At 67.7% G+C, this 56,313-nt stretch carries 52 protein-coding genes, 1 tRNA gene and 1 pseudogene (2 of these 54 running past the window's edge); 21 read left to right on the top strand and 33 right to left on the bottom strand.

Annotated features, from left to right (window positions below; genetic code table 11):
• The 3 genes in view from BM43_RS25860 to BM43_RS25850 are tightly spaced (at most 56 nt apart) and all read right to left on the bottom strand, a layout consistent with a single transcriptional unit that may run on beyond the window.
• Positions 1-407 carry the 5' portion of an HAD family hydrolase gene (locus BM43_RS25860; protein ID WP_036048429.1) on the bottom strand. It extends 217 nt beyond the left edge of the window, so 407 of the gene's 624 nt are visible here — the first part of the coding sequence; it begins with the start codon at positions 405-407; its stop codon lies off the left edge, out of view.
• 56 nt (positions 408-463) lie between these two features.
• Positions 464-2,278 (bottom strand): aminopeptidase P family protein, encoded by a 1,815-nt coding sequence (locus BM43_RS25855; protein ID WP_036048431.1) that lies wholly within the window; start codon positions 2,276-2,278, stop codon positions 464-466.
• 27 nt (positions 2,279-2,305) lie between these two features.
• Positions 2,306-2,557: a hypothetical protein gene (locus tag BM43_RS25850; RefSeq protein ID WP_013696494.1), complete on the bottom strand. Its 252-nt coding sequence runs from the start codon at positions 2,555-2,557 to the stop codon at positions 2,306-2,308.
• A gap of 535 nt (positions 2,558-3,092) precedes the next feature.
• Here BM43_RS25850 and hemA point away from each other — a divergent pair.
• The 6 genes from hemA (at position 3,093) to BM43_RS25820 (ending at position 8,448) form a co-directional block, all read left to right on the top strand.
• Entirely contained in the window at positions 3,093-4,379 is a 1,287-nt protein-coding gene (gene hemA / locus BM43_RS25845) for a glutamyl-tRNA reductase (protein WP_036048432.1), read from the top strand.
• A 92-nt stretch (positions 4,380-4,471) separates the two neighbouring features.
• Positions 4,472-5,554, top strand: a complete 1,083-nt coding sequence (prfA, locus tag BM43_RS25840) for a peptide chain release factor 1 (protein WP_013696492.1) — start codon at positions 4,472-4,474, stop codon at positions 5,552-5,554.
• A gap of 14 nt (positions 5,555-5,568) precedes the next feature.
• The gene (gene prmC / locus BM43_RS25835) at positions 5,569-6,417 is read left to right on the top strand and encodes a peptide chain release factor N(5)-glutamine methyltransferase (RefSeq protein WP_013696491.1); all 849 of its coding nucleotides are present in this window, start codon (positions 5,569-5,571) and stop codon (positions 6,415-6,417) included.
• Positions 6,418-6,581: 164 nt separating this feature from the next.
• A complete protein-coding gene (gene grxD / locus BM43_RS25830; RefSeq protein ID WP_012734508.1) occupies positions 6,582-6,893 on the top strand; it encodes a Grx4 family monothiol glutaredoxin in 312 nt (103 codons plus the stop codon).
• Positions 6,894-6,906: 13 nt separating this feature from the next.
• Positions 6,907-7,506 (top strand): UbiX family flavin prenyltransferase, encoded by a 600-nt coding sequence (locus tag BM43_RS25825; RefSeq protein ID WP_025100899.1) that lies wholly within the window; start codon positions 6,907-6,909, stop codon positions 7,504-7,506.
• Positions 7,507-7,638: 132 nt separating this feature from the next.
• Positions 7,639-8,448: a DODA-type extradiol aromatic ring-opening family dioxygenase gene (locus tag BM43_RS25820; protein ID WP_025100898.1), complete on the top strand. Its 810-nt coding sequence runs from the start codon at positions 7,639-7,641 to the stop codon at positions 8,446-8,448.
• A gap of 130 nt (positions 8,449-8,578) precedes the next feature.
• On the opposite strand, the gene BM43_RS25815 is transcribed toward BM43_RS25820, so the two are convergent.
• Positions 8,579-10,177 (bottom strand): APC family permease, encoded by a 1,599-nt coding sequence (locus BM43_RS25815; RefSeq protein ID WP_036048435.1) that lies wholly within the window; start codon positions 10,175-10,177, stop codon positions 8,579-8,581.
• Between the two features lie 434 nt (positions 10,178-10,611).
• On the opposite strand from BM43_RS25815, the gene BM43_RS25810 reads away from it, so the two are divergent.
• Positions 10,612-10,815: a cold-shock protein gene (locus BM43_RS25810; protein ID WP_012734504.1), complete on the top strand. Its 204-nt coding sequence runs from the start codon at positions 10,612-10,614 to the stop codon at positions 10,813-10,815.
• A gap of 282 nt (positions 10,816-11,097) precedes the next feature.
• On the opposite strand, the gene BM43_RS25805 is transcribed toward BM43_RS25810, so the two are convergent.
• From BM43_RS25805 to BM43_RS25795, 3 genes are all read right to left on the bottom strand, one after another.
• On the bottom strand, positions 11,098-12,357 hold the full coding sequence (locus tag BM43_RS25805) for an Hsp70 family protein (protein WP_017920630.1): 1,260 nt from the start codon (positions 12,355-12,357) through the stop codon (positions 11,098-11,100).
• Between the two features lie 350 nt (positions 12,358-12,707).
• The gene (locus BM43_RS25800; protein WP_036048439.1) at positions 12,708-13,310 is read right to left on the bottom strand and encodes a nitroreductase family protein; all 603 of its coding nucleotides are present in this window, start codon (positions 13,308-13,310) and stop codon (positions 12,708-12,710) included.
• A 243-nt stretch (positions 13,311-13,553) separates the two neighbouring features.
• The gene (locus BM43_RS25795; RefSeq protein ID WP_013696485.1) at positions 13,554-14,837 is read right to left on the bottom strand and encodes an MFS transporter; all 1,284 of its coding nucleotides are present in this window, start codon (positions 14,835-14,837) and stop codon (positions 13,554-13,556) included.
• 178 nt (positions 14,838-15,015) lie between these two features.
• Between BM43_RS25795 and BM43_RS25790 the strand changes: the two genes are divergently transcribed.
• Together BM43_RS25790 and BM43_RS25785 are read left to right on the top strand one after the other, a co-directional pair.
• A complete protein-coding gene (locus tag BM43_RS25790) occupies positions 15,016-15,633 on the top strand; it encodes a TetR/AcrR family transcriptional regulator (protein WP_013696484.1) in 618 nt (205 codons plus the stop codon).
• A 142-nt stretch (positions 15,634-15,775) separates the two neighbouring features.
• Entirely contained in the window at positions 15,776-16,354 is a 579-nt protein-coding gene (locus BM43_RS25785; RefSeq protein WP_036048442.1) for a DUF1415 domain-containing protein, read from the top strand.
• Positions 16,355-16,399: 45 nt separating this feature from the next.
• On the opposite strand, the gene BM43_RS25780 is transcribed toward BM43_RS25785, so the two are convergent.
• From BM43_RS25780 to BM43_RS25765, 4 genes are all read right to left on the bottom strand, one after another.
• On the bottom strand, positions 16,400-17,254 hold the full coding sequence (locus tag BM43_RS25780) for a class I SAM-dependent methyltransferase (protein WP_036029498.1): 855 nt from the start codon (positions 17,252-17,254) through the stop codon (positions 16,400-16,402).
• 111 nt (positions 17,255-17,365) lie between these two features.
• Entirely contained in the window at positions 17,366-18,499 is a 1,134-nt protein-coding gene (locus tag BM43_RS25775) for a methyltransferase (protein ID WP_013696481.1), read from the bottom strand.
• Between the two features lie 209 nt (positions 18,500-18,708).
• Positions 18,709-19,191 (bottom strand): LEA/WHy family protein, encoded by a 483-nt coding sequence (locus BM43_RS25770; RefSeq protein WP_036048445.1) that lies wholly within the window; start codon positions 19,189-19,191, stop codon positions 18,709-18,711.
• 97 nt (positions 19,192-19,288) lie between these two features.
• Positions 19,289-20,218: a LysR family transcriptional regulator gene (locus BM43_RS25765; protein WP_036048447.1), complete on the bottom strand. Its 930-nt coding sequence runs from the start codon at positions 20,216-20,218 to the stop codon at positions 19,289-19,291.
• Positions 20,219-20,360: 142 nt separating this feature from the next.
• Between BM43_RS25765 and BM43_RS25760 the strand changes: the two genes are divergently transcribed.
• Together BM43_RS25760 and BM43_RS39420 are read left to right on the top strand one after the other, a co-directional pair.
• On the top strand, positions 20,361-21,338 hold the full coding sequence (locus BM43_RS25760) for a quinone oxidoreductase family protein (protein WP_036048449.1): 978 nt from the start codon (positions 20,361-20,363) through the stop codon (positions 21,336-21,338).
• A 32-nt stretch (positions 21,339-21,370) separates the two neighbouring features.
• Positions 21,371-21,523 (top strand): DUF1427 family protein, encoded by a 153-nt coding sequence (locus BM43_RS39420; RefSeq protein ID WP_013696477.1) that lies wholly within the window; start codon positions 21,371-21,373, stop codon positions 21,521-21,523.
• Positions 21,524-21,607: 84 nt separating this feature from the next.
• On the opposite strand, the gene BM43_RS25755 is transcribed toward BM43_RS39420, so the two are convergent.
• Both BM43_RS25755 and BM43_RS25750 read right to left on the bottom strand, forming a co-directional pair.
• Positions 21,608-22,639 carry a transporter gene (locus tag BM43_RS25755; RefSeq protein ID WP_013696476.1) on the bottom strand — a complete coding sequence of 344 codons (1,032 nt, stop codon included), beginning with the start codon at positions 22,637-22,639 and terminating at the stop codon, positions 21,608-21,610.
• Positions 22,640-23,082: 443 nt separating this feature from the next.
• A complete protein-coding gene (locus BM43_RS25750) occupies positions 23,083-24,141 on the bottom strand; it encodes a hypothetical protein (RefSeq protein ID WP_036048451.1) in 1,059 nt (352 codons plus the stop codon).
• 123 nt (positions 24,142-24,264) lie between these two features.
• Between BM43_RS25750 and BM43_RS25745 the strand changes: the two genes are divergently transcribed.
• From BM43_RS25745 to BM43_RS25730, 4 genes are all read left to right on the top strand, one after another.
• The gene (locus tag BM43_RS25745) at positions 24,265-25,116 is read left to right on the top strand and encodes a M15 family metallopeptidase (RefSeq protein ID WP_036033615.1); all 852 of its coding nucleotides are present in this window, start codon (positions 24,265-24,267) and stop codon (positions 25,114-25,116) included.
• A gap of 274 nt (positions 25,117-25,390) precedes the next feature.
• A complete protein-coding gene (tssM, locus tag BM43_RS25740) occupies positions 25,391-29,266 on the top strand; it encodes a type VI secretion system membrane subunit TssM (protein WP_013696473.1) in 3,876 nt (1,291 codons plus the stop codon).
• A complete protein-coding gene (gene tagF, locus BM43_RS25735) occupies positions 29,263-30,249 on the top strand; it encodes a type VI secretion system-associated protein TagF (RefSeq protein ID WP_036048453.1) in 987 nt (328 codons plus the stop codon). The genes tssM and tagF overlap by 4 nt, the downstream gene beginning before the upstream one ends.
• Before the next feature lie 4 nt (positions 30,250-30,253).
• Complete coding sequence (locus BM43_RS25730) at positions 30,254-31,291, top strand: OmpA family protein (protein WP_042284858.1); 1,038 nt, start codon at positions 30,254-30,256, stop codon at positions 31,289-31,291.
• Between the two features lie 93 nt (positions 31,292-31,384).
• On the opposite strand, the gene tssA is transcribed toward BM43_RS25730, so the two are convergent.
• From tssA to BM43_RS25685, 9 genes are all read right to left on the bottom strand, one after another.
• Positions 31,385-32,539 (bottom strand): type VI secretion system protein TssA, encoded by a 1,155-nt coding sequence (gene tssA, locus BM43_RS25725; protein WP_036048455.1) that lies wholly within the window; start codon positions 32,537-32,539, stop codon positions 31,385-31,387.
• A gap of 137 nt (positions 32,540-32,676) precedes the next feature.
• Positions 32,677-35,352 carry a type VI secretion system ATPase TssH gene (gene tssH / locus BM43_RS25720; RefSeq protein WP_036048458.1) on the bottom strand — a complete coding sequence of 892 codons (2,676 nt, stop codon included), beginning with the start codon at positions 35,350-35,352 and terminating at the stop codon, positions 32,677-32,679.
• 76 nt (positions 35,353-35,428) lie between these two features.
• Positions 35,429-36,526 (bottom strand): type VI secretion system baseplate subunit TssG, encoded by a 1,098-nt coding sequence (gene tssG / locus BM43_RS25715; RefSeq protein WP_017918328.1) that lies wholly within the window; start codon positions 36,524-36,526, stop codon positions 35,429-35,431.
• Entirely contained in the window at positions 36,490-38,328 is a 1,839-nt protein-coding gene (gene tssF / locus BM43_RS25710) for a type VI secretion system baseplate subunit TssF (protein WP_036048462.1), read from the bottom strand. Before tssF ends, tssG begins: the two co-directional genes overlap by 37 nt.
• A gap of 77 nt (positions 38,329-38,405) precedes the next feature.
• Entirely contained in the window at positions 38,406-38,888 is a 483-nt protein-coding gene (tssE, locus tag BM43_RS25705; RefSeq protein ID WP_013696466.1) for a type VI secretion system baseplate subunit TssE, read from the bottom strand.
• An 88-nt stretch (positions 38,889-38,976) separates the two neighbouring features.
• Positions 38,977-39,480 carry an Hcp family type VI secretion system effector gene (locus tag BM43_RS25700; protein WP_013696465.1) on the bottom strand — a complete coding sequence of 168 codons (504 nt, stop codon included), beginning with the start codon at positions 39,478-39,480 and terminating at the stop codon, positions 38,977-38,979.
• Between the two features lie 76 nt (positions 39,481-39,556).
• On the bottom strand, positions 39,557-41,047 hold the full coding sequence (tssC, locus tag BM43_RS25695; RefSeq protein ID WP_013696464.1) for a type VI secretion system contractile sheath large subunit: 1,491 nt from the start codon (positions 41,045-41,047) through the stop codon (positions 39,557-39,559).
• 15 nt (positions 41,048-41,062) lie between these two features.
• Positions 41,063-41,581 (bottom strand): type VI secretion system contractile sheath small subunit, encoded by a 519-nt coding sequence (tssB, locus tag BM43_RS25690; protein ID WP_013696463.1) that lies wholly within the window; start codon positions 41,579-41,581, stop codon positions 41,063-41,065.
• A gap of 36 nt (positions 41,582-41,617) precedes the next feature.
• Entirely contained in the window at positions 41,618-42,289 is a 672-nt protein-coding gene (locus tag BM43_RS25685; protein WP_042284862.1) for a tetratricopeptide repeat protein, read from the bottom strand.
• Positions 42,290-42,662: 373 nt separating this feature from the next.
• Here BM43_RS25685 and tssJ point away from each other — a divergent pair, with 373 nt between their 5' ends.
• From tssJ to icmH, 3 genes are all read left to right on the top strand, one after another.
• Entirely contained in the window at positions 42,663-43,280 is a 618-nt protein-coding gene (gene tssJ, locus BM43_RS25680; protein ID WP_036048466.1) for a type VI secretion system lipoprotein TssJ, read from the top strand.
• 100 nt (positions 43,281-43,380) lie between these two features.
• The gene (gene tssK / locus BM43_RS25675; protein ID WP_036048467.1) at positions 43,381-44,727 is read left to right on the top strand and encodes a type VI secretion system baseplate subunit TssK; all 1,347 of its coding nucleotides are present in this window, start codon (positions 43,381-43,383) and stop codon (positions 44,725-44,727) included.
• The gene (gene icmH, locus BM43_RS25670) at positions 44,724-45,509 is read left to right on the top strand and encodes a type IVB secretion system protein IcmH/DotU (protein WP_013696459.1); all 786 of its coding nucleotides are present in this window, start codon (positions 44,724-44,726) and stop codon (positions 45,507-45,509) included. Before tssK ends, icmH begins: the two co-directional genes overlap by 4 nt.
• A 96-nt stretch (positions 45,510-45,605) precedes the next feature.
• Here icmH and BM43_RS25665 read toward each other — a convergent pair whose 3' ends face one another.
• The gene (locus BM43_RS25665) at positions 45,606-46,790 is read right to left on the bottom strand and encodes a GGDEF domain-containing protein (RefSeq protein ID WP_036048468.1); all 1,185 of its coding nucleotides are present in this window, start codon (positions 46,788-46,790) and stop codon (positions 45,606-45,608) included.
• A gap of 386 nt (positions 46,791-47,176) precedes the next feature.
• A complete protein-coding gene (yiaA, locus tag BM43_RS25660) occupies positions 47,177-47,620 on the bottom strand; it encodes an inner membrane protein YiaA (RefSeq protein WP_036048469.1) in 444 nt (147 codons plus the stop codon).
• A 625-nt stretch (positions 47,621-48,245) separates the two neighbouring features.
• Between yiaA and BM43_RS39415 the strand changes: the two are divergent.
• Both BM43_RS39415 and BM43_RS25655 read left to right on the top strand, forming a co-directional pair.
• A pseudogene (locus tag BM43_RS39415) lies at positions 48,246-48,401 on the top strand (hypothetical protein); the annotation flags it as partial.
• Positions 48,402-48,498: 97 nt separating this feature from the next.
• Entirely contained in the window at positions 48,499-48,783 is a 285-nt protein-coding gene (locus BM43_RS25655; RefSeq protein ID WP_036048470.1) for a LapA family protein, read from the top strand.
• Between the two features lie 90 nt (positions 48,784-48,873).
• On the opposite strand, the gene BM43_RS25650 is transcribed toward BM43_RS25655, so the two are convergent.
• The 7 genes from BM43_RS25650 to BM43_RS25620 all read right to left on the bottom strand — a co-directional run bounded on the left by BM43_RS25650 (position 48,874) and on the right by BM43_RS25620 (position 53,993).
• Positions 48,874-48,949, bottom strand: a tRNA-Thr gene (locus BM43_RS25650).
• An 18-nt stretch (positions 48,950-48,967) separates the two neighbouring features.
• Complete coding sequence (locus BM43_RS25645) at positions 48,968-49,468, bottom strand: ClpXP protease specificity-enhancing factor (RefSeq protein WP_013696450.1); 501 nt, start codon at positions 49,466-49,468, stop codon at positions 48,968-48,970.
• A 67-nt stretch (positions 49,469-49,535) separates the two neighbouring features.
• On the bottom strand, positions 49,536-50,147 hold the full coding sequence (locus BM43_RS25640; protein WP_012734444.1) for a glutathione S-transferase N-terminal domain-containing protein: 612 nt from the start codon (positions 50,145-50,147) through the stop codon (positions 49,536-49,538).
• Positions 50,148-50,242: 95 nt separating this feature from the next.
• Positions 50,243-51,001 carry a cytochrome c1 gene (locus tag BM43_RS25635; protein WP_036052886.1) on the bottom strand — a complete coding sequence of 253 codons (759 nt, stop codon included), beginning with the start codon at positions 50,999-51,001 and terminating at the stop codon, positions 50,243-50,245.
• Positions 51,002-51,023: 22 nt separating this feature from the next.
• A complete protein-coding gene (locus BM43_RS25630; RefSeq protein ID WP_013696448.1) occupies positions 51,024-52,406 on the bottom strand; it encodes a cytochrome b in 1,383 nt (460 codons plus the stop codon).
• The gene (gene petA, locus BM43_RS25625) at positions 52,406-53,026 is read right to left on the bottom strand and encodes a ubiquinol-cytochrome c reductase iron-sulfur subunit (protein ID WP_013696447.1); all 621 of its coding nucleotides are present in this window, start codon (positions 53,024-53,026) and stop codon (positions 52,406-52,408) included. Before petA ends, BM43_RS25630 begins: the two co-directional genes overlap by 1 nt.
• A gap of 220 nt (positions 53,027-53,246) precedes the next feature.
• Positions 53,247-53,993: a Nif3-like dinuclear metal center hexameric protein gene (locus BM43_RS25620; RefSeq protein WP_036048471.1), complete on the bottom strand. Its 747-nt coding sequence runs from the start codon at positions 53,991-53,993 to the stop codon at positions 53,247-53,249.
• Positions 53,994-54,014: 21 nt separating this feature from the next.
• Here BM43_RS25620 and BM43_RS25615 point away from each other — a divergent pair, with 21 nt between their 5' ends.
• Complete coding sequence (locus BM43_RS25615; protein WP_013696445.1) at positions 54,015-55,223, top strand: Do family serine endopeptidase; 1,209 nt, start codon at positions 54,015-54,017, stop codon at positions 55,221-55,223.
• Positions 55,224-55,381: 158 nt separating this feature from the next.
• Here the strand turns inward: BM43_RS25615 and tatC are convergent, their stop codons facing one another.
• The gene (gene tatC / locus BM43_RS25610) at positions 55,382-56,161 is read right to left on the bottom strand and encodes a twin-arginine translocase subunit TatC (RefSeq protein ID WP_013696444.1); all 780 of its coding nucleotides are present in this window, start codon (positions 56,159-56,161) and stop codon (positions 55,382-55,384) included.
• Between the two features lie 47 nt (positions 56,162-56,208).
• Positions 56,209-56,313: the final stretch of a Sec-independent protein translocase protein TatB gene (gene tatB / locus BM43_RS25605; protein ID WP_013696443.1), read on the bottom strand. 450 nt of this gene lie beyond the right edge of the window; 105 of the gene's 555 nt are visible here — the last part of the coding sequence; its start codon lies beyond the right edge, outside the window — the gene reads right to left on this strand; its stop codon occupies positions 56,209-56,211.

Genomic DNA, 56,313 nt, shown 5'->3' with positions numbered 1-56,313 from the left:
CCCGATACCACGATGTCGCGAAAGCGCCGCAGCACGGCGTAGCGCTCCCAGGCATAGGGGAAGGTCTCGGCCGACCAGTTGGTCAGCCCGTAGAGCGGCATGCCCGCCTCGTGCAGCCGCTCGACCAGCGCGACGCCCGGCTCGAAGGTGCCGGCGATCATCTCGGGCCAGCGCGCGTAGAAGGCGCGGATCAGCGCCTCGTGTTCGGGAAACGCGGCGAGCTTCTCGGCCGTGCCCGCCTCGAGCGACTGGCCGGCATCCTGCCGCACCACCCAGTCCATCCCGCAGACCTCGGTGAGGAAGCGCCGCCGCTCGGCCGGATCGGGAATCAGCTGCCGGTACAGGTAATCGGGATTCCAGTCGATCAGCACGCCGCCGAAATCGAATACCACCGCCTTGATGGTCATGCCCGCTTTCTCCGGTTCTTGCCTCGCAGGCGCCGGGCCGGCCCGGCGCCCGGACCTCAGATCGGCTGCGTGCGCGTCTCGAGCCAGGCCAGCGCCGCGCCCGTCACCAGCGGAGCGACCCGCTCGCGCACCGTGGCGTGATAGTCGTTGAGCCAGGCCCGCTCGCCCGCGTCGAGCAGCTCGAGCTGCACGCAGCGCGTATCGATCGGGCACAGCGTCAGGGTCTCGAACTCGAGGAAATCGCCGAACGGCGTCTGCGCCGCCGCGCGATTCACCACCAGGTTCTCGATGCGCACGCCCCACTGCCCCGGGCGATACACGCCGGGCTCGTTCGAGGTGATCATGCCCTCCTCCATCGCGGTATGCGGATCGGCCGCCGCGTAGTGGGCGATCACCTGCGGGCCCTCGTGCACGTTCAGGAAGTAGCCGACGCCGTGGCCGGTGCCGTGCCCGTAGTCGAGCCCGGCCGCCCACATCGGCGCGCGTGCGATCGCATCGAGCATCGGCGAACGGATGCCGCGCGGGAATTTCGCGCGCGACAGCGCGATCATCGCCTTCAGCACGATCGTGAAATCGTGGCGCTGCGCCTCGCTCGGCGTGCCGACCGGCACCACCCGCGTGATGTCGGTGGTGCCGCCGACGAACTGGCCGCCCGAGTCGATCAGCAGCAGCCCGTCGCCCTCGATGGTCTGGTGCGCTTCCGGGGTGGCGCGGTAATGCGGCATCGCGCCGTTGGCGTTGAAGCCGGCGATGGTGGCGAAGCTCGGCGAGACGAAGCCCGGCCGGCGCGCGCGCGCGGCGGTGAGCTGCTCGTCGATGCTCAGCTCGGTGATGGTTTCTTGGCCGAGCGCGGCCTCGAACCAGGCGAAGAACTCGGCCAGCGCGGCGCCGTCCTGGGCCATGGTCGCGCGCACGTGCTCGATCTCGGCCGGCGTCTTGCGCGACTTGGCGAAAGTCGAGGGATTGACCGCCTCCACCAGGCGCACCGCCTTGGGCACCGCCTGCAGCGTGCCGAAGGTCACGCGGCGCGGATCGATCAGCAGCGCGGCATCGGCCGGCAGCGCCGCGAGCGCGTCCAGGGCCGCCTCGTAGGGGCGCACCTCGACGCCGTCGGCGGCCAGCGCCGCCTGCAGCGCGGCATCGAGCTTGCCGTCGATCACGAACAGCGTGGCGCGCTCGGGCGTGATCAGCGCATGCGCGATGAACACCGGGTTGTAGCTGACGTCGGCACCGCGCAGGTTGAACAGCCAGGCGATGTCGTCGAGCGTCGAGATCAGATGCGCGCTGGCGCGATAGGCGCGCATCGCCTCGCGGATCTGCGCGAGCTTGTCGGCGCGGCGCGTCTGCGCGTGCGGCGCGACGTGCTCGAACACCGGCTCGACCGGCAGCGCCGGCCGCTCGGGCCAGATCGCGTCGAGCAGGTCGAGATCGGTGCGCAGCGCGACGCCGCGCGCGGCCAGCGCCGCCGACAGCGCCCGCGCGGCGCCCACCCCGAGCACCGCGCCGTCCACGCCCACCGCAGCGCCGGCCGGCACGTGCTCGGCCAGCCATTCGACATGCGGCTGGCTCTGCTGGCCGGCCGTCATCTTCATCAGTTCGACGCCGGTGCCGGCCAGCTCGGCGGCGGCCTGCACCCAGTAGCGGCTGTCGACCCAGAGGCCCGCGAAATCGGCCGTCACCACCAGGGTGCCGACCGAGCCCGTGAAGCCCGACAGCCAGCGGCGCGCCTGCCAGTGCTCGGGCAGGTACTCGGACAGATGCGGATCGGCGGATGGGACGAGACAGGCGGCGACACCCTCGCGCGCCATCGCGCCGCGCAACAGGGCGATGCGAGCGGGAATGGGGGAGACGTCGGGATGACGGGCGTTCATGATGGGTTCCATCCGTGTGGGGGGAGTTCAGCGGCGGGCAAGCGCGCCGGTGGTCAAGGTGACGAGGACAAGTGCGGCGACGGCGCAGACGGGCCATTCGAGCGTGCCGCCGTCGTGGAACAGACCGGTCAGGTTGCCGGCCATCCTGGCGGCCGCCGCGCCCGCGAGGCCGGCGACCAGCGCGGCGCGCCAGCCGCGGCGCCCGGCACGCGCCGGATGCAGCCACCAGCCCAGGCCGCCGATGGCGAGACCGAGCACCACGATTCCAAACCAGTTCATCCAGCGCCTTTTTTTCGAATCATCCGAGCTTGCCCCGGGCGTGAACGAAACACCTGTCGTCGCAGGGCATGCGTCGGCCGTCTCCGGTGATCCGGATTATAAAAGTGAGTACGAGAGTGCGGCCGTCCGCGACATTGCCCTACCTAGCGAACGAGTGTAAGGGGTTGGTCAAACGTAAGGCAAGTAGACATAAGTGCCAAAGCGGCGTCCTCCTTCATATGTCCACACAAATTCCAACTATCCTGAAAAAGTGGGCGGAATCGCATGCCGGACGGTTGCCAATCGACGGTTTCGGGCGCATCGTACCCTCCAATCGTCGGCCTGGCCGATTGCTGCGACCTGGAGTCGCGCCACCCTGTCGTGAGCAGGGTCTTGGCGGCGCCCAGGCGTGCATCGGGCGAGGGCCGGCAGGCTCGAGAGCGCGTCCTGGCGGGGCTTGCGGCGAATCGCCCCGGTCGGGACAGGCGGCCTGGGCCTTGCCGGTGACAAAAGCGGCAAGACGCTATAATGCGAACCTAAACGATAGCCCCCGGATATGCAGCTCCTCACGATCGGAATCAATCACCACACGGCACCCGTCGCCTTGCGCGAACGTGTGGCGTTTCCGCTCGAACAGATCAAGCCTGCCCTGTCCACCCTGACCGGCGTGTTCCTGGGGCGCCAGGCGCCCAACACGCCCGAAGCCGCGATCCTCTCCACCTGCAACCGCACCGAGCTGTACTGCGCCACCGACGATCGCGCCGCGCGCGATGCCGCCGTGCGCTGGCTGGCCGAGTTCCACGGCATTCCCGCCGACGAGCTCGCGCCGCATGTCTACGCGCTGCCGCAATCCGAGGCCGTCCGCCACGCCTTCCGCGTCGCGTCCGGCCTCGATTCCATGGTGCTCGGCGAAACCCAGATCGTCGGCCAGATGAAGAACGCGGTGCGCACCGCCTCCGAGGCCGGCGCGCTCGGCACCTATCTGAACCAGTTGTTCCAGCGCACCTTCGCGGTCGCCAAGGAGGTGCGCAGCACCACCGAGATCGGCGCCCAGTCGGTGTCGATGGCCGCCGCCGCGGTGCGCCTGGCGCAGCGCATCTTCGAGAGCCTCGCCGACCAGAAGGTGCTGTTCATCGGCGCGGGCGAGATGATCGAGCTGTGCGCCACCCACTTCGCCGCGCAAGGTCCGCGCGAGCTGGTGATCGCCAACCGCACCGCCGAGCGCGGCGCCAAACTGGCCGAGCGCTTCGGCGGCCGCGCCATGCCGCTGGCCGACCTGCCCGCGCGCATGCACGAATTCGACATCATCGTGTCCTGCACCGCCTCCACGCTGCCGATCATCGGCCTGGGCGCGGTCGAGCGCGCGGTGAAGGCGCGCCGCCACCGGCCGATCTTCATGGTCGACCTGGCCGTGCCGCGCGACATCGAACAGGAAGTCGGCAAGCTCAAGGACGTGTTCCTCTACACGGTCGACGATCTCGGCGCGATCGTGCGCGAGGGCAATGCCTCGCGGCAGGCCGCCGTGGCGCAGGCCGAGGCGATCATCGAGACGCGCGTGCAGAACTTCATGCAGTGGCTCGACACGCGCAGCGTGGTGCCGATCATCCGCCACATGCATACCCAGGCCGACGCGCTGCGCCGCGCGGAGGTCGAGCGCGCGCAGAAGATGCTCGCGCGCGGCGACGATCCGGCCGCGGTGCTCGACGCGCTGTCGCAGGCGCTCACCAACAAGCTGATCCACGGCCCGACCAGCGCGCTGAACCGCACCAGCGGCACCGAGCGCGACCAGTTGATCGACCTGATGCGCGGGTTCTACGCGCACGGCCCGCGCGCCGACCATTAGCGGCGCCCGCCGCCGCATCTGCCCCACCCGCGGCGCTTCGGCCGCATTCGCCTTCCTTTTCGAATCCTCGCCCGGGAGCGTTGCTCCACACCATGAAAACGAGCATGCAAAGCAAGCTCGACCAGCTCTCGAACCGGCTGGCCGAACTGAACGAACTGCTGAGCCGAGAGAACGTCACCGCCGATCTCGACCAGTACCGCAAGCTGACCCGCGAACACGCGGAAATCGGCCCGGTGGTCGAGCACTACGCGCAATGGCGCCTCGCGCGCGGCGACGAGGCGACCGCCCAGGAACTGCTGTCGGACGCCGCGATGCGCGAGTTCGCGGAAGAAGAGATCCGCGAGGCGCGCGAGCGCATGGCGCGCCTGGAAGCCGAGCTGCAGAAGATGCTGCTGCCGCGCGACCCCAACGACGAGCGCAACATCTTCCTGGAAATCCGCGCCGGCACCGGCGGCGACGAGTCGGCGCTGTTCGCCGGCGACCTGCTGCGCATGTACCTGCGCTATGCCGAGCGGCAGCGCTGGCAGGTCGAGATGATGTCGGAGAGCGCCTCGGACCTGGGCGGCTACAAGGAAGTGATCGTGCGCATCGCGGGCCAGGGCGCCTATTCGCGCCTGAAGTTCGAATCGGGCGGCCATCGCGTGCAGCGCGTGCCGGCCACCGAGACGCAGGGCCGTATCCACACCTCGGCCTGCACCGTGGCGGTGATGCCCGAGGCCGACGAGATCGCCGAGGTCGAGATCAACCCGGCCGACCTGCGCATCGACACCTTCCGCGCCTCGGGCGCGGGCGGCCAGCACATCAACAAGACCGATTCGGCGGTGCGCGTCACCCACCTGCCGACCGGCATCGTGGTGGAATGCCAGGACGACCGCTCGCAGCACAAGAACAAGGAGCGCGCGCTGAAGGTGCTGGCGGCCCGCATCAAGGACAAGCAGTACCACGAGCAGCACGCCAAGGAAGCGGCCACGCGCAAGAGCCTGATCGGCTCGGGCGACCGCTCGGAGCGGATCCGCACCTACAACTTCCCGCAGGGCCGGATGACCGACCACCGCATCAACCTCACGCTCTACAAGCTCGAGGCCCTGATGGACGGCGATCTCGACGAGATGATCGCGACCCTCGTCAGCGAGCACCAGGCCGAGCTGCTGGCCTCGCTCGGCGAAAGCGACTGAGCGGCGCGCGTCTCATGCCCGCCTCGCCCGCCACCGCCGCCGAACTGCTGCGCGCCACGCCGCTCGATGCCGTCGACGCACGGATCCTGCTCGCCCACGCGCTGGGCTGGAGCCGAACCCAGCTGATCACGCGCGCCGACGCGCCGCTCGCGGCGGCCGACGCCGAGCGTTATCTCGCGCTCGCGGCGCGGCGCCTGGCCGGCGAGCCGGTGGCGCAACTGGTGGGCTCGCGCGAGTTCTTCGGCCTCGAATTCGCGGTCACGCCCGACGTGCTGATTCCGCGGCCCGACACCGAGCTGCTGGTGGAGAGCGCGCTCGCCGCGATCGAGGGCATCGCCGCGCCGGCCGTGCTCGATCTCGGCACCGGCAGCGGCGCGGTGGCGGTCGCGATCGCCTCGATGCGGCCCGACGCGCGCGTCCAGGCGCTCGACCGCTCGGCCGCGGCGCTGGCGGTGGCACGCGGCAACGCGGCCAGGCTGCTCGACCCGGCGCGCCCGGGCGGCGCCCTGCGGTTCCTGGAGAGCGACTGGTACGGCGCGCTCGATCCGCTGCAGCGCTTTCACGCGATCGTCAGCAACCCGCCCTACATCGCGTGCCGGGACCCGCATCTCGAGCAGGGCGACCTGCGCTTCGAGCCGCGCGGCGCGCTGACCGACGAGGCGGACGGCCTCGAGGCGATCCGCGCGATCGCGGCCGGCGCGCCGGCCTTCCTGCTGCCGCGCGGCGCGCTCTGGATCGAGCACGGCTACGACCAGGCAGAGGCGGTGCGCGCGATCCTCGCCGCCGCCGGATTCGAGGCGGTGGCCTCGCTCACCGACCTGGCGGCCATCGAGCGCTGCACCGGCGGGCGCCTGCCCGGCTGAACGCCCGGGCGTGGCTTGCACGCGGTCGTTGCCTCCGCGAGATGCCCGGAGCCCCCCGCCGGCCCTGTCCCGGCCCTGCTTTCCGCCCTGGACCGGCGCCGGTCGGGCCTGCCGAAATCCAGTATCATTCCCGTTCTCTGCCCCGCATCAGCACAAGGTTCATCATGGATACCCAACAACGCATCAAGCAAATCGTCGACGAAAACCCGGTCGTGCTCTTCATGAAGGGCACCGCGCAGTTCCCGATGTGCGGCTTCTCGGGCCGCGCGATCCAGGTCCTGAAGGCCTGCGGCGTCGACCAGATCAAGACCGTCAACGTGCTCGAGGACGAGGAAATCCGCCAGGGCATCAAGAGCTTCTCGAACTGGCCGACGATCCCCCAGCTCTACGTGAAGGGCGAATTCGTCGGCGGCTCGGACATCATGATGGAGATGTACCAGTCGGGCGAACTGCAGCAACTGTTCGCCGCCGCCTGAGTTCCTCCCCTCGATGGAGGCACGCCCCGCGCCGCCGCGGCGCCTGATCGTCGCGATCACCGGCGCGACCGGCGCGATCTACGGCATCCGCCTGCTCGACCTGCTGCGCGCGGCGGGCGGCGTCGAGACCCACCTGCTGGTGTCGGCCGCCGGCTGGCTCAATATCCAGCACGAACTGCGGCTCTCGAAGGACGAGGTCCATGCGCGGGCCGACGTGGTCCACTCGGTACGCGACGTGGGCGCGAGCATCGCCTCCGGCTCGTTCGCGACCGACGGCATGGTGGTCGCGCCCTGCTCGATGAAGACGCTGGCCAGCGTCGCGCACGGGCTCTCGGACAATCTGGTGGCCCGCGCCGCCGACGTCACGCTCAAGGAGCGGCGCCGGCTGGTGCTGATGGTGCGCGAGACGCCCTTCAATCTGGCCCACCTGCGCAACATGACCGCCGTCACCGAGATGGGCGGCATCGTCTTCCCCCCGCTGCCCGCCTTCTACGCCATGCCCGCCTCGATCGACGAGCTGGTCGACCAGACCGTCACGCGCGTGATCGACCTGTTCGGCATCGGCGCGCCGCGCACCGCGCCCTGGACCGGAATCCGCGGCGGCACCGAGTAAGGCTCGTCACCTCCCGCCCCCTCGCATTGATTCGCAACGATAGAGAATCAATCAAATCCCGTTTGAGCGATTTATCAAACCCAAGGCGGCCTCTATAGTCGAATCCAATTCGACTCATCCGGACCTCCGACCATGTCCCGCCTGCCCTCGCTCTACCTGTCCCACGGCGCCCCGACGCTGCCGATCGACCCGCTGCTGCCCTCGGCGGCGTTCACGCACCTGGGCGCCGAGCTGCCGCGCCCGCGCGCCGTGCTGATGCTCTCGGCGCACTGGAACACGCTGGCCCCGGCCGTCAGCGTCAGCGCGCGGCCCGAAACCATCCACGACTTCCACGGCTTCCCGCGCGCGCTCTACGAACTGCGCTACCCGGCGCCGGGCGCGCCCGAGCTGGCCGAGCGCACGGCGGCCCTGCTCGAGGCTGCCGGCATCCCGACCGCGACCACCGATTACGGGCTCGACCACGGCGCCTGGGTGCCGATGCTGCTGATGTTCCCCGAGGCCGATATCCCGGTTGCCCAGTTGTCGATCCAGCCGCGCGCCGACGCCGCCCACCACTTCCGCGTGGGCCGTGCGCTGCGCGCGCTGCGCGACGACGGCGTGATGGTGATCGGCTCGGGCCAGATCACCCACAACCTGCGCCAGGCCGATTTCGGCGCGACGCCGGAGGAAGCCGACCCGCGCGTGGACGAATTCACCGGCTGGTTCGAGGACCGCCTGGCCCATCGCGACATCGAGGCGCTGCTCGACTACCGGCGCCAGGCCCCGCACGCGGCCCTGATGCACCCGACCGACGAGCACCTGCTGCCGGTGTTCGCCGCGCTCGGCGCGGCCGACGACGACTACCAGCTCGGCATCCAGTCGCTGGGCACCTACCAGCGCGTGCTGGCGATGACCAACTACGTGTTCGCGTCGTCGCCCCAGGCCAGCCAGCCCGCGGCCTGAGGTACGGCCCCGGGCGCGGCGAGCGCCGATGAAAAAGCCCGCCCGGGCATGACCCGGGCGGGCTTTTTTTCGTTCCTGCCGGCACCGCGGCGGCGGTGTCGGCAGGAACGAGAGCAGCGGGCGGTGACGCTCAGGCGCCGATGCCGTCGAGGATCTCGTCGTGCGACTCGCGCTCGTCGAGGTACTGGGTCCGGTAGCCGGTGTTGACGCCCCAGAAGTAGAAGCCCAGCGCGATCAGCGCGACGATCAGCATGTCCCAGCCATAGGGCAGCACGCCCGAGCCGCCGAACTGCTTGCTGCCGATCAGCGACAGCACGGCCATCGTCGGCAGGTAGGCGACCAGCCACCAGGCGGCCTTCAGGTCGGCACCCCAGCCACCCCAGCCCGACTTGGCCTGGAAGTAGAAGTACACCGGCAGCGCGACGACCATCAGCAGGATGATCTCGCCCGTCAGCGGCCACTTCGCCCAGTACAGGATCAGCGAGGCGCAGACGAAGGCGAACGGCGCGATCAGCTTCATGCCCGGGATCGACAGCGGACGATCGAGGTCGGTGGCCGCGCGGCGCAGCGCCATCAGGCTGATCGGGCCCGTCAGGTACGAGATCACGGTGGCCACCGAGATCACGGCCGCCAGCGAGCTCCAGCCGCGGAAGAAGAACAGGAAGACGAAGGAGACCAGCAGGTTGAACCACATCGCGTTGCGCGGCACGCCGTAGAGCGGGTGCACGTTGCCGAACATCTTCGGCATCGTGTTGTTGCGCTCCATCGCGTAGATCATCCGCGTGGTGGTCGCCATGTAGGTCGTGCCGGTGCCGCTCGGGCTGATGAAGGCGTCGACGTAGAGCAGCACGGCCAGCCAGTTCAGGTTCAGCGCGATCGCCAGTTCCGCGAACGGCGAGGCGAAGTTGAAGTGCTTCCAGCCCTTCGCGACTTCGGCCGGATCGACCGAGCCGATGTAGGCGATCTGCAGCAGCACGTAGATCACCAGCGCGATCAGGATCGAGGCGATCACCGCGAACGGCACGCTGCGCGACGGGTTGCGCGCCTCGCCGGCGAGGTTGACCGGGCTCTGGAAGCCGTTGAACGCGAACACGATGCCGCTGGTGGCGACCGCCGTGAGCACCGCCGACCAGCCATACGGCGCGAACGCGTCGTTGCTCGTCATGCCGAGGTTGTCGGAGTGGAAGCTGGTGAGCATCAGGCCGAGGATGGTCAGGCCCGGGATCAGGAACTTGAACACCGTGATCGCCGAGTTGGCGCGCGCGAACAGCTTCACGCCCCAGTAGTTCAGCATGAAGTAGATCACCACCAGCACCGCCGAGAGCAGCAGGCCTGGTGTGGTCAACTCCCCGCCCACGAACAGGCTGTGCGCCCACGCATAGGGCCAGGTGCTCATGTACTGGATCGATGCCTCGGCCTCGATCGGGATCACCGAGACGATCGCGATCCAGTTGGCCCAGGCGCTGATGAAGCCCACCAGGGAGCCGTGCGAGTAACGCGCGTAGCGCACCATGCCGCCCGATTCCGGGAACATCGCGCCGAGCTCGGCATAGGTCAATGCGATCGCGAGAATCACGACCGCGCCGATGATCCAGGCGCAGATCGCGGCCGGGCCGGCGATCTTCGCTGCTTTCCAGGCCCCGAAAAGCCAGCCGGAGCCGATGATCGACCCCAGGCCCGTCAGCATGAGCGCGATCGGGCCGATGTTCCGTTGAATAGAACTGTTCACAACCTCTCCTATGTCTCTCAAAAAGCCTTGTCAGGACGCCTGCCGAAGGTCGTTCGGCCGGGGTCGCGCCGGCATCTTTGGGGGACGGGTTGTCCGGTCCAGGACAACCCGCCCGTGCGGCGCGTAGTGTATACGGTTGCACCTCCCGGATGGCGGCAAAATCGATCAGCCCCTACAAAAAAATGAGCGCCCCAGCAAGGTTTGTAAGCGTTATTCGTGGTATTTCTAGTGGTTTCCCTAGGAATTCTCAGTGGAAGGTTGACCGCAAGGTCGTTTGGACGTATAACGGCCGAGCAGGATTTCAAGTGGCGAGTGAATAGGTTCTTTCGTAGTTCGCCCATCAACGGTACTCCGGTCGGCCCCATTACCCCCTTCCTTGATTTTCATGCACCTCCCGGGCGTTTCGCCCTGTCTCACATTTTTAGGAACAAGTTATGGCAACCGGCACCGTCAAGTGGTTCAACGACGCTAAGGGTTTTGGCTTCATCACGCCGGAAGGCGGCGGCGACGATCTGTTCGCGCACTTCTCGGAAATCCGTGTCGACGGTTTCAAGACGCTGCAAGAAAACCAGAAGGTCGAATTCGAAGTGAAGACCGGCCCGAAGGGTCTGCAAGCAGCGAACATCAAGCCGCTGTAAGTTCGCGCGATATCTTCGCCTGAATAAAAAACCCCGCCTCGGCGGGGTTTTCGTTTTTTCCGACCCGAATTCGTGTCGGGCCACGCTCCGGCGGGATTGATTCCGATAGTGGTGCAGCGGTTCGCGTCGCGGGGGAAAGGGAATCGGCGCCGGGCACGCCGATTTGTCATCGAGGCGTGCTGGACGGGTTGGCGGGCCGGCGCGGTGGCGGATGCAATTCTTGCTCCCGGCCCAACCGTATCGAGCCCTGCCCAGGCCCGCCCGAGGCGCGCCGCCCGGTGCTCAGCCGAACAGGCGCCGCGCGTGGATCCCGAGGCCCGTGGCGACGCTGGCGAGGCGATCGCCGAACACCGGCTCGGCATCGGGAAAGGCGGCCGCCAGCGCGCCCGACAGGAAGGCCAGCCCGGTCGAGCCGCCCGTGAAGTAGAGCGCGCCCAGATCGCGCGGCGCGATGCCGGCCAGCCGGACCGTCTCGCGCGCCGCCTCGACGATGCGCGCCGTGTCGTCGACGCTGGCGTCCACCAGACGCGCCGCGTCGAAGGCGATCTGCAGGTCCTCCTCGACCTCGTTCAGGTCGATCATGGTCTCCCCGCCCGCCGCCACGCCGATCTTGGCCTCCTCGGCGCGCGCCATCAGCGCGTGGCCGAAGCGCTGCTCGACCACCCTCACCAGCCGCTCGAACTGGCGCGTGTCCACATACAGGTGCTTCATCAGCTTGAGCTCGGCAAGCCGCTTGGGCGTGTAGACGGTGTTGATCAGGTGCCAGGTGGCGAGGTCGAAGTAGATCCGGTTCGGCAGCTCGCGGCCTTCCGGGTCCAGCGAGCGGTAGCCGAAGGCCGGCATGATCGAGGCCAGCTCGACGCGGCGGTCGTAGTCGGTGCCGGCCACGTGTACGCCGTGATGCGCGAGCACGTCGTCCTTGCGCTCGAGCCGCGCCATGCGCTCGGGGCCGACCCGCACCAGCGAGAAGTCCGAGGTGCCGCCGCCGATGTCGGCCACCAGCACCAGCGTCTCGGCCGGCTGGCGCGACTCGTAGTCGAACGCGGCCGCGATCGGCTCGTACTGGAAATGCACCTCCTTCAGGCCCACCGACTGCGCGGCCGCCGCGAGCTGCTGCTCGGCGAGGCGGTCGGCGCGCGGATCGTCGTCGACGAAGAACACCGGCCGGCCCAGCACTGCGCGATCGATCACGCCGCCCGAGCAGGCCTGCGCCTTGCCCGTCAGGTGCTGCATGAAGATGGCGATCACCTCGGTATAGGCGATGCCGCTGCCGTCGCCGAGGTCGGTGGTGGTTTCCGCCAGCGGCGAGCCGAGGATGCTCTTCATCGAGCGCATCAGCCGGCCGTCGAAACCGTCGATGTAGGAGGCCAGCGCGGCACGGCCGAACTCGCGCGTGCCCTCGTCGTTGTTGAAGAAGATGGAGGTCGGCAGGGTGCGGTGCTCGCCTTCCACGGGCGCGAGCCGCATCGCCCCCTCCCGCGCCGGGTCCGGCAGGGCGACGGCGGAGTTGGAAGTGCCGAAATCGATCGCGCAGTAGCTCATGGAGAATGAAACGCCGACGGGACGGGCGCGAAGCGGAAAGGGGGGCTTTTTAACACAGAAGCGCGCGGCCCTACAACGGGCTGCGGCGGGTGCGCGACGCGGGAAATCGGGGACGGTTCGAGCGGCGCCCGGCCCTGCCGGCGGCTTGCCGCGCCCGGTGCACGATCCCGGCGGCCGCGGCCGCGGCACGGCAGGCCGCGAGCGCGGCCGCCCGGCGATGCCATCGCGCGGCACCATGAAAAACGCGCGCCGCCCGTCGTGATGACGGCGCGGCGCGCGTCCTGGCCGGTTGCGGCGGCGCGGCCCGGCTTGAGGGGCGGGCTACCAGCCGCCGCAGGAGCTCGGGTGCCTCAGGCCCCCGCGAACGGTACCTTCCAGCCGCCCTGGTAGGCGATCTCGCCAATCGCGTTACGCGTGCGCGGGGCGCGTTCGCGATCGCGCAGCACCGGGTCGAGCTTGTCGGCATCGCCGTAGTGGCCGACCGAGATCATCGCGATGATCTCGACGTCGGTCGGCACCGCGAAGGCCTCGCGAAACGCCTTCGGATCGAAGCCGCTCATCTGGTGGGCGGCCAGGCCCAGCGCATGCGCCTGCAGCACCAGCGCCATCGCCGCCGCGCCCGCGTCGTAGAGCGCGGTGGTGCTCGGCTCGCCCTTCGAGGTCAGCGTATGCGAGGTCACCGCGATCAGCACCGGGGCCGGCGCGTTCCAGGCCTGGTTGAACGGCACCAGCGTGGCGAAGGCCTTCTTGAAGGCAGCCTCGTCGCGCGTGCGATCGAACACCACGAAGCGCCAGGGCTGTGCGTTATAGGCCGACGGCGCCCAGCGCGCGGCCTCCAGCAGCGCATGCAGGTGCTCGCCGCTGATCGGCTGGTTCGAATAGGCACGCGGGCTCCAGCGCCCCGCGATCAGTTCGTGGATCGACACAGCGGTGGGTGCAGGTTTGACGGACATGCGGTTCCTCATAGTCGAAAAAGGGCACAAGCCCCGGAGAACCGCAAGGATACCCGTTCGCTGCCGGATGCGTATGTCGGGGTTCGGGATTGCAAATCAGCGCGGGCGGGAGAGCGGCAGCGCCGCATCGCGGGCGGAAAATGCAGGCGGCGCGAGGCTTGGCGAGCCGTGCCTCGGGTCTTGCTTGCGCGGGCCTGCTTGTGGAACCCAGCTCCCAGCCTCTGCCCGCGCGCCGCACCCGCCTCAGGCCGCCTGCGGCACGCTGCGCGTGCGGCCGCGCCCGATGCGCAGCACGATCAGCGCGCCGACGATGCACAGCCCGCCCGAGATCATCGAGGCCAGCGTGTAGGTGCCCAGGCTCGCGCGCAGCAGGCCGGCGCCGAGCGTGGCGAAGGCCGCGCCGAGCTGGTGGCCCGCGACGATCCAGCCGAACACGATCGGCGCGCGCTCCTTGCCCCAGATGTCGGTGGCCAGGCGCACGGTGGGCGGCACGGTGGCGATCCAGTCCAGGCCGTAGAACACCGCGAACAGCGGCAGGCCGAAGAAGTCGATGCCGAAGGCGTGCGGCAGGTAGATCAGCGACAGTCCGCGCAGCCCGTAGTACCAGAACAGCAGCACCCGGCTGTCGTAGCGGTCCGACAGCCAGCCCGAGGCGGTGGTGCCGATCAGGTCGAAGATGCCCATCGCCGCCAGCAGCGAGGCGCCCTGCACCTCGCTCATGCCGTAGTCGCTGCACATCGCGATCAGGTGCGAGCCGATATAGCCGTTGGTGCTGGCGCCGCAGATGAAGAAGCTGAAGAACAGCAGCCAGAAGTCGCGACGGCGCGCGGCGCTGAACAGCGCCTCGAAGGCGGTGGCGAGCGGATTCTGCTTCGCCGCCTCGGCCGCGCGCGGCGCATCCTCGGGTTCGCCGTAGGGACGCAGCTGCACGTCGGCGGGCCGCTCCGGCAGCAGAAAGATCACCAGCGGCACCACGATCGCCAGCGCCACCGCCACCACCAGCACCACCGGGCGCCAGCCGTGATGCTCGGAGATCGAGGCCAGCATCGGCAGGAACACCATCTGGCCGGTGGCCGAGCTGGCCGTCAGCATGCCCATCACCAACCCTCGGCGCGCCACGAACCAGCGGTTCACGAAGGTCGCCGACAGCGTCAGCGCGGCCACGCCGGTGGCGCTGCCGACCATCACGCCCCAGATCAGCACCATCTGCCAGGTGGCCGTCATCATCGACGACAGGGCCACGCCCGTGCCCATCACCACCAGCGCGGTGAGGATGGTGGGACGCAGGCCGAAGCGCTGCATCGCGGCCGCCGCGAACGGCCCGGTCAGGCCATAAAGCGCGATATTGATCGAGATCGCCAGCGAGACCGTGGCGCGGCTCCAGCCGAATTCGTTGCCCAGCGGCACCATCAGCACGCTCGGCGTGGCGCGCGTGCCGGCCGCGGCGAGCAGGATCAGGAACACGACCGCAGCCGCCACCCAGCCGTAATGGAAACGCCCGCGAGCGCTCGCTGCAATCCAGTTCATCCCAACCACTCCAGTTGCGGCCGCGCCAGGCTGAGCGAAGCATGCCGGCTTTCTGACCCCGTTGACGGTGCGACCGCGGCGTTACCGCTCAGTCACAAGAGCTTGCGATCGTAGTTACCGCTCGGTAACATGTCAAGCGTCGAATTCAATTCACCCGCATCAATCGAGGTTATTGTTCATGAGCGCAGCTTCCGCCAAATCCGCCAGCGCCTCGCGCCGTTCGCCGACGGCCGGCGCGACCGCCCATGCCCAGCTGCTCGACGCGGCCGAGACGCTGTTCTATCGGGAAGGCGTGCGGGCCGTCGGCGTGGATGCCGTGGTCGAGCAGGCCGGCGTCAACAAGATGAGCCTGTATCGCCAGTTCGCCTCGAAGGACGAGCTGGTGCTGGCCTATCTCGAGCGCAAGAACGAGCACTATTTCGACCGCTTCGACGAGGACGCGCGGCGACTGCCCGACGATCCGAAGGCGCAGTTGCTGAAGTACGTCGACGAGCTGGCGGTGCGCGCGGCGGCGCCCGATTACCGCGGCTGCCCGTTCATCAACGTGGCTGTCGAGTTTCCCGATCCGAACCATGCCGCGCGCGCCTCGGTGGCCGACAACAAGGCCGAACTGATGCGCCGGCTGCTGGCGCTCGCGCAGGGCGCCGGCGCGCGCGAGCCGCGCGTGCTGGCCGAGGGCATCGCGCTGGTGATCGAGGGCATCTACGCGGCCAGCCAGACCTATCGCGGCGAGGACAGCCCGATCGGCGCCGCGCCGCGCGTGGTGAGGATGATGATCGAGGCGGCCTGCGCCTGAGGGCCGCCGGCGCGGGGGAGTGGCGGGAGCGGCGGCACGATCGGCCGCGTCCTGCCCGCCCCGCGTCGCGCGCATCGTCCTCGCCGCCCTCCCTGCCCGCCCCGCTACAATGCCAGCCCCCGCCTCGCCACCGTCCCCGACCATGAATCCATCCGAAGCCGAGATCCTCGCCGCCACGCGCCACTGGCTCACGCGCGCCGTGATCGGGCTGAACCTGTGCCCGTTCGCCAAGAGCGTGCACGTCAAGGGCCAGGTGCGTTACGCGCTCAGCCGGGCAAGCCGCTTCGAGGATGCCTTCGCCGACCTGGAAACCGAGCTGCGCGCGCTCGCCGAGGCCGATCCCGAGGCGATCGACACCACCCTGGTGATCTTCCCGTTCGCCTTCGCCGAGTTCGCCGACTTCAGCGACGCAATCCACTTCGCCGACCAGTTGCTGCAACAACTGCGGCTCGACGGCATGCTGCAGATCGCGAGCTTCCACCCGCGCTACCAGTTCGACGGCAGCGAGCCCGAGGACATCGAGAACTACACGAATCGCGCACCCTATCCGATCCTGCACCTGCTGCGCGAGGCCAGCATCGATCGCGCGGTCGAGGCCTTCCCGGACGCGGCCGAGATCTACGAGCGCAACCAGGCCACGCTGCGGCGGCTCGGCCACGCGGGCTGGCGGGAATGGATGACGGAGGACGGCCAGGACGGCCGCCCCGAAGCGGGCACCTGAGCGCGGCCCGGCAGGCCCGGCTCGGTTGCCGGCTCGGTTGCCGGCTCAGGCGCTGGCGGCCTCGCCGGCTCGCGGCGCGAAGAAACGCTGGTTCAGCTCGGCCAGGCCGAACATCCCGAGGATCTCGTCGAGGCGCTCGCTGGGCTTGCGGCGCGGCAGGTTCTTGTACTGCGCGATGATCAGCTCGTTCTTCATCGAATGCTCCCAGCCGACCAGCTCGGTGACGCTGACCTGGTAGCCATGCGCCTCCAGTTGCAGGCAGCGCAGCACATTGGTGATCTGGCTGCCGAACTCGCGCGTGTGGATGGGATGGCGCCATACCTCGGCCAGCGCGCTGGACAGCGACTTGCCCTTGTTCCGGCGCAGCACGCCGGCCACCTCGGCCTGGCAGCAGGGCACCAGCACGATATGGCGCGCCTCCTTGGCGAGCGCGAAGCGGATCGCGTCGTCGGTGGCGGTATCGCAGGCATGCAGGGCCGTCACCACGTCGATGCTGGCCGGCAGCCTGGGCGAGTCGATCGACTCGGCCACCGACAGCGTCTCGAAGGACATCCCGCCGAAACCGAGCCGCGCGGCCAGCGCGGTGGAGCGCTCGACCAGTTCCTCGCGCGTCTCGATGCCGTAGATATGCGAGCCGGCCGCCGGGCGCGACTTGAAGAACAGGTCGTAGAGGATGAAGCCCAGATAGGACTTGCCGGCGCCGTGGTCGACCAGGCTCACGCCGCCGCGCTCGGCGGCGACGCTCTCCAGCAGCGGCTCGATGAACTGGTACAGGTGGTAGACCTGCTTGAGCTTGCGGCGGCTGTCCTGGTTCATCTTGCCGTCGCGCGTCAGGATGTGCAGCTCCTTGAGCAGCTCGACCGATTGCTCGGGACGGACTTCGTAGGTCTTGTTCGACATGGGGCGGGAACGGCCGGGGCCGCACCGGTGAAACCGGCGCGACATCGGCAGGAATGCGGGTGGAATGGCGGCAGTTTACCGAAATTCGCGCGACTTGCCCGAAGGCCGGCCTCAGTCGCGCGCGCCGAGCCGCCAGAGCGAGGTGATCTCGGCCGAGCGGGCCCGGTGCAGCGGGTCGCTGGCGTCGCCGGCCTTGGGATGGACCGGCTTGATATCGTCGCGACCCAGCACCGCCAGCCCCGCCGCGTCGATCCAGCCCAGCAGCGCCTCGCGCGTGCGCAGGCCCAGGTGCTCGGCGAAGTCCGAGAGGATCAGCCAGCCCTCGCCGCCCGGCTCGAGATGGGCCGCCAGGCCAGCCAGGAAGCCCTTCAGCATGCGGCTGTCGGGATCGTAGACCGCGTACTCGATCGGCGAACTGGGCCGCGCCGGCACCCAGGGCGGATTGCAGACCACCAGCGGCGCGCGGCCCGGCGGGAACAGGTCGGCCCTCAGCAGCTCGACCTGCCGGTCGCGGCCGAGCCGTTCGAGGTTCTCGGCGGCGCAGGCCAGCGCGCGCGGGTCCTGGTCGGTGGCGATCACGCGCGCCACGCCGCGCTGCGCGAGCAGGGCCGCGAGCACGCCGGTGCCGGTGCCGATATCGAAGGCGAGCGCGGCGGCACCGGCCGGCAGCGGCGCGCGCGCGACCAGCTCGACGTACTCGCCGCGCACCGGCGAGAACACGCCGTAATGCGGATGGATGCGCGCGCCCAGGGCCGGGATCTCGACGCCCTTCTTGCGCCACTCGTGCGCGCCGACCAGGCCCAGCAGCTCGCGCAGCGAGGCGACCGAAGGCTCGCCGCCGGGCCCGTAGGCCTCGCTGCAGGCCTCGCGCAGGTCGGGCGCGCGGCGCAGCGCGATCTGGTAATCGGCCTCCAGCGGGATCAGCAGCATGCCCAGCGTGCGGGCGCGCTGCGATTGGGCGAGGCGATGCAGGTTGAAGGCGTCCACCGAGGATTCGGGCGCCTTCTTGTGGCGGCGGTCGATGCGGCGTGCCAGCGCCTGCAGCAACTGGCGCGCGTTCTGGAAGTCGCCCTGCCAGACCAGCGCGGTGCCCTCGCAGGCGAGCCGGTAGGCGGCGTCCGCCGTGGTCGTGTCGTCGGCCACCACGACGCGTTTGGGCGGCGGCGCACCGGCCTCGGAACGCCAGCGCAGTGCGCGCTCGGCGCCGTTTGCATCGATGAAGTGGAGGGGCGGGTAATCGGTCACGGCAACTCGGGCGAAAGCGGGGAAAACGGGCACGAACCGGGTGGGACCGGTTCGCGGCAGCCCGGATTATCGCCCGCCGCGCCGGATGGCCCAAGCGCGGCGGTGTGACGACGGCGGCCGGCGCGGCCCCGGTTCGGCTCGCGGCACGCCGGAATCGGGCGCGGCGCGGCTTGCGCCCGGCTCGCGCTCAAGGCCTGCTCGACTCGCATTCAATAAGCGCCGTAGCCCGACATCGCCGGCAGGCTCAGGGAACCGGCATCGCTGAAGCGCACACCGCCGAGCATGCCCGAGGAGAGCTTGCCGCTCAACCGGTAGGGCACCTGCCCCGAAGCCGCCGCGTCGGCGAAACCGAAAGCCTGGCGCGCGGCCGCGAAGGCGGTGACGGTGATCGGCACGGCGATCACCGCCTCGCCGAAGCGCGGCACCATGCCCCGCGCGTCGCTCACGCCGCTGGCGAAGGCGCGGCCGTTCAGTTCCAGCGAAAGGGCGATGCCGTCGTAGTCGATCGGCCTGTCGTTGGGGTTCTGCACCCGCAGCTTCAGGTTGAAGCGCATCTCCAGTCCCTGCCCCGGCAGCGGCTCCAGGCCGACCACGCCGATCCGCGGCGAATCCAGGCCCAGCGTGGCGCAACCGGCCAGCAGCAGCGAGGCCGCCCCGGCGGCCAGCCAACGAAACGCATCACGACGCTGCATGGAGCCCTCCTCCCTTCGATCGAAACGGCATCCAGACTGGACCGCCATGCCGCGACGTAGTTCCGGCGCCGGCTGCCCGCCCCCGCCTATCGGTCCCTCATACCCCCGCCGCGACGCGCTGCCAGGGCGGATCGGCGAACCAGTCGCGCAGGAATTCGAGCAGCACCTGGGTGCGCGCGCTGCCGCCCGATTGCTGGCGCAGCAGATGGATGGTCGCGTCCTCCAGCACGGGCGCCGCGCCGCCGACCTCGAGGGCCACCAGCACGCCGTTGGCGAGCGCCACGCCGGCCAGCCAGGTCGGCAGATGGGCGATGCCGAGCCCCTCGACCGCCGCCGCCAGCAGGGCTTCCGAATGATTGCTGCGAAAGCGCGGCGCGTCGGGTGCGTGACGGTGCTCGCCGAAGCGCCAGGCGCCCGGCGGCGGCGAACCGTGCCAGGCCAGGCAGTCGTGGCGCGCCAGTTCCTCGAGCGAGCGCGGCGCGCCGCGCGCGGCCACATAGGCCGGGCTCGCGCACAGCACCCGGCGCTGCGGCGCGAGCACAGTGGCCACGAAACGGGTCGCCGCCACCGGCCCGATCCGCAGCGCCAGGTCCACCTCGGCGCCGAGCCGCTCGCCGGGCAGGTCGACCATGCTGTCGGTCAGCACCAGCTCGACCACGATCGCCGGGTGGCGCCGCATGAAAGCGGCCAGCGCCGGCATCAGGTGCAGCCGGCCGAACGGCGCCGGGCAATCGATGCGCAGCAGGCCGCCCGGCTCGTCGCGCTGCTTGTGCAGCTCGGCCTGCAGGCCGCGCATGCCGGCCAGCAGCGACCTGGCGCGCTCGTAGAGCAACTGGCCGGCCTCGGTCGGCCGCATCGCGTGGGTGCTCCGATGCAGCACGCGCAAGCCGAGCTGGGCTTCGAGCTGGTCGATGCGGCGCGCCACCGAGGAGGCGGCCATGTCGTGGCGCCGCGCGGCAGCGGAGAAGCTCTGCAGTTCGACGACGTCGACGAACAGCGCCAGGTGCGGGGAGAGGATCGATTCCATGGAAGGCGGCCGGTTTGGCTTTGCGTTTTTCGCAAAGCGATGATGCGCCTTTGCGGATTTCCGCGTCAATCGCGGCTGCCTAGACTGGCATCCATCGACTGAGCGATTCAGTCATCGCCCCAAACTGACAGGAGTTTCCGCCATGCAACGCATCGTCATCGACACCGCCGCCCGCGACATCGATTCCCTGCTCGCGCCGATCCAAGACAGTCCCTCGCCGGTGGTCGGCGACGGCCAGATGCTGATCGACATCCACGCCGCCGGCGTCAACCCGAGCGACGTGAAGGCCGCGCTCGGCAACATGCCGCACGCGGTCTGGCCGCGCACGCCGGGCCGCGACTGGGCCGGCGTGGTGCGCCTGGGCCCGGCCGACTGGGTCGGCGCGGCGGTCTGGGGTTCGGGCGGCGAACTGGGAATCCGCCGTGACGGCTCGCATGCGCAGCAGATGCTGGTGGAAGCGGCCCAGGTGCGCCGCAAGCCCGCCTCGATGACGCTCGACGAGGCAGCCGGCGTGGGCGTGCCCTTCATCACCGCCTACGAGGGCCTGCGCCGGGCCGGCATGCCGCAGGCGGGCGAGGTGGTGCTGGTGTTCGGCGCGAACGGCAAGGTCGGGCAGGCAAGCATCCAGCTCGCCACCGCGCGCGGCGCGCGCGTGATCGGCGTCGAGCGCGGCGCCGGCGTCTATCGCGGCCATGCCAGCGCCGAGGTGCCGGTGCTCGACGCCTCCAGCCAGGACATCGCCGCCACGGTGCGCGAGATGACCGACGGGCGCGGCGCCGACATCGTCTACAACACGGTCGGCAGCCCCTATTTCGCGGCGGCCAATGCGGCGATGGCGATCGGCGCGCGCCAGATCTTCATCTCCACGATCGAGCGCAGCGTGCCCTTCGACATCTTCGCCTTCTACCGCGGCCAGCACACCTTTGTCGGCGTCGATTCGCTGGCGCTCGACGGCACGGCCTGCGCGCGCATCCTCGACGAGCTGGCGCCCGCCTTCGAGACCGGCACGCTGCGGCCGTTCCCGATCACGGCCGAGCACGTCTACGCGCTGGACCACGCGCAGGACGCGTATCGCGCGGTATTGACGGGCGCACGCGAACGCGTGCTGATCCGTCCGTGAACGGGCCGGACGCGGGCAAGGGGAGAACCAGGATGATCGACTACGCGGTGTCGCTCGGCGTCGGGCTGGGGGTGGGCGTGCTCTACGGGGTGCTGAACGTGCGTTCGCCGGCGCCGCCGCTGGTCGCGCTGATCGGGCTGCTCGGCATGGTGCTGGGGGAAACCGCGATCCGCTGGCTGCGCTGACGCCGCCGGCACGGTGAGGCGAGGCGGCCGCTCGCGCGGTGCGCCGCCTCGTCGGTGGCATCGACACTCACCCCGGCGCCTGCCTCAGCGGTCGCCGCGCCGCCAGAACGCCCACCAGGCGGCCAGGCCGGTGAACATGGTGACGAACAGCACCATCAGCCAGAAGCCGTGCTTGTTCTCGGCAAGCGGCACGCCGCCCACGTTCATGCCGAAGAAACCGGCCACGATATTGATCGGCAGCGCGATCACGGTCACCAGGGTCAGCGTGAACAGCGTGCGGTTGTTCTGTTCGTCGAGCCGCGAGGTGATCTCTTCCTGCAGCAGCTTGATCCGCTCCACCAGCCCGGCCAGGTCGGCCAGCACCAGCGAGAACTCCTCGGTCGATTCGCGCAGCTCCTGCACGTCCTCGCCGAGCAGCCAGGCGGGCGGCTTGGCCAGCAGCCGGAAGATCGAACCCGGCTCGGGCGCGAGCATGCGCTGCAGCCGCGTCAGGCTGCGGCGCATCGAACCCAGCTGCTCGCGGTTGGCGGTGGGCCGCTGCGAGAGGAAGCGATCCTCGATACGGTCCACGTCGACCGCCGCGCGCCGCACGATGTGCTGCATCACGTCGGCCTGGTCGCGCAGCAGGTGGATCAGCAGCTCGGTCGGCGAGCGGAAGCGCTCGCCCTGGCGCACGCTCTCGCGCAGCGTGTCGACCGAGCGCAGCGGCTTCAGGCGCGCGGTCACCATCATGCGGCGGTCGACATAGACCCACAGCGTCGCCACCTCGGCCGCCTCCATGTCGAGGCTGAACATCACGTCGTTGACCACCGCGCGCAGCACGCCTTCCTGCTGCTCGATGCGGGTCGAGTGCGAGCCTTCGCGCAGGAATTCATAGAAGCTCTCGGGCAAGCCGAGGTGGGCGCGCATCCAGCGTTCGCTGGCGCCGTGCGCGAGATTGAAATGCAGCCACTGGAACTCGCCCTGGGCGGCGCCCTTCACGGGCACGTCCAGCAGGCGCAGGCTGGTCTCGGTCGCGTCCACGGGCACCCCGGCCGCGTCCGGCGCGAAGCGGAACGCGCAGACCATGCCGCTCATGTCGGCGCCGTACGTGGGAATGATCATTTCTGGTTTCATCGACTGTCCTGCCTATCCTGTGCGCCGCCTGCCGCGCACCGTCCGCCACCCACGGCGCGCCCGCCCTCCTGTTTCGCCGATGCGCGTGTCAGCATGATGGCGCGTCATCTGGCTGCCACGATCGCGTCGCGTCGGCGCGACAGCGAAAGCCGGCCGGCGCCCGCTCGAAAGCACGTCGTAAGCACGGGCACGGGCGACACGTCGCCGGCAACGAAGCATAGCGAAACCCGGGGAGAACCGCGAATCAATCCGGCGCGGGTCGAAAGCTCAGGATGGCGAAGCGCCGACCGGCGGCAGACCAGCAGCAGATCCGGCGCGGGGCTGGCGAGAAATCGACGGAAGTCGACGAAAGGTCGGCAGGAGATCGGCGAGAAACCGGAATGCGCCGCGCCCGGCATCGCGCAAATGAAAATGCCGGCGCGCGGGCCGGCATCTCGTCAGGGTCAGGGTGAGGGTTGGCGGTTCTGGTTCGCCGAACTCGGGCAGGACGGATCCTTGCCCCAGTGACCATCGCAGACGCGCCAGCGGCAGAGTTGATCCTCGAAGAAACCGCGCTGGCTGCACTCCTTCACGCGCGCGGCCAGCGAGCCGGTATCGGCGGCGGCCACCTTCTGCACCGGCGCGGCCTTTTCCTTGCGCGGCTTGGCCGACAGCGGCACGCCCGGATCGGCCGGCTTGGTGCGGGCCACCAGCGCGGCCAGCAGGTCGGCATCGGGATCGTCGGGCTTCTTCGCGGTGGTGCCGGCCGGGCGGCGCTTGGCGGCGGCCTCGAGCTGGCGGTCGTGGCGCTTCTTGGCGGCCAGTTCCTGCCTGGCGTGCGCCTCCTCGCGCTTGGCCTCGGCGGCGGCGAGCCGCGCCTCGGCCTTGGTCTGGTGCTGCGGCTTGCCCTTGGCGGCCGCCACGTCCTGCCTGGCGCCCGCGGCACTGGCGCCGGCCTTGCCGGCCACGGCTGCGGCCGCCACCGTCGCCGCCGCGCCGGCGGCTACCGTCGCGTTCGAGGACGCATCGGTCGCGCCGTTGGCGAGCGCCTGCGAGAGCCGGTTGCCCGAGCTGGCCGAAGCGGGTTCGTCGTTGACGATGGTGGCTGTCTGCGGCGCCGCGTCCGAGGCGCCGGCAGCCTGCGCGGCCTGGGTGCCCGAGGCCTCGCTCGCGGCGGCACCGGAGGCGGCGGCCAGCGTGGCCGGCGTCGCGCCGCTGGCGGCCGAAGCGGCCGCGGCCGATGCCGGGCTCGCGGCCGCCGTGACGGCAGGCGCCGCGGCGTTGTGCGAATTGATGCGCCAGGCACCCCAGCCGGCCACCGCGATCACGGCCAGCGCGATCAGCGCCAGCGGCCCCTTGCGCGAACGCGAGGCGGCGGCGGTTTCGCCAGCCTGCTGAGGCGCCACCCGCCCTTCGAGATTGGCGAGAATACGCGAGCCATTCTGACCGGCAGCCTGGCCCGGTTCAGAAAGCAGACTGGGGGGTGGTGAAGCTTTCCGATTTGAATCTTCCGGCGCGCTCATTCAATGTCTCGTTGAATCCTGGTTTAATTCGCCGCAATAATATCGTCCGGCCGACTCGAAGCAGGCCTGATTCTAAGAGCAAGCCTTCTAAAAGACAATCGATTGTAAAATCCGGGGTTTTCTGTGATTGCCGTCGTACTGATCGCGTATTTCGCCATCGCCGTGCTGATCGCCGCCATGCTGTTATTGCCCGGCGTGCGCACCAGCGTTTTTTCCACGGTCGCGCAGTTTCACGGGCGATTAAGCCGCCGCGTTTCCGATCGCGCCACGCGCACGCGAGGCCACATTGTTAAATCGGCAAAATTTTCACAGAGCTCATTAAATGAACTGCAAAACTTACTGGTTCGGCGCCGCTTGCTGATTATCTGCGCGACGGGTATTCTTGCGACGCCTCCGTTGATCGCGATTGCGTTACGCGGTCGGCAATTATTCCAATACGACGACACCATACGCGTTCCCGACGAGAAGATCGCCGCGCTGCTGCAAGGCGAGCAACTCGTCCCGCCGCCGCCGCTGCCTCCCGAGGTATTCGCCACGCGCGAAGTCGAGCAGATCCGGCCCGCGCTGAAGGATGCGAGTCGCGATTGGAATTTGCTGGACCCGGATTTCCGCACGCGCTTGCTGCTGGTCTACAAGATCATGCACGAGCAATACGGATACGAAATGGCGCTGCTGGAGGGATATCGCAGCCCGGAGCGGCAAAACCGGCTGGCCGCGATCGGCTCGAACGTGACCAATGCGGCCGCGTACCAGAGTTATCACCAGTTCGGCCTGGCCTCCGACAACGCGTTCCTGCGCGACGGCAAGCTGGTGATTTCCGAAAAAGATCCCTGGGCCATGCGCGGTTATCAGCTGTACGGACAAGTCGCGGAGCAGGTCGGCTTGACCTGGGGTGGCCGGTGGAAAATGATGGACCTCGGCCACGTCGAATACCATAAGCCCGGTTTCAAACTGGGGCACCCGCCGCCGCAATGACGGCGTCGGCACACTGAGGGCGGTATGGGGGCAGATGAACCACGAGACCAGCCGGCACGCCGGCCAAGCACAGCAGGGGGAGCCGCACGCGCCCGCCCGTCGCCTGCCCGTCCGGTTCATCCCGTCCGTCTCGATACGCCGAGCCCCGCCCGCCGCCATCCTCTTCCCTCTTTACGCGGGACTGACAGCGTGACGTCACGCGCCGCCCTCACGCTGTCGGCGCGCACGCGCCATTGCCTCACCCCATTGATTCGCACCGGAACCTGACCGTCCTATGCAACGCATCCTCAACGTGTTGACTCACCCGCGCACGCTCTCGATCCTCGGGTTCATCGCGCTCGCCGCGATCCTGTTCATCGTGGCGGACGCCCTTGCGATCAGCTTCGTCTACCCGCTCGCGATCCTCGCGGTGATCGTGGTGCTGTGGCTGCTGGTGAAGCTGATCAAGCGGCTGCGCGTGCGGCGCGCCAACCGCAAGCTCGGCGACATGCTCGAGGAGCAGGCCCAGGTCGACAAGGCGGCGGCCGCCTCGGTGACGCCGGTCGAACCGGCCAAGGCCGCCGAGCTCGACACGCTGCGCGCGCGCCTGGTGGACACGGTCAAGACCATCAAGACCTCGAAGATCGGCCAGGTGTCCGGCGGCTCGGCGCTCTACGAGCTGCCCTGGTACATCGTGATCGGCAACCCGGCGGCGGGCAAGAGCAGCGCGGTGATCAACTCGGGCCTGCAGTTCCCGTTCGCCGACAAGAACAGCGCGGTGATCCACGGCATCGGCGGCACCCGCAACTGCGACTGGTTCTTCACCACCGAGGGCATCCTGCTCGACACCGCCGGCCGCTACTCGGTGCACGAGGAAGACCGCAGCGAATGGATCGGCTTCCTCGGCCTGCTCAAGAAATTCCGTCCCAAGGCGCCGATCAACGGCATCATCGTCACCGCCAGCATCGCCGAGCTGACCGGCAGCCGTCCCGAGTTCGCCATCAACCTGGCCAAGAACCTGCGCCAGCGCGTGCAGGAGCTGACCGAGAAGCTGGAGGTGTTCGCGCCGGTCTACGTGATGTTCACCAAGGCCGACCTGATCACCGGCTTCACCGAGTTCTTCAGCAGCAGCGACCGCCAGGAATACGACCGCGTGTGGGGCGCCACCCTGCCCTACGAGCCCGACGAGAAGCGCGACGTGGTGGCGCTGTTCGACGAGCGCTTCGAGGAACTCTACGACGGCCTCAAGGAAATCAGCGTCGCGCAACTGTCGATCAGCCGCGGCAACATCCTCTCGCCGGGCCAGTTGAGCTTCCCGCTCGAATTCGCCTCGATCAAGCCGACCCTGCGCGCCTTCCTGGCCACCCTGTTCGAGAACAACCCGTTCCAGTACAAGCCGATCTTCCGCGGCTTCTACTTCACCAGCGCGCTGCAGGAAGGCGAAACCAATTCCGCCGCCGCGCAGCGCATCGCCTCGCGCTTCGCGCTGGACGGCAGCGCCCTGCCCAAGCCGCACAGCGCCTTCTCGAAGAACGGCTTCTTCCTGCGCGACCTGTTCTCGAAGGTGATCTTCGAGGACCGCAAGACGGTGCGCCAGTTCGCCAGCCCCGCCAAGACGCGGATGCGCTACGCCACCTTCTTCGCCTTCGTGGCGGTGCTGGCGCTGGCGCTGGGCGGCTGGACCTGGTCGACGATCGGCAACCAGCAGCTGGTGGCCAACGTGCAGGCCGACCTCGACAACATCGCCAAGCTCGAGCAGAACCGCAACGACCTCCAATCGCGCCTGCAGGCGATGGACATCCTCGAGGACCGCATCGAGCAGCTCGAGCAGTTTCGCCGCGACAAGCCGCTCTCGGTCTCGCTGGGCCTCTACCAGGGCGACCGCCTGGAAGAGCGCCTGCTCACCGAGTACTACAACGGCGTGCGCCAGATCATGCTGGCGCCGGTGGCCGACAATCTCGCCGCGTTCCTGAAGGACGTCGACGCGCATCCGGACCAGCTCGCGCCGATGACGCGCACGCCCGAATCGGGCGCGGTGCCGGTCTCCGACAAATCGGCGCTGCAGCCGCAGGCGCAGGGCGGGCTCTACAACGACGCCTCGCCGACCAATGTCGAGGACGCCTACAACGCGCTGAAGACCTACCTGATGCTGTCGGACAAGCGCCACGTCGAGCAGGCGCACCTGACCGACCAGATCGCGCGCTTCTGGCGCGGCTGGCTGGAAACCAATCGCGGGAACATGCCGCGCGACGAGATGATCCGCAGCGCCGAGCGCATGATCACCTTCTACCTGTCGCGCGTGCAGGACAACGACTGGCCGATGATCGACGCCAACCTGGCCCTGGTCGACCAGACCCGCGAGAACCTGCGCCACGTGGTGCGCGGCATGCCGGCCCGCCAGCGCGTCTACGAGGAAATCAAGGCGCGCGCCTCGACGCGTTATGCCCCGATGACGATCGCGCGCATCGTCGGCGAGGACAACACCGGCCTGGTGGCCGGCAGCTACGCGATCCCCGGCACCTTCACGCGCGACGCCTGGTTCGACTACGTGCAGCCGGCGATCCGCGACGCGGCCACCAAGGAACTGCAGGCCAAGGACTGGGTGCTCAACACCGCCTCGCAGGACGACCTGACGCTGGAAGGCAGCCCCGAGCAGATCCAGAAGGTGCTGGTCGGCATGTACAAGACCGAATACGCCCAGCACTGGCAGAAGTTCATGCAGGGCATCGCGGTGCAGAACTTCGGCAGCTTCGGCCAGGCCGTGGACGCCATGAACAAGCTCGGCGACCCGCAGGACTCGCCGATCCGCAAGGTGCTCGAGACCGCCTACGACCAGACCTCCTGGGATAACCCGTCGCTGGCCAACGTGTCGATCAAGAAGGCGCAGACCGGCGTGGTGAACTGGGTCAAGCAGTGGTTCTCGCGCAAGCCGGGCGGGCAGCTGGCGGCCAACATCGACATCAACGGCAACCCGGTCGAGGTGCCGATGGGCCCGATCGGCCAGGAGTTCATCGGCCTGGGCCGGATCGTGCAGACCCACGACGGCGGCCAGTCGATGCTCAAGGGCTACATGGACACGCTCTCCAAGGTGCGCACCCGCTTCAACGTGATCAAGAACCAGGGCGACCCAGGCCCCGGCGCGCGCCAGCTGATGCAGCAGACGCTCGACGGCAACGGCTCGGAACTGGCCGATTCGCTGAAGTACGTCGACGAGCAGATGCTGACCGGCCTGACCGACTCGCAACGCAAGTCGCTGCGCCCGCTGCTGGTGCGCCCGCTGCAGCAGGCCTTCTCGGTGGTGATCCAGCCTGCCTCGGTGGAAGTCAACAAGGTGTGGAACGCGCAGGTCTACCAGCCGTTCCAGGCCTCGCTGGCGAACAAGTACCCGTTCTCCGCCGGCGCCAAGGTGGAGGCCGCCTCGAGCGAGATCGCCCAGGTGTTCGGCCCGGACGGCTCGATCTCGAAGTTCGTCGGCACCACGCTCGGGCCGCTCGCGGTGCGCCGCGGCGACACGCTGACGGCACGCACCTGGGGCGACATGGGTCTGGCGCTGACGCCGGAATTCACCAGCGGCTTCGCGACCTGGGTCGCGCCGCTGGCGGGCGGCGCCGCCACCAGCGCGGCCTCCTCCGAGCCGCAGACGGTGTTCCAGATCCTGCCGCAGCCGAGCAGCGGGACCACCGAGTACACCATCGCGATCGACGGCCAGCAGCTGCGCTACCGCAACACGCCGCCGCAGTGGACCAACTTCGTCTGGCCGAACCCGAGCGGTTCGCCGGGCGCGACGCTGACGGCCACCACTTTCGACGGCCGCACGCTGACCCTGGTCAACGAGCCGGGCCGCTACGGGCTGGAGAAGCTGATCAACTCGGCGCAGCGCTCGCGCCGCCCGGACGGCACCTTCGACCTGGCCTGGACGCAGGGCAACGTCAACGTGGCGGTGACGATGCGCATCATCAGCACCTCGCAGCCCTCGGGCGGCGGCAGCGGTGGCGGCGACGCGCCGCAGCAGCAGAGCCTGCGCGGCCTGCACCTGCCCTCGTCGGTGGCCAACACCAGCGCGAGCGGCGCCGTCAACGCGACGGCCCAGGCACCTGCCGGCACGTCCGGCGTCGCAACGGCCGCCAACGGCGCGGCCGCCAACGCATCGAACGCACAGGGGGCGCAATGACACAAACGGTCCAGGCGCAGATCGCCTACTTCGGCAAGATCCCGTCGCGCGGCGATTTCGTGAAGAGCCCGCACAACCCGCAGCTGCTGCAGACGCTCGACCGCTGGATCGCGCAGGCCATGGAGCTGCTGGCCGACGACCCGCGCTGGAAGATCGTCTACGAGAACGCGCGGCCGATGCACTTCGCCTTCATCGGCTCGCGCAGCAAGCTCGCGATCGCCGGCCACATGGTGGCCAGCCACGACGCCTCGAACCGGCGCTTTCCGTTCCTCGCCGCCACCGCGCTGGAGGTCGAGCGCCCGCTGAACTTCATCGCGCGCAGCCCGCTGGCCTTCGCGCGGCTCTGGCAGCGCGCCGCCTCGCTGATGCGCCCGCTGCTCGGCAAGGAGGAGCCGGCCGGCGCGCTGCAGGCGCTGGGCGACGCCACCGTGCCGATCGACACCGGCGGCCCCGCCCACGACGGCACCTTCAACGATTTCGTCGAGCACCAGTCGCTGTTCGGCCTGGAGCAGATGCTGCTGGCCAGCGGCCACCCGGTGAAGCTGCGCGGCGCGATGCTGGCGCTGGGCTCGCTGCTGCGCCCGGTGATGCAGAGCGGCTCCTCGCACATCGAGCGCGGGCTGACCCTGCCGCTGCCGGTCGACCCGTTCTACCGCAGCCTGGTGGCCGCGTTCTGGATGGAGCTGATCTCGCCCTTCGTCTCGCAGGCCGATTTCGAGCTGGCGATCTTCATCGGCAGCATCGCCGAGCGCGAGCGGCTGATCATCGGCTTCAACGGCGCCTCGGCGCGCACGCTGCACAGCGTGGTCGACCCGCAAACCTACTCGCAACACAACATCGACATCGACGATCCGGAATGGGTCGACGCCCATGCGCAACACGATCCCGCGACCAGCAAGCTCATCAGCTACCTCGAACAACCGCAACTGTCGCTGCGCGTGGCGATCGACACGTTCCGCGAAGCCTTCGTCGGAGGGGCCTGACGTCATGACGACCTCCGCGTACCGCCGGCGCCTGCTGCCGGCCGCGCTTTCCACGCTGTCCCTGCTGGCGCTCGGCGCGGCGCTCGCCGGCCCCGGCGCCGCCTTCGCCGACAACGCGGGCCCCGCCACCGTCACGCGCGTCGACACCAGCGGCGTGACGGTGCGCACCACCCTGATCCCGCCGGCCGGCGGCGCCATGCAGCCGGCCGCGGCCGGCGCGCTGGGCGGCACCGCCCAGGGTGGCACGGTGCTGACCGGCACCAATGTCGCGAACGGCGCGGGCGGCGGCCAGGCCACCGGCGCCGGCACCGGCGCGACCGTGTCGGCCCCGGCGCCGGCCAATGCCACGCCGGGCCAGGTGGTGGCCGGCGGCAAGGTGCCCGACGAGGCCACCAAGGCGGCCGTGCTGCAGAAGCTGCGCGACACCTACGGCGCCGGCAACGTGGTCGACCAGATCGAGGTGGGCGACGTCACCACCCCGCCGAACTGGAGTGCCAACGTGCAGAAGCTGATCGGCCCGCAACTGAAGCAGATCAGCAAGGGACAGCTGAAGATCGACGGCACCTCGATCGACGTGAGGGGCGAGGTCCGCAACGAGGCGCTGCGCCAGCAGGTGGCCAGCGACATGGCCAACCAGCTGAACCCGACCTACACGATCCGCAACGCGCTGCGCGTGAGCGCCTCCGAGCAGGGCATCCTCGACCAGACGCTGGCCAACCGTACCATCGAGTTCGAGACCGGCAGCGCCACGCTGACCCCGCAGGGCCGCGCGATCCTGGACCAGATGGCCGACGCGATGAGCAAGCTGGCGAACCGGCAGGTCACCATCATCGGCCACACCGACAACTCGGGTAACCGCGCCACCAACATCTCGCTGAGCCAGGCGCGCGCCGATGCGGTGAAGGGCTACCTGGTGGCCAAGGGCATCGCCTCGCAGCAGTTGACCACCACCGGCGTGGGTCCGGACCAGCCGATCGCCTCGAACGACACCGCCGACGGGCGGGCGCGCAACCGCCGCATCGAGTTCCGCGTCAGCCAGTAAGCGCTCAGCAAGGCCGGAAACGACAACGGCACCGACGGGATCTCCCGCCGGTGCCGTTTTCTCATGGAGCCCGCCGCGCGAGGCGGCGCCCGCTCAGTTGTTCTCGTCGGGCTTCAGGCCCAGCAGCTCGCGGATATGCGACAGCGAGCCGTCGTCTTTCACCACCGAGGCCAGCCACTGGTGCAGCGGCATGTCGGCCCATTCGGCGGCCTTGTCGGCGAGATAGGCGACCGGGCTGTGCGGCTCGGTGGCGCGGAAATACTTGGCGACGGCGCGCAACTGCTCGACGGCCTGCGCGCGATTCTGGATGCCGGCGATCACGGTCGGCGCGGCGACCTGGACCGGGACGGGCTGAACGGGCTGGGCGTGGGGCATCGGTGCGATCGGCTCCGGGGAAAGCGGGGTCTTGAAGCTGGGTTCGGCGCGTTCGAGCGGGGCGCCCTGGCCGGGCTGCGCGGGCGGCGGCGCCACCGGCTGCGCCTCGGCCACGTAACCCTGCTCCCTGGCGAAGCGCTCGGCCAGCATGCGCACCGACTCGTAGGCCTCGCGCGCCTGGCGGAAGCTCGGCGCGGCATTGCCGGCGCGCCGCTCGAGCTCGTCGTCGAGCGCGTCGAGCGCGGCGCGGAACGCCGTCAGCTTGGCCAGCAGCGTGGCGTAGAAGGCCACCGAGGTCATCCGCTTGGAGGCCTCGATCTGCTCGACCGCGGGCTTGTTGCGCGAGATCTCGTGGGCATTGTCGGGGTCGCGCCGTACCGCCTGCGCGACGTGCTGCGCCACCTCCCAGTCGAGCGCGGTATAGGCGCTGCCCGAGCCGTCGGTCAGCGCGACGGTGCGCAGCAGCTCGGCGGTGCGCCCGGACAGCCAGCCGACATTGCCGAGCCGGTATTCGGCGTCGTCGCCCTCGGGCAGCGGATGCACCTGGTCCCACCAGGTATGCACCAGCCCCGCCAGCAGCTCGTAGCCCTGGGTCAGCCCGCCCACGCCGTCCTGGATCGCCAGCGCCTCGGTGAGCCAGACCGCCAGGCGCAGGTCCTTGGTGCGCGTGCCGAGCAGCTCGACCGACTGCTCGACCACGAAGCCCCAGTCGGCTTCCTTGATTTCGGTGATCCATTCGCCCTGGTCGAGCGAGGGATCGTCGAATTTGCGCGCGTGCTGGATCGCGTCGAATTCGGACGAGAACAGCAGGTCCTCGCCGCAGGGCGAGGCCTCGCTGAGGGGCGCCAGAAGCGCGGTGACGTGAATCGGCATGATCGTGGTGACTACTCGAAACGACTCGGAAAGCGGCGGCGCCTCGCGCGCGGGGCACCGCCGGGATGCTTCGGGAAACTCGGGCTCGCGCGGCCGGCTCGATTCGACGGGCCCAGCCACGCGCGACGAACGACAGCTTACTCCACCGTGTACTCGAATTCGCCGGCCTCGCTGGCGCGCACCGCGATGCGCTTGAGCGCGGTGCCGTCGGCGAGCCGCTCCAGCACGTGGCCGGCGATCTCGGGCAGCAGCGTGCCATTGAGGATGTGGTCGACGTTGCGGGCGCCCGAATCGACCTCGGTGCAGCGCGCCAGCACCGCCTCCACCAGCGACTCGTCCCACTCGAAGGCGGCCTTGTGGTTGGCTTCGATGCGGCGGCGGATGCGATCCAGCTTCAGCTCGATGATCTCGACCAGCACCTCGTCCGAGATCGGGTAATAGGGCACCACCTTCATGCGGCCCAGGAAGGCCGGCTTGAAGGCCTTGTAGAGCGCCGGGCGCAGCGTCTCGGCGAGCGCGTCGGGGTCCGGCAGCTCCTCTTCCGGCTTGTTCAGGCAGGCCTGCATCACCTGGCTCGAGCCGACGTTCGAGGTCAGGATGATCAGGGTGTTGCGGAAGTCGATCTCGCGGCCCTCGGCGTCGTCCATCGCGCCCTTGTCGAACACCTGGAAGAACATCTCCAGCACGTCCGGGTGAGCCTTCTCGACCTCGTCGAGCAGCACCACCGAATAGGGATTGCGGCGCACCGCCTCGGTCAGCACGCCGCCCTCGCCGTAGCCGACGTAACCCGGCGGCGAGCCCTTCAGGCCCGACACGCTGTGCGCCTCCTGGTACTCGCTCATGTTGATGGTGACCATCTTGCGCTCGCCGCCGTAGAGCACGTCGGCCAGCGCCAGCGCCGTCTCGGTCTTGCCGACGCCCGAGGGCCCGACGAACATGAACACGCCGCGCGGCTTGTTCGGATCCTCCAGCCCGGCGGTGGCGGTGCGCACGCGCTGCGCCACCGCGTCGAGCGCGTGGTCCTGGCCGATCACGCGCGCGCCGAGCAGGGCATTGAGATTCATCACGGTCTCGATCTCGTCCTTGACCATGCGCCCGAGCGGGATGCCGGTCCAGGCCGCGACGATCTCGGCCACCACGTGGCCGTCGACCTGCAGCGGCACCATCGGCTCGACGCCCTGCAGGGCCGCCAGCGCGGCGATACGCTCGGCCAGCTCGGCGCGCACCGCGTCCTCGTCGATGCGTTCGCCCTCGGCCGAGCCCTCGCGCGCCGCGTCGATCCTCGCGCGCAGCGCGACGATCTCGGCCACCACCGCCTGCTCCTCGGCATAACGCCGCCGGGCCGTCTCCAGCGCGGCCACATCGGCCTCGCGCGCCACCCGCAGCACCGCCAGCCGTTCCTCGTGCGAAGCGCCGCCGGCCACCTCGCGCTCCAGCGAGGCGATCTCGGCGTCGGTGCGCTCCAGGCGCTTGCTGGTGTCGTCGATCACGGCCGGCGTCGCGCTCTGCGCCAGCGCAACCTTCGCGCAGGCGGTGTCGAGCACGCTGATCGCCTTGTCGGGCAGTTGCCGGCCGCTGATGTAGCGATGCGAGAGCCGCACCGCCTCGGTGATCGCGTCGTCGAGGATGCGCACGTTGAAGTGGCGCTCCATCAGCCCGGCCATGCCGCGCAGCATGGCGGCCGCCAGCGGCTCGCTGGGTTCCTCGATCTTGACCACCTGGAAGCGCCGCGCCAAGGCGGCATCCTTCTCGAAGTACTTCTTGTACTCGCTCCAGGTGGTGGCCGCGATGGTGCGCAGCTCGCCGCGCGCCAGCGCCGGCTTGAGCAGGTTGGCCGCATCGTTCTGCCCGGCCTGGCCGCCCGCGCCGATGATGGTGTGGGCCTCGTCGATGAACAGGATGATCGGGTGCGCGCTCTTCTTGACCTCGTCGATCACGCTCTTCAGGCGGTTCTCGAACTCGCCCTTCACGCTCGCGCCGGCCTGCAGCAGGCCCATGTCGAGCACGTGCAGCGCCACGCCGGCCAGAGGCGGCGGCACGTCGCCGGCGGCGATGCGCAGCGCCAGCCCCTCCACCACGGCGGTCTTCCCGACCCCGGCCTCGCCGGTCATGATCGGGTTGTTCTGGCGGCGCCGCATCAGGATGTCGATCGCCTGGCGAATCTCGGCGTCACGGCCGATCACCGGGTCGATCTTGCCTTCCCTGGCGCGCTGCGTGAGGTTGGTGGTGTAGGTGTCGAGCGCGGGCGTCTTCGACGGGCCGCCCGCGGCGCCGGCCGCCGCCTCGGCCGCCACGTCGGTCTGGTCGCCGGCGCCGGCATCGGCCTCGCGCGGCTCGGCCTCGTTCGAGCCGGCCGTGATCTCGTCGAACTTGTGCTTGAGGTCGGTCACGCGCACGCGCGCGAACTGCGGCGACATGCGCTGCGCGAACTGCGCCAGGTCGGGCGCGCTCAGCAGCGCGAGCAGCAGGTGGCCCGAGCGGATCCGCCCGATCTGCGCGTCCAGCGAGGCGATCAGCCAGGCCTGCTCGAACAGCTCGCTCAGGTGCACCGAGAACACCGGCGTGCGCGTGTTGCCGCGCTTGAGGCTCTCCAGCTCGCGTTCGAGGTCGGCGCGCAGCGCATGCGGATCGACGCCGCTGGCGCGCAGCACCACCGGCATGTCGCCGCTGGTCTCGTCGAGCAGCGCGACGAACAAGTGCTCGAGATCGACCTCGTAGTGGCCGCGCGCGAAACACAGGCTCGCCGCGCGTTCGGCCGCCTTGCGGCAGGTCGGGTTCAGTTTCGCAATCAGGGTCTTGAGTGGCGTGCTCATGAGGTCGGTCGCTCTCGGGTTCGCTCGGTGTTGGTTCGGTGTTGTTGCTTGGCTTGGGCCCGGTGCGGGCCGCCGCTCAATGGATCACATGCAGTTCGTAGCGCGCGTCGGCGCGATCGCGCTCGGCCTCGTGGGTGCAGAGGAAAGCGTCCCAGCCGAGCCGCCCGCCGCTGCCGAGGATGGTCGGGCCGACCTCGGCGCGCTTGAGCACCAGCGAGATCTCGTATTCGAGCGTGATGCCGGCCAGCAGCGTCAGCATGCGCTCGAGTGCGATGGCGCGATCACCACCGGGCAGGAAGGCCTCGTAGTCGCGCTTGGACAGCGGCCCCACCACCAGCCGGGCGCGCATGTCGCGCTGCCAGACCCGCTCGCCGACCAGCGCGGTCGCGCCCAGCGTGGCATTGACCTCGCCCAGCACGCTCAGTTGGTCGGGCGGCACGTCGTACCACTTGCCGACGAACTGGTCGACGCGGATCGACACCTGGAAATAGTCCGACAAGGTGCGCTGCAGGTAGGCGGCCGACACCGGCCGATGGCGCGCGGCCAGCGCGTAACCGGCGATGGCCTCGTCGATCACCGCACCCTTGCCTTCCTGCATGGCGCGCCGCGCATCGGGATTCGACACGCCGGCCAGCGACAGCAGCAGCGGCAGGTAGCGCTCGTCGCGGTCGAGCTCGTAATGCAGGGGCAGGCGGTACTTCTTCCAGGCCGAATAGAACAGCGCGGTGGCGCGGTTCGAGAACACGTCGAAGAAGGCGCGCGCGGCGTGGTCGCGCTTCAACTGCTCGCGCGCGATGATCTGCTCGGTGTAGTGATGCGGCAGCGCGCCCTGCCCGCCCAGCAGCCCGAAGAAGGCCGGCACGATCTCGACGCGGTCGACCTGCTCGTCCTCGACGGCGGCGCGATGCGCCTCCTCGTCCACCCGCTCGCCGGCCGCGTCGAAGGACTGCGCGCGCTCGATCTCGCTGGGCGGGAAACCGAGCGACAGCGAGTTGCGGAACAGCACCCGCCGCTCGACGATCTCGCCGGGGCGCAGCGCGTCGGGCTTCTCCGGGTCGCGCCGGGCGAACCAGGTTTCGAGCAGCCGCACCGCCTGGAAGAACTCGAAGCGATACGGCTCGTCGAGGAACTGCTCGACTACGCCAGGATCGATTCGCCGCTGCGCGGTTTGCATCGCATGATCTCCTCGCCGGTGCGCTTGGACACGACGATCAATTGGACAAAGCTGTTGAGGTGGACGTAGAGGCCGAAGAAGGCGTCGAGCATCCGCACGAAGGACGCCAGGCTGGTGCCGACGAAATGCTCCTCGTCGATCGTCAGGCGGATCTCGATACCGCGCACGAAGGTCGCGAAGGGCTTGCCGGGCAGCCATTGCACGGCACCGCGCTGCTCGATCGCCACCAGCCCGTCGATATGCCGGGTCGAGACCGCCGAGCGGCGCAGGTCGTAGAGCGTGAGCAGTTCCTTGAGCGGCGCCAGGCCGTCGTTGGCCAGCGACACGTGGTTCAGCGCCAGGTGCGAGATCAGCCGCCAGTGGGCGGCGCGCCCGCGCGCGAAACGCACGCTGGGGCTGGGCCGGCGCAGCATCGTGATGTCGCCGAAATCGGCGCCGCCGTCGGCGAACAGGTCGCCGCCGGCCAGGCCGGTGGCCAGCCCCGCCGGCAGGTCGCGGTTGGTGCAGGTCAGGCGCAGGCTCAGCGTGTCGGTCTGCGGCGCGGAAGGCTCGAAGTCGATGTCGACGATCGAGATCTCGGTCTCGTAGCCGGGGCTGTGCTGGGCCACCCAGTCGTTGCGGCGCGCGAACCAGTAATGGCCGACATGCCCGGCCTCGCCATGGTGCAGCGAATAGAAGGGCCGGAACTCGACCACCGATTCCTCGTGCGCGGTCTGGCGCACCAGGTGCACCGAATCGATCGAATAGACCTCGTAGGCGAAGGCGCGGCGCGCCTCGGCGATCACCGGGTAGGAAACGCTCTGGTGGTCGATGCGGATCGGCTCGCCGTTCTGCTTGAACAGGTTGACCACCGGCGTGCAGAACAGGCGCAGGTGGGTCGCGCTCAGCATGTCGAGCAGCCGCGCCACGTGCGAGTCGCTGCGCACGTCGGCCAGCACGATGTGCAGGGTCAGGCGGTGGCAGGGGCCGGCGCGGCGCGTCATCGCGGCCAGGTCGAAATCGACGAAGTCGAACTTGTCGGGGAACGCGAAGTATTCGGTCAGCAGGCGGTAGGCCGGGTGCGAGCGCGACGGGTAGTCGATCAGCGCGTCATGCTCCTCGAAGCCGGCCTGGGTGACGGGCGAGCTGCGCAGCGCGGTCCAGCGGCCGTTGCGCTCGGGCTCGACATAGGTGGCGAGCGTGTTGATGAACAGGCAGTCGGCCAGCGCGGCGACGAAGGACTGCTCGCCGTGCAGGTGGGCGCGCAGCGTCTGCAGCTTGAGCCCGGCCAGGTCGAACTGCGGCGCCATCGATTCGAAGGTGATCGAGATCACGCCGGTGGCGTTGCCGGGCAGCACGGTGGCGGCCGGCGCGGCGGCGATCGAGGAATAGCGCGCCTCGGAGATGCGGATCGGCGCGATCGTCACGTCGTAGGCGGTGCGGAACTGGCATTGCACGCCACGGATCGCGCGGCTCTTCAGCTCGGTGCCGCGCGCCACCCGATGCGGCGCGGTCTGCTGCGAGACGTTGGCGCTCGGCGTGAACTGCGCGATCGAACAGGACGGGAACGAGCGCAGGTAGTGCGGATACAGCACGTCGACCAGCGCCTCGGTGAATTCCGGGTAGTCGTCGTCGAGCTTCTTGTTGATGCGCGCGCCCAGCAGCGCGAAGGACTCGATCATGCGCTCGACGTGCGGGTCGTCGCAATGCTCGCCGGTCATCGCCAGGCGCGCGGCGATCTTCGGGTAGCGTCGGGCGAATTCGTGCGAGTACCGCCGTAAAAACGATAATTCGCGCTCGTAGTACGGCAGCAACTCTTCCATCGATGTTCCCCGAGGGCGCCCCTCGCGGGGCTGATCGTCACCGCGTCAGGCAGCCCGCGCGGCGATCCGGATTGATGTCAAACCTTGGCGGCGCGTCCGCGCGTCACCGAGTACTGCAATGTGGACGGCTGCAGCATCGCGTCGAAACTGACGGGCTCCTGCGCCGGATGCACGACCAGCATCGCGCGAATCGCGAAATTCAGCGAATTGGTGGATTGCTCGTTCAGTTCGAACGATACCGCCACCTGCCGCAGGCGCGGCTCGTGCCGGTCGATCGCCTGCTGGATCGACTTGCAGATGAAGGCGCGGTCGTAGTGGCTCGCGAGGCTCAGGCCCGCGAAATCGTTGAGGCCGTAGGTCAGCACCGATTGCTGGCATTCCGGCAGCGCATGGAGATCTTCGTCGGTCAGGGCGATGCGCGTGTTCAGGATCGACTCGACATCGCGGGCGACCGTGCTTTTCAGCTCGTCCAGCGACAATTGCCGCATCGCGGGCGAGGCCGGCTGATGCGGTTCGTCGTCGAACAGCTTGTCGAGGAAACTCGGCTCGAAACGTTTCATGGAACGGCGGGGCTACACAACGGCTGATGCTGGACGACCGGGGCAAAACGAAAGACGGGGCACCGCGTGCCCCGTCTTCGTCACGCGCTCAGACCGCGTAGGTCTTGTCGTTCTTGGTCAGGCTCCAGGCGCCCTGCGTGTTGCCGCCCTGGTTGCCGCCGATGTTCTGCTTGGTCTGCTTCCATTGCACGGCAGCGTACTTCAGCGAGAACTGCTCGACCGGCAGGCCTTCGGTCTGCACGCTCGGCGTGACGCTCGAGATGATCACGTACTTCAGCTTGATCTCGAGGTACTTGACGCGCTTGCCTTCGCCGTCCGAACGCATGAAGTCGATCGAGACTTCATCGAAGGTGGTGCCGCCCGACGCGTGCTGGTACAGCAGCGGGCTGGCCATGTCGAGTTCCTTGGTGAACACCATGTCGCTGTGTTCGCAACGCTCGGCCGTGTGGCCGCCCGAGGTCGACGAGGTCGCCGAACGCGGTTGCGTGACCGACCAGTCCCAGGACTTGAGCTCGATCCAGTTGGCGTGGTCCTTGTCCTGCGATTCGCCCTTGATCGCCGGATTCCCGAAATTCAGATAGATATCTAACATGACGCTTCGACTCCCCAAAGAGGTGGTTTTCAACTCCTACCCGAGCGGCCCGCCCGAGCGACTTCTACTCAATCGCTTATGAATTTGCCGATTTGGGCAGATCCGCGACCAGGCGCAGCGAGATCGACAGCTCGTCGAGTTGGAAGTGCGGACGCAGGAACGCGACCGAACGATACGAACCCGGCTTGCCCGGAATCTCGGACACCTGCACGGATGCTTCGCGCAGCGGAAACTGCGCTTTCTGTTCCTGCGTCGCGTTGTCGTCCAGCAGCACGTACTGGGAGATCCAGCGATTCAGGAAAGATTCCACGTTCTGCGCGGAGGCGAAGCTGCCGATCTTGTCCCGCATCATCGCCTTCAGGTAGTGCGCGATGCGCGACACCGAGAAGATGTACTGGAGTTGAGCGGACAGCACGGCGTTCGCATTCGCGCTATCGGTATTGTATTTTTTGGGTTTCTGGACCGATTGCGCGGCGAAGAAGGCCGCATAGTCGGAGTTCTTGCAGTGCACCAGCGGGATGAAGCCGAGGTCGCTCAGCTCCTTCTCGCGACGGTCGGTGATCGCGATCTCGGTCGGGCACTTCAGCGCGATCTCGCCGTCGTCGGTCTTGAAGGTGTGGGTCGGCAGGTCTTCCACCAGGCCCCCGCCCTCCACGCCGCGGATCGCCGCGCACCAGCCGAAGTCGTCGAAGGCGGCCGTCAGGCGCGCCGCGAACGCCCAGGCGGCGTTGCACCACAGGTACTTGGAGTGGTCGGTACCGTCCACGTCCTCGACGAAGTTGAAGCTCTCGGCGGTCTGGCCGTCCTTCGGATGGAACGGCAGGCGGCCCAGGAAGCGCGGCAGGGTGAGGCCCACGTAGCGCGAATCCTCGGCGTCGCGGAACGACTTCCACTTCGCGTACTCGACGGTATCGAACACCTTGCCGAGGTCGCGCGGCTTGCCCAGGTCGGCGAACGACTCCAGGCCGATCAGCTCGGGCGCGGCCGAGGCGATGAACGGCGCGTGCGCGGCCGCGGCCACGTGCGACATCTGCTCGATGAAGTACATGTCCTCGGGCTGGCGCGAGATTTCGTAATCGCCGACCAGCGCGCCGAACGGGGCGCCGCCGAAGGTGCCGAACTCTTCCTCGTAGACCTTCTTGAACAGCGCGCTCTGGTCGAACTCGGTGGCGGCCTTGAAGTCGCGCACCAGCTCGCGCTTGGGCGCGTGCAGGGCCTTGATCTTGATGGTCGAGCCGGTATTGCTCTCCGAGACCAGGTAGTCGAGGCCGCGCCAGGTGCCCTCGAGCTTCTGGAATTCCGGCGCATGCATCACCGCGCTCATCTGCGCGGAAATGAGCCGGTCGAGTTCGGCGACGCGCGCGTCGATGGTCGCCGAGAGGTTGTCCGACACGATCACCGTGCCGTCGAGCACCTGATGCACGAGTTCGCCGATCAGGTCCTTGGCGCGCGCGTGCTCCGATTGCGATTTCGCGACCTTGCTCTTCTCGACGATCTCGTCGAGCAGCGAGGTTTCGGCGCCCTCGAGCGCACCGGCCTGTTGGGCCGCAGCCGTTTGCTGATTCATCTCACACCCCGTAGCTTATTCGCCCTCTTTGTCGCCGCCGCCCGACTGCTTCGCGAGCGCCTGCAACTGCTGCGTGTTGCTGAGCACTTCGCTCAGCAGGTCCTCGAGCTTGTCGTTGCCGGCCAGCTTGTTGCGCAGGTCGGCCAGCTTCGAGCGCGCCTCGATCAGGCGGCGCAGCGGTTCGATCTGGTTGACCACCTGGTCCGGATCGAAATCGTCGAGCGAACGGAACTTGAGGTCGACGGCGAACTTGCCGCCTTCCTCGCTGAGTTTGTTCTCGACCTGGTAGGCCGCGCGAGGCTCGATCGCCTTCATCACGTCGTCGAAGTTGTCGCGATCGATGTTGACGAACTTGCGGTCGCGCAGCTTCGGCATCTCGACCTCGGACTGACCGGCCAGGTCGCCGACCACGCCGACCACGAACGGCAGTTCCTTCACCTCGATCGCGTCGCCGCGCTCGACTTCGTAGGTCAGCTGCACACGGGGCGGCCGTACCTTTTGCAGGCGCTTCTGGATACTTTCTTTTTTCGCCATGACGGCTCCCGATAACGTGTGGTGGTTGAGGCGCGCTTAACGCAGCGCGCTGAACGGGTCGCCCCCGCCCTTGGCCGGCGCCGCCGCGGCGGGCTTGGCCGGGGCCGGGGCCGGTGCCGCGGGTGCGGCCGGCGCGGGTGCCGACGAATCGGCGGCAGGCGCCTGAGCCGGTGCTGCCGCGGCGCGCTTGCGGTAGATCTTGTGGCGCTTGACGGCCGGTTTCTGGGCCTGCTGCTCGGGCGGGAACAGCGCGTCCTCGCCGAGCGTGTCGCGCAGTTGCTTGGCCAGCGCCTGCGCGTCGGACTTGGCATCGCCGGCCAGCGAGGCATCCTGGCGCAGCTCGCCCAGCGACTCGGTGGCGATGCGCAGGCCGGCCACCGCCAGCACGCTCTTGGACTGGCGGTCGCTGTTGTCGCGCTGCAGCGCTTCCTGCGCCGCCACGATCGCCTGGCCGTAATGGCCCTGCTGGAACTGGATCTGCGCGATGCGGGCCCAGGGCTCCTCGCGCGTCGGGTCGGACTTGGCCAGTTGCTGGTAAAGGCCGATCGCCTTGTCCTGGTCACCCGCCTTGGCCACCGCGTCGGCGTCGTCGAGCGACTTGTTGAATGCCTCGGGCGTCGGCGGTGCCGGCGGCTGCGTCGCACAGCCGGCCACCACGCCACATGCCACCACTACTGCGGAAAATCTTGCGAACAGTCGGTCTTTCATCGTTTTATCACCGGGCGCGGAGTTTTAAATCGTTGAGATTCAGTAGTTTTGCTTTGGTACAAGTGCGCGGGTATAGTACCGATCAATTTTTCATAATTCAATGACCATGCGGCGAGAAGCGATTTAAATCGTCGGCGAAGGCCGCCGGACACGGCTTGACGCAATCCGCCCGGGCAATCGGATAGTAATGGGATTGGCAACATTTACTTAAAAACTCGTAAATGCGACAAAATTGAAGAAAATTTTTCCGAACACATGAAAGGGAGTCGCGGGGGCTTCAACAACTGGGACGCCCGCGCCATTCACACCGAAAAACCACGCGCTACGCCAGGCATTTCTGACAGGATCCGACTCTGGTCGCCCTCGATTCACGATGACTCCGTCCTTTCCCCGCTTCGCGCTGCCGCTCGTGGCCTGCGCCTTACTGGCAGGCTGCGCCGCGGCCGTGCCGCTGCTCGGTTCGGCCGGCAGCACGGCCCTGCAGATGGTCGGTCTCGGCAAGCCCGAGGTACCCGACGCGCAGAAGCCGCCGCGCAATTTAGGCATTACCCTCTACGCGGCGCCGAACCTCAACGCGGCCAATGACAATAAGCCGCTGGCGCTGGTGGTGCGGCTCTATACGCTGAAGGACCCCACCTCGTTCCAGCAGGCGCCGTTCGACGCCTTCACCGATCCGGCCAAGGAGAAGGCCGCGCTCGGTGCCGACCTGCTCGGCGTGCGCGAGGTCACCCTGATCCCGGGGCAACGCTACAACGCCACCGAGAAGGTCTCGCGCGAGGCGCAGGCGTTCGGCATCGTCGCGCTGTTCCGCAGCCCCGCGATGCAGCGCTGGAAGCTGGCTTTCGACCCGGCAAAATCGGAGAAATCCGGCATAATCATCGGCCTGCACAACTGCGCGATGACCGTGACGGATGGCAGCGTGATTGCGCCGCAGCAGGGTATGCCGGCCCAGCAGCTGAATATGCTCTCATCAGTCAGCTGCGGTAATTAATGACTCGACGACGATTCAAGCTCGATTAAAGAAGTTTGACAGTTATATGAATCAGGGCGCGATTAACCGAACCGCATCCTAATCACATTCAAGGTTTGACATGAGTTATTCGGCCAAGGTGCTGTGGGGTGAAGGCCTGTTTCTGAGGCCGCAGCACTTTCAACGCCAGGACGCGTATCACGAGGCGCGCCTGTTCGAGTCGCTGCAGGCGATCCAGCCTTACAACTGGGGCGTGCGCTCGGTGAAGCTCGACCGCGACGCGATCAGCAGCAACGTGCTGCGCCTGTCGGAGCTGTCGCTGATCTTCCCGGACGGCGCGCTCTACTCCGCGCCGCAGGCCGACGACCTGCCGCCGCCGGTGGCGCTGGACACGCTGCCCGAGGGCATCAACGATTTCACCTTCTACCTGGCCCTGCACCCGCTGCGCGAGGCCGGCTCGAACTACGTCGAGGACGCCGAGGGCGGTTTCCTGAGCCGTTTCACCAGCGACAACGCGCCGGTCGCCGACCAGTTCACCGACGCGGCCGACGCCGACATCACCTTCCTGAAGACCAACGTCAAGCTGATCGCCCACAGCGAGCCGCGCGACCAGTTGCTGGCGATCCCGCTGGTACGCGTGCGCCGCACCGCCACCTCGGGTTTCGAGTTCGACGACAGCTTCGTGCCGCCGTGCCTGGCGATCGAGGCCTCGGGGGTCCTGATGCAGCGGCTGCGCCAGCTGATCGACGCGCTGCAGGCCAAGGTCAACGCGCTGTACGGCTTCCACCGCGAGCCGACCAAGAACATCATCGAATTCCGCTCGGGCGACATCGCCTCATTCTGGCTGCTACACACGGCCAATGCCGCGTTCGCCTCGCTCGCCCACCTGTACCAGCATTCGGCGCTGCATCCGGAGCGGCTGTTCCAGGAACTGCTGCGCCTGGCCGGCCAGTTGATGACCTTCTCGAAGTCGTACGCGCTGGCCGACCTGCCGGCCTACCGGCACGACGATCCGGGCCCGCCGTTCGCGCGCCTGGACACCATGCTGCGCGAGCTGCTCGAGACCGTGATCTCGACGCGCTACTTCGCCATCACGCTGGAGGAGGTGCGGCCCTCGTTCCATATCGGCCGCCTCGATTCCGGCAAGATCGACGACAAGACCGAGTTCTACCTGGCCGTGTCGGCCGACATGCCCTCGGTCGAGCTGGTCGACGCGGTGCCGGCGCGTTTCAAGGTCGGCGCGCCCGACGATGTCGACAAGCTGGTGCTGTCGGCCATGCCGGGCGTGCGCCTGTCCTACACGCCGCAGGTGCCGCCCGCGATTCCGGTGCGCCCGGGCGCCTGCTACTTCGCGCTCGATGCGCGCAGCCCGCTGTATGAGCGGATGCTGCAATCGCAATCGGCGATGATCTACGCGCCCTCGGGCATCAACGACCTCAAATTCGAACTGATCGCCGTCACATCATGAGCTACGCGCCCTCCCTGTTCGGCGGCACCACGCCGCCCCCCGCCCCGCATTCGGCCTCGTCGACCGACGCCAGCTTCCAGGCGCGCTCGCTGCTCGACCTGCTCTATGACGGCTTCTTCATGATGTTCCTGCTGAAGAACGGTCGCGAGCCCGGCGAAGCGAACGAGTTCCGCACGCGAATCCAGGAATTCCTGGCCGATTTCGAGCGCGGCGCGAAGAAGCTCAATGCCGGCGCCGACGACGTCTACGCCGCCAAGTTCGCGTTCTGCGCGGCGATCGACGAGGCGGTGCTGTCCTCGCAGTTCAAGGTGCGTGCCGAGTGGGAGCGCCGCCCGCTGCAGCTGGTGCTGTTCGGCGAGCAACTGGCCGGCGAGAAGTTCTTCCAGTACCTGGAGGAATGCCGCGCGCACGGCGTGGCGCGCCTGCAGTCGCTGGAGGTGTTCCACATGTGCCTGCTGCTGGGCTTCCAGGGCAAGTACCTGCTCGAGGGACCGGAGAAGCTCGCCTACCTGACCGCGCGGATCGGCGACGAGATCGCCCAGATGAAGGGCAAGCGCGCGCCTTTCGCGCCGCATTGGGCGCTGCCCGACCAGATCGCGCACCGCCTCAAGCGCGAGGTGCCGCTGTGGGCGATCGGCGCCGTGTTCGCGCTGGTCGGCCTGCTGGCCTTCGTGGGGCTCAACGCCTATCTGCGCGATCACACGCTGAAGGCGCTGGCGCCCTATTCGCAGATCATCAAGGTCGGGCCGGAATCGGCCAACCTGACGATCTCGCTGCCCTGAGTCTCCCATCCTAGCGCGGGGCGCGCCCGACACGGGCCGCCCCGCCGTCTTGCAGCACCGCCCCTTCCTTTCGGATTCCTTCCCGCGCGCGGCGCCTCAGTCCTGCTCGACCAGCATGTTCGTCTGCACGCGTCCCGAGTGCAGACAGACGCGGTTGCGTCCCGCCACCTTGGCGTCGTAGAGCGCCTGGTCGGCACGCGCCGCCAGTTGTTCGAGCGTTTCGCCGGGCTGGCGGCTGGCCAGGCCGCCGCTGGTGCTGTACGAACAGAGGCCGGTGGTGGTCACCACTTCGTGCCGACTCACCTCGTCGCGCAGGCGCTCGGCGATGCGGTAGGCATCGGCCAGCGTGGTATTCGGCAGCAGGATCGCGAACTCCTCGCCGCCCAGACGCCCGAGCGCATCGCCGCCGCGCAGCCGGCTGCGCATCAGGTCGGTGAATTCGCGCAGCACGTTGTCACCGCCGGCATGGCCGTAGGTATCGTTGATGGACTTGAAGTGGTCGAGGTCGACCAGCAGCAGCGAGAGCGGCTTGCCGTTGAGCTCGGCATCCTCGACGCGCGCCCGCGCGACGAACTCGAAGCGCTGTCGCGACAGCGCGCCGGTCAGGAAATCATGGTCGATCACCTGGCGCGCCTCGCGCTGCAGCGAATCGTGCACCAGCAGGATCGCGCACATCGACATCACCGGCATGATCGCCGCGCCCACGCCCAGCAGCAACACATTGGCGGTGGCCGCGAGCTGGCTCGCCTGCATGGCCTCGGGCAGCAGCACGAAACCGGCGCCGCGCGCGAGCTGGCTCAGCGCGAAGATGATCGCGAGCGCGGCGGCGGCCAGGTAGGGATAGCGCGACTGACCGGTTCGTCGTCGCAGCAGCACCACGGCGGCAATCGCGATGCACACCGCGCCGCTGAACAGCGCCGTGATCGCCACGCGCATCGGCAGGCTGTCGACCGCGTAACGCCAGTAGGTCAGTGCCGGCAGCGTCAGCGCGGTGAGCAACGCGAGCCAGGGCCAATGCGGGGGAATCTTCAGGAAGCGCGCGTAGCCGGCGTAGAGCGTCACGCCCGAGAGCAGCAGCAAGCCATTGGCGATCACGATCGACAGCAGGTCCGGCACCAGGCCGCGCGCGAGAATCAGCGCCAGCGACACCGACAGCATCACGTTCGCGGCAAACCATTCGCGCACGCCCGCCGCCTGGGTACGAGCCAGAGAGCCGAGCAGCACGAGCGTCAGGAGCCCGAACAGTGCGGTAGTAGCCAGAGCAACGGTGACGGCGGACATGGCAGGTGCGGAAACTCGGCACGGCGTCGGACTGCACGTCGTACTCGGACGGATCGACAGGCGAAGTCCGGAATTTAACAGTTTCGGACCAAGCGAAATGTGAAATAGGATGGCATGAGGCCATGCGCCAATCGTATCGACATGACGATCGGCTGGTGCGCGCGATTCGATCCAGCTTACGAAAGTGAATCGGTGCGGCGAGGGAAACGTTTAATCGGGAAGTTTCGTGCTCCGGCAATTCCAGGTGGATCGGCCGATCGCGCGAGAAAATCGCGGGTTTTCGGCAGGCATCGCGAAGCCCCGCGATGAAAACGCGGGCCCGGCGATTTTCCGGAAATGTGACCGACGCGGCACATCGCGCACCGCGTCGTATCGAAGGAAAGCGTTTATTCCTGCAGCGGGGGCAGCGCTTCTCCGTCGCGAAACTCCGGCCGCGCGGCCTGGATATCGCGCGTGTTCTTCTGCACCGCGATCGCGCCGAACAGGGCGAGCAGGAAGGCCATGCCGTAGAAGCCCTTCTCGCTGGACGCGAGCGTGGCATTGAACAAACCGATCCCGAGCAGGGCCACCGCCAGCAGCGTCGCGATCCAGCACAGGCCGTAGTAGATGCCGGTCACGCGCAGCCCCTCCACACGGTCGCGCACGCTCTTCTGCAGCGAGACCGCCGCGAACAGGCCCAGCACCAGCACGGTGAAGTAGTAGCCCTTCTCGTTGAGCTGCATGCCGGCGTTCCAGAGGCCGAGCAGGTAGGCGACGACGCCGGCCAGCAGCGCGGCCCACGAGGCGGCGATGAAGGCGAACGAGGGTTGCTGCGTGGTGGCTTGGTTCATGGTGAGTGTCCTCGGATTGTTATTCGGATGTGCCTTCGGCACCTCGTTTCGCGGTGGATGCGATGGCGAGGTCATATGGTAATGAAACCGCGTAGGAAGGCAAAGGATTTGAAGGGGCGCGGGTGGATGATTGGGGGTTTATGGCCTGGATGTCGATGTCGTGCCTGGTCTCGACTCGCGAATTCATTTTTAATCAATCGACCTGGATCCACGCTCATTCATTTCATCATTATCGAAACCTCCACGGCAAGTTACCCACCTCCGGAATCCATGTATTACATAGACTTTGGAGAATTTTCACATCGAATTTTCGATCGCGATTTCCGAATTTCAAGCATTCTTCGATGAATGAATTTGTTATCTCCTCATCGGATCCATTCGCAAAATTATCGATAACCTTGGCCCACATTCGCTTGCCTGTTTTCGCGGCAATCTTCATTTTTCGATCCGGGTACGCAGGCCATCGATCGATATAAATTCGCTGCCGACACAAGGCATGGTGTCGCACCAAGCAGAGCCAGCTTGCCGTGTATGCGATTTCCGATGGAAGATAGCGCGGACCTAAAAGCGCTGGCAGCCGCAACGCCCAGCCACTATTGCTGAGAGCAAAGGATACCGACCACCCATGCCCGTCGAATGCACGGTCGTCCTGAACAAGCATCGCAACGACGGGAAAATCGACGACGTCACTGTCATCAGCGGCATCCGGCGGGCATATTTCCGGCTGCATCCGGTTGGCCGCTTCCGCGAAAGCGACGGCTGCATCACCCTGCCGAGCCTGGCGCGATTCACCAGGTTGCGCGCCTTTCTCGAGGCGCAACCGACATTCGACGTGCCTGGGACGAAGTTGAAGGCATATGGCGCCGGGTCACGGTCCGATGAAAATCATTGCCCGATTCGTGCTCGCGCTGCTGCTGACGCTGCCCATTTATGCAGGCGTCACGGCGATACCCTGGTTGTCACACTGGTTCAACGATGGCGCCGGCTGGGATGTGGTCGCACCGACCTTACGCGTGCTCGGCTCGGAAGGCGGGGAGCAAAGCGATGACTTTCTTCTTGGCTCGCTGCTCGCGATCAGTTTTGTACTGGCGTTGATCGCGTCGTGGATCGTGTTTGCACTGTTCGGCTGGATCGTGCGTCGATCGCACCGCCGCGACGCGTGAGTTGTAGCGAAGGGATTGAAGCGGATCAGCCGAGGGCGTTCCAAAAACGACAAAGGGTTACGCGGACATCACGTAACCCTTTGATTTATTTGGTGCCGGCTGCAGGACTCGAACCCGCCACCTGATGATTACAAATCAACTGCTCTACCAGATGAGCTAAGCCGGCGTAGCCGCAGATTCTACCTCATTTCACGATCTTGAGGCGGGGTCGGTTGCTCTTTCCCGAGGCACCGCCATCGTCGTCGGGCGACGAGGCAGGCACATCCGCGCCTTCCGACGGCTCGGCCGCCTCTCGCGCCGCTTCGTCGGCCGATGCCGGCGCAGCTTCGGCGACATCGTCCTCGATCGCCGACTCGCCAGGCTCGTCCGCGGTGGCGTCGACCTGGAAGGCCATGCCCTGCCCGTTCTCGCGCGCGTAGATCGCCAGCACGTTGGCGACCGGCACCTCGAGCTTGTGCGCCTTGCCCGAGAAACGCGCCGTGAACTCGATCCATTCGTTGCCCATCTGCAGCGCGCTGGTCGCCTCGAAGCTGATGTTCAACACGATCTCGCCGTCGCGCACATACTGCCGCGGCACGCGCGTCGAATTGTCGACGCGCACCGCGATGTGCGGCGTATAACCGTTGTCCGTGCACCATTCGTACAACGCGCGCAGCAGATACGGTTTGGTGGAAGTCTCTTGCATCACAGTCCTCGTACGGGCACGAACGCGGCGGCTCGCCGCCGCGCGCGTACCGATGGCCGCAGGGCCGTTAACGACGCATCACCTTTTCCGAAGGCGTCAGCGCCTCGATATACGCCGGGCGGCTGAAGATACGCTCGGCGTACTTCATCAGCGGTGCCGCGTTCTTCGACAGCTCGATGCCGTAGTGATCCAGACGCCACAGCAGCGGCGCGATCGCGACGTCGAGCATCGAGAACTCCTCGCCGAGCATGTACTTGTTCTTGACGAAGATCGGCGCGAGCTGGGTCAGGCGATCGCGGATCGCCAGGCGTGCCTTCTCGTGGTTCTTCTCGGCCGCCTTGCCCTTCTCGTTCTCGAGCGTGCTGACGTGGACGAACAGCTCCTTCTCGAAGTTCAGCAGGAACAGGCGCGCGCGCGCACGCTGCACCGGGTCGGCCGGCATCAGCTGCGGATGCGGGAAGCGCTCGTCGATGTACTCGTTGATGATGTTCGACTCGTACAGGATCAGATCACGTTCGACGAGGATCGGCACCTGACCATAGGGATTCATCACGGCGATGTCTTCGGGCTTGTTGAACAAGTCCACATCGCGAATCTCGAAGTCCATGCCCTTTTCGAACAGCACCAGCCGGCAGCGCTGGGAGAAAGGACACGTCGTGCCGGAATACAGAACCATCATAATTTGCGTTTCCTCAAAAAAGCCGAGGGCCGACGCGCGGACAAACCTGCCAGCAGGTCTCTCCTTGCGCCGGCCCCACGCCGGTCTTGGCGTGTTTACTTGATATCTTTCCAATACGCGGCATTCAGCCGCCACGCGAAAAAGCTCAGGATGCCGAGGAACATCAGCACCCAGACGCCGACGCGCTTGCGGGTCTGCTGCTCGGGCTCGGCCATCCAGCCCAGGTACGCGACGAGGTCGGCCACGGCCGCATCATAATCCACCGACGATAGCGTGCCAGGCGTGACAGTCTGGAATCCGACGAGCTTGTGTACCTTCTCGCCCGTTTCCAGGTCCTCGACATCCTCGTATTTCGCGGTGCGCTGCCCCTGCAGTTGCCAGAGCACATGCGGCATGCTGACGTTCTCGAACACCGCGTTGTTCCAGCCGGTCGGCCGCGTGTCGTCGCGGTAGAAGCTGCGCAGGTACGTGTAGAGCCAGTCGCGCCCGCGAGCCCGCGCCTCGACCGAGAGATCGGGCGGCGTCACGCCGAACCAGCTCTTCGCGTCGTCCGGCCGCATCGCGACGCTCATCGTATTGCCGACCTTGTCCGTCGCGAACAGGAGATTCGCCTCGATCTCCTTCTGGGAAATCCCCAGATCCGTCAGACGGTTGTAGCGCATCAGGTTGGCGCTATGGCAATTCAGGCAGTAGTTTACAAACAATTGCGCGCCATGCTGCAGGGCAACGAGATTTTCCGCGTTATCGGGCGCCCGGTCGAGCGGAAAATTACCTTCGTCGGCACGCGCCGGGCCCATCGCCAGTGCGAGCGATGCGGCCCCGATCAGCAGGAACGTCTTCAGCAGCGTCCTCATCATCGTGTTCTCCTCGCTCGCATTAATGGGGCCGGAAATTGACGCGCTCGGGCGGACGCTTGAACGTGCCCAATCGGGTCCAGAACGGCATGCCCAGGAAGAACGCGAAGTAGATCAGCGCGCAGAACTGTGCGATCAGCGTCTTGGCCGGCGACGGCGACTGCGTGCCGAGGAAGGCGAGCGTGAAGAAGGCGAGGACGAAGATCCCCAGGAACACCTTGTGGAAGGTCGGCCGGTAGCGGATCGACTTGACCGGGCTGCGGTCCAGCCAGGGCAGGAAGAACAGCGAGACGACCGCCGAGCCCATCACCACCACGCCCCAGAACTTCGATTCGGTCAGCGCCATGAAGACCACCAGCGCGGCGGCCAGCACCGGCAGCCCGATCCGCCATTTGCCGCGCGCGCGCAGCAGCGCGACGATGCCGAGCAGCACGATCACCACCATCAGCACGATCTTGAACGGGTCGGTGGTGGCGCGCAGCATCGCGTAGAAGGCCGTGAAGTACCAGACCGGCGCGATCTCGGGCGGCGTCTGCAGCGGGTTGGCCGGGATGAAGTTGTTGGCCTCCAGGAAGTAGCCGCCCATTTCCGGCGCGAAGAACACGATCAGCGCGAAGATCATCAGGAACACGCAGACGCCGAGGAAATCGTGTACCGAGTAATAGGGGTGGAACGGGATGCCGTCGAGCGGAATGCCGTTCTCGTCCTTCTTCTCCTTGATCTCGATACCGTCCGGGTTGTTCGAGCCCACCTCGTGCAGCGCCACCAGGTGCGCCACCACCAACCCCACCAGCACCAGCGGGATCGCGATCACGTGGAAGGCGAAGAAGCGGTTCAGCGTCACGTCGGACACCACGTAGTCGCCGCGGATCCAGAGCGAGAGGTCGGGGCCGACGAAGGGGATCGCCGAGAACAGGTTCACGATCACCTGCGCGCCCCAGAACGACATCTGGCCCCAGGGCAGCAGGTAGCCGAAGAAGGCCTCGGCCATCAGGCACAGGAAGATCGCGCAGCCGAAGATCCACACTAGTTCGCGCGGCTTGCGGTACGAGCCGTAGAGCAGGCCGCGGAACATGTGCAGGTAGACCACCACGAAGAACATCGAGGCGCCGGTGGAATGCATGTAGCGGATCAGCCAGCCCCAGGGCACCTCGCGCATGATGTACTCGACCGACGCGAAGGCCAGCGTCGAGTCGGGTTTGTAGTTCATGGTGAGGAAGATGCCGGTGACGATCTGGTTGACCAGCACCAGCAGCGCCAGCGAGCCGAAGAAGTACCAGAAGTTGAAGTTCTTCGGCGCGTAGTACTCGGTCACGTGCTTCTTGATCGAGGCCGTGAGCGGGAAGCGCTCGTCGATCCAGCCGATGAAGCCCGTCGTGGAGACATTCTTGTTATCGGTCGCCATCACGCTTCTCCTTTCTCGTCCTTGCCGATCACCACCGTGGTGGCCGAGGTGAACATGTAAGGCGGAATATCGAGATTCTGTGGCGCCGGCTTGTTCTTGAAGACGCGACCGGCAAGGTCGTAGGTCGAGCCGTGGCAGGGACAGAGGAAACCGCCCGGCCAGTCGTCGGGCAGGTTCGGCTGCGGGCCGGGCGTGAAGCGCGAGGTGGGCGTGCAGCCCAGATGCGTGCACACGGCCAGCACGACGAGGATGTTCTTGTGGTCGGTGCGCGAGCGATACTCGTTGTCGCAGTACGCCGGCAAGGGCATCGAATACGGGCTCTTGGTCTTGGGATCGGCCAGTTCCGGATCGGCCTTCTTCACGTCGGCGAGCATCGCGTCGGTGCGGTTCAGGATCCAGACCGGCTTGCCGCGCCAGGCCACGGTGACGAGTTCGCCGGGCTTGAGCGCGCTGATGTCGACCTCGACCGGCGCGCCGGCCGCCTTCGCCTTGGTCGACGGCGCGAGCGACGCCGCGAACGGTATGACCGTGGCGACACCACCGACACCGCTTGCTACGGATGTCGCAATCAGCCAGGTACGGCGGCCGCTGTCGACGCGTTTCTCTTCTTTATCTCGCATCTCACGCCCCACTTCTGAGTTGGATTCACCGTCACGACTTCGCATACCGCCGCTAGTGTGCGCGAACGGGGGTCCGATTTTCAAGGCCTGAATCTCGAAATCGACCAGAAGTCATTGATCGACAAGGGTTTTCCCCCATCGCCGATCGATGTTTCCACCTCAGTTGTTAAGCGAACGCTTCATACCGTTTCGTGGGTGCGCCGCCGCATTTCCACCGCTTTCAGACCGGGTTGGGGATGTCGATGAAGGTGTGCTCGAGGCCGAAATGCTCTGACAAATGGCGGCCCAGCGCCTGGATGCCGTAGCGCTCGGTGGCATGGTGCCCCGCCGCAACGAAGGCCACCCCGCTCTCGGCCGCCGCATGCGTGACGAATTCGGAGGCTTCGCCGGTCAGGAACACGTCGGCGCCGGCCTCGATGGCGGCGTCGAAATAGCTCTGCGCGCCGCCCGTGCACCAGGCCACGCGACGCAGTAGCTGGTCCGCGTCGCCGAGCACCAGCGGCGTGCGCCCCAGCGTGTTCTCGACCTTGGCCGTGAAGTGCTCCAGCGAGACCGCCATCGGCAGGGTCGCCATCCAGCCCAGGCCGTGCTCGCCGAAATAGCTGTCGGCCATCAGGCCGAGCCGCGCGCCGAGCTGCGCGTTGTTGCCGAAATCGGGATGGGCGTCGAGCGGCAGGTGGAAGGCGAACAGGTTCAGCTCGTTGGCCAGCAGCAGCTTCAGGCGCTGGTACTTGCGGCCCGTCACCTGCGGCGCCTCGTTGCGCCAGAAATAGCCGTGGTGGACCAGCACCGCGTCGGCCCCCCATTCGACCGCGCGCTCGAGAAAGGCCAGCGAGGCGGTCACGCCGGTGGCGATGCGCTCGATGCGGCGGCGGCCCTCGACCTGCAGCCCGTTCGGGCAGTAGTCCTTGAAGCGCGCAATCTCGAGGGTATTGTTCAAGTACAATTCGAGTTCGATCCGGTCCATATATTCCCCTAATATCTTCAAATGCTTAGACGCTTCTGGCTGTTCTTCGCACAGGCTGTGACGGTACTGCTCGCGCTGATGTTCATCGTCGCGACCCTCAAGCCGCAGTGGCTACAGCGACAGGGGCAACTCGGCAAGCAGCTGGCGGCGCCGATCGTCGCGCTGCGCGAGGTGGCGCCCGGCGTTGGCGGCGCGCCCGCGCAGGCCTCGTATGCGGATGCCGCGCAGAAGGCCATGCCGGCCGTGGTCAACGTGTTCTCGAGCAAGGACGGCTCGCTGCCGCCCGATCCGCGCGCCAAGGACCCGCTGTTCCGCTACTTCTTCGGTGACCGCAATCCGCGCCGGCAGCAGGAGGAGCCCGCCTCGAATCTCGGTTCGGGCGTCATCGTGAGCCCGGAAGGTTACATTCTAACGAACCAGCACGTGGTGGACGGCGCCGACCAGATCGAGGTCGCGCTGGCCGACGGCCGCACCTCGACGGCCAAGGTGATCGGCAACGATCCCGAAACCGACCTGGCCGTGCTCAAGATCAACATGACCAACCTGCCGACCATCACCCTGGGCCGTTCGGACCAGGCGCGCGTCGGCGACGTGGTGCTGGCGATCGGCAACCCGTTCGGGGTCGGCCAGACCGTCACGATGGGCATCATCAGCGCGCTCGGCCGCAACCACCTCGGCATCAATACCTTCGAGAACTTCATCCAGACCGACGCGCCGATCAATCCCGGCAACTCGGGCGGCGCCCTGGTCGACGTGAGCGGCAACCTGCTCGGCATCAACACGGCGATCTACTCGCGCTCGGGCGGCTCGCTCGGGATCGGCTTCGCGATTCCCGTGTCGACCGCGCGCACCGTGCTGGAGAGCATCATCACCACCGGCGCCGTCACGCGCGGCTGGATCGGCGTCGAGCCGCAGGACCTCACGCCCGAGATCGCCGACTCCTTCGGGCTGCAGCAGAAGAGCGGCGCGATCGTCGCCGGCGTGCTGCAGGGCGGCCCGGCGGACAAGGCCGGCATCAAGCCCGGCGATATCCTGACCACGGTCAACAACGAGCCGATCACCGACACCACGCGCCTGCTCAACGTGGTCGCGCAGATCAAGCCGGGCACGCCGACCCAGGTCGAGGTGGTGCGCAAGACGCGCACGTTCACGGTGACGGTGGTGATCGGCAAGCGCCCGCCGCCGCCCAAGCAGGCGCTCGACGACCAGAACAACGACGACGCGGAGTAAGCGGGGCGCCCGGCACCCGCGGTCGCCAAGGCGACCCGGCAATGGGCGGGCGAGCCGGCAGCCTCCTCGTCGGAGCGGCCCGCATCAAGCAAAAAGGACAGCCCTCGGCTGTCCTTTTTTCATTGCCCTGAACGGGCCGCGTCGAGAACCTCGCCAGCTCAGCCCGCTGCCTGCGACTCCTCGTCGGCGGCCGGCTTGTTGCCGACGAAGATCCGCGCCGCCAGCAGGCCGATCTCGTAGAGCACCACCAGCGGCAGGGCCAGCATCAACTGCGAGAACACGTCGGGGGGCGTGACCACGGCCGACACCACGAAGGCGCCGACGATCACGTAGGGCCGGATCTCCTTGAGCTTCTTGAGCGGCAGCACGCCCATGCGGACCAGCAGCACCACCACCACCGGCACCTCGAAGGTGACCCCGAAGGCGAGGAACATTCCCAGCACGAAGCTCACGTAGTTGTTGATGTCGGTGGACATCTCGGCGCCGAGCGGGGCGTTGTAGTGCGCCATCACGCGAAAGATGGTCGGGAACACCACGAAGTAGGCGAAGGCCATGCCGCACAGGAACAGGAAGTAGCTGCTGCTCACCAGCGGCATCACCAGCCGCTTCTCGTGCTGGTAGAGGCCCGGGGCCACGAAGGCCCAGATCTGGTAGAGCACGATGGGCAGCGCGATCACCAGCGCCACCAGCATCGTGACCTTCATCGGCACGAAGAACGACCCGGTCACGTCGGTGACGATCATCTTGCCGTCCTTGGGCAGGTTCTGCATCAGCGGCCGCGCCAGCAGCCGGAAGATGTCGGGCGCCCAGTACACCAGCCCGACGAACACCACGAGCACGGCCGCGCCGGCCCGCACCAGGCGGGTACGCAGTTCGACGAGATGGGAGATGAAGGTTTCTTCCCGGGCTTCTTCCGGGTTGTGCTGGGGGTCGCTCACACCGGCCCTCGATGGATGTGATGGGCGCGCGCGATCATCGTGCGCGGTCAGAAGAAACGCGTGGGCCGGCGCAGGCTGGCCGGCTGGTGGCGCGCCACGCGCGCGGCCCCCGACTGCACGTGCGTGCGGCGCGTGGTGGCGCGCTTGTACCA

It is taken from the genome of Burkholderia gladioli (assembly GCF_000959725.1).
In the GTDB taxonomy this organism is placed as follows: domain Bacteria; phylum Pseudomonadota; class Gammaproteobacteria; order Burkholderiales; family Burkholderiaceae; genus Burkholderia; species Burkholderia gladioli.
This window is presented reverse-complemented; position numbering and strand designations above follow the sequence as displayed.

Excerpts from the sequence above, each read along its gene's own strand:
- BM43_RS25855 (WP_036048431.1), bottom strand. The coding sequence starts at position 2,278 with ATGAACGCCCGTCATCCCGACGTCTCCCCCATTCCCGCTCGCATCGCC.
- BM43_RS25850 (WP_013696494.1), bottom strand. The coding sequence starts at position 2,557 with ATGAACTGGTTTGGAATCGTGGTGCTCGGTCTCGCCATCGGCGGCCTG.
- hemA (WP_036048432.1), top strand. The coding sequence starts at position 3,093 with ATGCAGCTCCTCACGATCGGAATCAATCACCACACGGCACCCGTCGCC.
- prfA (WP_013696492.1), top strand. The coding sequence starts at position 4,472 with ATGAAAACGAGCATGCAAAGCAAGCTCGACCAGCTCTCGAACCGGCTG.
- prmC (WP_013696491.1), top strand. The coding sequence starts at position 5,569 with ATGCCCGCCTCGCCCGCCACCGCCGCCGAACTGCTGCGCGCCACGCCG.
- grxD (WP_012734508.1), top strand. The coding sequence starts at position 6,582 with ATGGATACCCAACAACGCATCAAGCAAATCGTCGACGAAAACCCGGTC.
- BM43_RS25825 (WP_025100899.1), top strand. The coding sequence starts at position 6,907 with ATGGAGGCACGCCCCGCGCCGCCGCGGCGCCTGATCGTCGCGATCACC.
- BM43_RS25820 (WP_025100898.1), top strand. The coding sequence starts at position 7,639 with ATGTCCCGCCTGCCCTCGCTCTACCTGTCCCACGGCGCCCCGACGCTG.
- BM43_RS25810 (WP_012734504.1), top strand. The coding sequence starts at position 10,612 with ATGGCAACCGGCACCGTCAAGTGGTTCAACGACGCTAAGGGTTTTGGC.
- BM43_RS25805 (WP_017920630.1), bottom strand. The coding sequence starts at position 12,357 with ATGAGCTACTGCGCGATCGATTTCGGCACTTCCAACTCCGCCGTCGCC.
- BM43_RS25800 (WP_036048439.1), bottom strand. The coding sequence starts at position 13,310 with ATGTCCGTCAAACCTGCACCCACCGCTGTGTCGATCCACGAACTGATC.
- BM43_RS25795 (WP_013696485.1), bottom strand. The coding sequence starts at position 14,837 with ATGAACTGGATTGCAGCGAGCGCTCGCGGGCGTTTCCATTACGGCTGG.
- BM43_RS25790 (WP_013696484.1), top strand. The coding sequence starts at position 15,016 with ATGAGCGCAGCTTCCGCCAAATCCGCCAGCGCCTCGCGCCGTTCGCCG.
- BM43_RS25785 (WP_036048442.1), top strand. The coding sequence starts at position 15,776 with ATGAATCCATCCGAAGCCGAGATCCTCGCCGCCACGCGCCACTGGCTC.
- BM43_RS25780 (WP_036029498.1), bottom strand. The coding sequence starts at position 17,254 with ATGTCGAACAAGACCTACGAAGTCCGTCCCGAGCAATCGGTCGAGCTG.
- BM43_RS25770 (WP_036048445.1), bottom strand. The coding sequence starts at position 19,191 with ATGCAGCGTCGTGATGCGTTTCGTTGGCTGGCCGCCGGGGCGGCCTCG.
- BM43_RS25765 (WP_036048447.1), bottom strand. The coding sequence starts at position 20,218 with ATGGAATCGATCCTCTCCCCGCACCTGGCGCTGTTCGTCGACGTCGTC.
- BM43_RS25760 (WP_036048449.1), top strand. The coding sequence starts at position 20,361 with ATGCAACGCATCGTCATCGACACCGCCGCCCGCGACATCGATTCCCTG.
- BM43_RS39420 (WP_013696477.1), top strand. The coding sequence starts at position 21,371 with ATGATCGACTACGCGGTGTCGCTCGGCGTCGGGCTGGGGGTGGGCGTG.
- BM43_RS25755 (WP_013696476.1), bottom strand. The coding sequence starts at position 22,639 with ATGAAACCAGAAATGATCATTCCCACGTACGGCGCCGACATGAGCGGC.
- BM43_RS25750 (WP_036048451.1), bottom strand. The coding sequence starts at position 24,141 with ATGAGCGCGCCGGAAGATTCAAATCGGAAAGCTTCACCACCCCCCAGT.
- tssM (WP_013696473.1), top strand. The coding sequence starts at position 25,391 with ATGCAACGCATCCTCAACGTGTTGACTCACCCGCGCACGCTCTCGATC.
- tagF (WP_036048453.1), top strand. The coding sequence starts at position 29,263 with ATGACACAAACGGTCCAGGCGCAGATCGCCTACTTCGGCAAGATCCCG.
- BM43_RS25730 (WP_042284858.1), top strand. The coding sequence starts at position 30,254 with ATGACGACCTCCGCGTACCGCCGGCGCCTGCTGCCGGCCGCGCTTTCC.
- tssA (WP_036048455.1), bottom strand. The coding sequence starts at position 32,539 with ATGCCGATTCACGTCACCGCGCTTCTGGCGCCCCTCAGCGAGGCCTCG.
- tssH (WP_036048458.1), bottom strand. The coding sequence starts at position 35,352 with ATGAGCACGCCACTCAAGACCCTGATTGCGAAACTGAACCCGACCTGC.
- tssG (WP_017918328.1), bottom strand. The coding sequence starts at position 36,526 with ATGCAAACCGCGCAGCGGCGAATCGATCCTGGCGTAGTCGAGCAGTTC.
- tssF (WP_036048462.1), bottom strand. The coding sequence starts at position 38,328 with ATGGAAGAGTTGCTGCCGTACTACGAGCGCGAATTATCGTTTTTACGG.
- tssE (WP_013696466.1), bottom strand. The coding sequence starts at position 38,888 with ATGAAACGTTTCGAGCCGAGTTTCCTCGACAAGCTGTTCGACGACGAA.
- BM43_RS25700 (WP_013696465.1), bottom strand. The coding sequence starts at position 39,480 with ATGTTAGATATCTATCTGAATTTCGGGAATCCGGCGATCAAGGGCGAA.
- tssC (WP_013696464.1), bottom strand. The coding sequence starts at position 41,047 with ATGAATCAGCAAACGGCTGCGGCCCAACAGGCCGGTGCGCTCGAGGGC.
- tssB (WP_013696463.1), bottom strand. The coding sequence starts at position 41,581 with ATGGCGAAAAAAGAAAGTATCCAGAAGCGCCTGCAAAAGGTACGGCCG.
- BM43_RS25685 (WP_042284862.1), bottom strand. The coding sequence starts at position 42,289 with ATGAAAGACCGACTGTTCGCAAGATTTTCCGCAGTAGTGGTGGCATGT.
- tssJ (WP_036048466.1), top strand. The coding sequence starts at position 42,663 with ATGACTCCGTCCTTTCCCCGCTTCGCGCTGCCGCTCGTGGCCTGCGCC.
- tssK (WP_036048467.1), top strand. The coding sequence starts at position 43,381 with ATGAGTTATTCGGCCAAGGTGCTGTGGGGTGAAGGCCTGTTTCTGAGG.
- icmH (WP_013696459.1), top strand. The coding sequence starts at position 44,724 with ATGAGCTACGCGCCCTCCCTGTTCGGCGGCACCACGCCGCCCCCCGCC.
- BM43_RS25665 (WP_036048468.1), bottom strand. The coding sequence starts at position 46,790 with ATGTCCGCCGTCACCGTTGCTCTGGCTACTACCGCACTGTTCGGGCTC.
- yiaA (WP_036048469.1), bottom strand. The coding sequence starts at position 47,620 with ATGAACCAAGCCACCACGCAGCAACCCTCGTTCGCCTTCATCGCCGCC.
- BM43_RS25655 (WP_036048470.1), top strand. The coding sequence starts at position 48,499 with ATGAAAATCATTGCCCGATTCGTGCTCGCGCTGCTGCTGACGCTGCCC.
- BM43_RS25645 (WP_013696450.1), bottom strand. The coding sequence starts at position 49,468 with ATGCAAGAGACTTCCACCAAACCGTATCTGCTGCGCGCGTTGTACGAA.
- BM43_RS25640 (WP_012734444.1), bottom strand. The coding sequence starts at position 50,147 with ATGATGGTTCTGTATTCCGGCACGACGTGTCCTTTCTCCCAGCGCTGC.
- BM43_RS25635 (WP_036052886.1), bottom strand. The coding sequence starts at position 51,001 with ATGAGGACGCTGCTGAAGACGTTCCTGCTGATCGGGGCCGCATCGCTC.
- BM43_RS25630 (WP_013696448.1), bottom strand. The coding sequence starts at position 52,406 with ATGGCGACCGATAACAAGAATGTCTCCACGACGGGCTTCATCGGCTGG.
- petA (WP_013696447.1), bottom strand. The coding sequence starts at position 53,026 with ATGCGAGATAAAGAAGAGAAACGCGTCGACAGCGGCCGCCGTACCTGG.
- BM43_RS25620 (WP_036048471.1), bottom strand. The coding sequence starts at position 53,993 with ATGGACCGGATCGAACTCGAATTGTACTTGAACAATACCCTCGAGATT.
- BM43_RS25615 (WP_013696445.1), top strand. The coding sequence starts at position 54,015 with ATGCTTAGACGCTTCTGGCTGTTCTTCGCACAGGCTGTGACGGTACTG.